At 41.9% G+C, this 56219-nt stretch carries 67 protein-coding genes, 2 pseudogenes and 1 other annotated feature; of the genes and pseudogenes, 5 read left to right on the forward strand and 64 right to left on the reverse strand.

All coding sequences use genetic code 11. From position 1 onward, the window contains the following. Positions 1-445, reverse strand: a pseudogene (locus RUMTOR_RS09390) (SPFH domain-containing protein); the annotation flags it as partial. A 177-nt stretch (positions 446-622) separates the two neighbouring features. On the opposite strand from RUMTOR_RS09390, the gene RUMTOR_RS09395 reads away from it, so the two are divergent. Both RUMTOR_RS09395 and RUMTOR_RS09400 read left to right on the forward strand, forming a co-directional pair. Next, the gene (locus tag RUMTOR_RS09395; protein WP_004847460.1) at positions 623-1006 is read left to right on the forward strand and encodes a GntR family transcriptional regulator; all 384 of its coding nucleotides are present in this window, start codon (positions 623-625) and stop codon (positions 1004-1006) included. Further along, a complete protein-coding gene (locus tag RUMTOR_RS09400; protein ID WP_004847461.1) occupies positions 987-1607 on the forward strand; it encodes an ATP-binding cassette domain-containing protein in 621 nt (206 codons plus the stop codon). Before RUMTOR_RS09395 ends, RUMTOR_RS09400 begins: the two co-directional genes overlap by 20 nt. Here the strand turns inward: RUMTOR_RS09400 and RUMTOR_RS09405 are convergent. The 4 genes from RUMTOR_RS09405 to RUMTOR_RS09420 form a co-directional block, all read right to left on the reverse strand. After that, positions 1595-1894 (reverse strand): hypothetical protein, encoded by a 300-nt coding sequence (locus tag RUMTOR_RS09405; RefSeq protein ID WP_004846165.1) that lies wholly within the window; start codon positions 1892-1894, stop codon positions 1595-1597. The genes RUMTOR_RS09400 and RUMTOR_RS09405 overlap by 13 nt on opposite strands. A 15-nt stretch (positions 1895-1909) precedes the next feature. Further along, positions 1910-2290: a hypothetical protein gene (locus RUMTOR_RS09410; RefSeq protein WP_330360029.1), complete on the reverse strand. Its 381-nt coding sequence runs from the start codon at positions 2288-2290 to the stop codon at positions 1910-1912. Continuing rightward, on the reverse strand, positions 2269-2520 hold the full coding sequence (locus RUMTOR_RS09415; RefSeq protein ID WP_004845176.1) for a hypothetical protein: 252 nt from the start codon (positions 2518-2520) through the stop codon (positions 2269-2271). Before RUMTOR_RS09415 ends, RUMTOR_RS09410 begins: the two co-directional genes overlap by 22 nt. 286 nt (positions 2521-2806) lie before the next feature. Continuing rightward, positions 2807-3124: a DUF6431 domain-containing protein gene (locus tag RUMTOR_RS09420; protein WP_004846167.1), complete on the reverse strand. Its 318-nt coding sequence runs from the start codon at positions 3122-3124 to the stop codon at positions 2807-2809. 129 nt (positions 3125-3253) lie between these two features. On the opposite strand from RUMTOR_RS09420, the gene RUMTOR_RS09425 reads away from it, so the two are divergent. Next, positions 3254-4504, forward strand: a complete 1251-nt coding sequence (locus tag RUMTOR_RS09425; RefSeq protein ID WP_004847465.1) for a tyrosine-type recombinase/integrase — start codon at positions 3254-3256, stop codon at positions 4502-4504. A 155-nt stretch (positions 4505-4659) separates the two neighbouring features. Next, positions 4660-5373, forward strand: coding sequence for a hypothetical protein (locus RUMTOR_RS09430; RefSeq protein ID WP_004847466.1), 714 nt, complete (start codon positions 4660-4662; stop codon positions 5371-5373). Positions 5374-5614: 241 nt separating this feature from the next. Here RUMTOR_RS09430 and RUMTOR_RS09435 read toward each other — a convergent pair whose 3' ends face one another. From RUMTOR_RS09435 to RUMTOR_RS09460, 7 genes are read right to left on the reverse strand one after another with little or no spacing between them, the layout of a single operon-like run. Beyond that, positions 5615-6574, reverse strand: a complete 960-nt coding sequence (locus RUMTOR_RS09435; protein WP_155236775.1) for an N-acetylglucosamine kinase — start codon at positions 6572-6574, stop codon at positions 5615-5617. Further along, positions 6571-7884 carry an alpha-glucosidase/alpha-galactosidase gene (locus RUMTOR_RS09440; RefSeq protein WP_004847470.1) on the reverse strand — a complete coding sequence of 438 codons (1314 nt, stop codon included), beginning with the start codon at positions 7882-7884 and terminating at the stop codon, positions 6571-6573. The genes RUMTOR_RS09435 and RUMTOR_RS09440 overlap by 4 nt, the downstream gene beginning before the upstream one ends. A gap of 17 nt (positions 7885-7901) precedes the next feature. Beyond that, positions 7902-8717, reverse strand: a complete 816-nt coding sequence (locus tag RUMTOR_RS09445) for a carbohydrate ABC transporter permease (protein ID WP_009243072.1) — start codon at positions 8715-8717, stop codon at positions 7902-7904. 12 nt (positions 8718-8729) lie between these two features. After that, positions 8730-9287: a carbohydrate ABC transporter permease gene (locus RUMTOR_RS13520; protein ID WP_004847475.1), complete on the reverse strand. Its 558-nt coding sequence runs from the start codon at positions 9285-9287 to the stop codon at positions 8730-8732. Continuing rightward, the gene (locus RUMTOR_RS13525) at positions 9269-9625 is read right to left on the reverse strand and encodes a carbohydrate ABC transporter permease (RefSeq protein ID WP_242647704.1); all 357 of its coding nucleotides are present in this window, start codon (positions 9623-9625) and stop codon (positions 9269-9271) included. The genes RUMTOR_RS13520 and RUMTOR_RS13525 overlap by 19 nt, the downstream gene beginning before the upstream one ends. Before the next feature lie 51 nt (positions 9626-9676). Continuing rightward, the gene (locus tag RUMTOR_RS09455; protein WP_004847478.1) at positions 9677-10993 is read right to left on the reverse strand and encodes an ABC transporter substrate-binding protein; all 1317 of its coding nucleotides are present in this window, start codon (positions 10991-10993) and stop codon (positions 9677-9679) included. An 18-nt stretch (positions 10994-11011) separates the two neighbouring features. Then, positions 11012-12745 carry a glycoside hydrolase family 2 protein gene (locus RUMTOR_RS09460; protein ID WP_044998197.1) on the reverse strand — a complete coding sequence of 578 codons (1734 nt, stop codon included), beginning with the start codon at positions 12743-12745 and terminating at the stop codon, positions 11012-11014. A gap of 307 nt (positions 12746-13052) precedes the next feature. On the opposite strand from RUMTOR_RS09460, the gene RUMTOR_RS09465 reads away from it, so the two are divergent. Then, positions 13053-13778 carry a GntR family transcriptional regulator gene (locus tag RUMTOR_RS09465; protein WP_004847482.1) on the forward strand — a complete coding sequence of 242 codons (726 nt, stop codon included), beginning with the start codon at positions 13053-13055 and terminating at the stop codon, positions 13776-13778. A 164-nt stretch (positions 13779-13942) separates the two neighbouring features. On the opposite strand, the gene RUMTOR_RS09470 is transcribed toward RUMTOR_RS09465, so the two are convergent. From RUMTOR_RS09470 to rpsG, 52 genes and pseudogenes are all read right to left on the reverse strand, one after another. After that, positions 13943-14518, reverse strand: a complete 576-nt coding sequence (locus RUMTOR_RS09470) for a TetR/AcrR family transcriptional regulator (protein WP_004847485.1) — start codon at positions 14516-14518, stop codon at positions 13943-13945. A gap of 60 nt (positions 14519-14578) precedes the next feature. After that, positions 14579-15334: an aminoglycoside phosphotransferase family protein gene (locus RUMTOR_RS09475; RefSeq protein WP_009243077.1), complete on the reverse strand. Its 756-nt coding sequence runs from the start codon at positions 15332-15334 to the stop codon at positions 14579-14581. A 268-nt stretch (positions 15335-15602) separates the two neighbouring features. Beyond that, positions 15603-18221, reverse strand: a complete 2619-nt coding sequence (adhE, locus tag RUMTOR_RS09480; protein ID WP_004847487.1) for a bifunctional acetaldehyde-CoA/alcohol dehydrogenase — start codon at positions 18219-18221, stop codon at positions 15603-15605. A 279-nt stretch (positions 18222-18500) separates the two neighbouring features. Beyond that, positions 18501-19019 (reverse strand): bL17 family ribosomal protein, encoded by a 519-nt coding sequence (locus RUMTOR_RS09485; protein ID WP_009243079.1) that lies wholly within the window; start codon positions 19017-19019, stop codon positions 18501-18503. A 261-nt stretch (positions 19020-19280) separates the two neighbouring features. Continuing rightward, positions 19281-20243, reverse strand: a complete 963-nt coding sequence (locus RUMTOR_RS09490) for a DNA-directed RNA polymerase subunit alpha (protein WP_009243080.1) — start codon at positions 20241-20243, stop codon at positions 19281-19283. A 59-nt stretch (positions 20244-20302) separates the two neighbouring features. Next, a complete protein-coding gene (gene rpsD / locus RUMTOR_RS09495) occupies positions 20303-20896 on the reverse strand; it encodes a 30S ribosomal protein S4 (protein WP_009243081.1) in 594 nt (197 codons plus the stop codon). An 85-nt stretch (positions 20897-20981) separates the two neighbouring features. After that, a pseudogene (gene rpsK, locus RUMTOR_RS09500) lies at positions 20982-21379 on the reverse strand (30S ribosomal protein S11). Between the two features lie 151 nt (positions 21380-21530). Further along, positions 21531-21899, reverse strand: coding sequence for a 30S ribosomal protein S13 (rpsM, locus tag RUMTOR_RS09505; RefSeq protein ID WP_009243082.1), 369 nt, complete (start codon positions 21897-21899; stop codon positions 21531-21533). A gap of 391 nt (positions 21900-22290) precedes the next feature. Further along, on the reverse strand, positions 22291-22404 hold the full coding sequence (gene rpmJ, locus RUMTOR_RS09510; protein WP_003497809.1) for a 50S ribosomal protein L36: 114 nt from the start codon (positions 22402-22404) through the stop codon (positions 22291-22293). Positions 22405-22690: 286 nt separating this feature from the next. Continuing rightward, the gene (gene infA, locus RUMTOR_RS09515; protein WP_004847497.1) at positions 22691-22909 is read right to left on the reverse strand and encodes a translation initiation factor IF-1; all 219 of its coding nucleotides are present in this window, start codon (positions 22907-22909) and stop codon (positions 22691-22693) included. A gap of 47 nt (positions 22910-22956) precedes the next feature. Beyond that, complete coding sequence (locus RUMTOR_RS09520; RefSeq protein ID WP_044929484.1) at positions 22957-23601, reverse strand: adenylate kinase; 645 nt, start codon at positions 23599-23601, stop codon at positions 22957-22959. Positions 23602-23757: 156 nt separating this feature from the next. After that, positions 23758-25110 carry a preprotein translocase subunit SecY gene (gene secY, locus RUMTOR_RS09525; RefSeq protein ID WP_004847499.1) on the reverse strand — a complete coding sequence of 451 codons (1353 nt, stop codon included), beginning with the start codon at positions 25108-25110 and terminating at the stop codon, positions 23758-23760. Beyond that, positions 25110-25550, reverse strand: a complete 441-nt coding sequence (rplO, locus tag RUMTOR_RS09530) for a 50S ribosomal protein L15 (RefSeq protein ID WP_004847500.1) — start codon at positions 25548-25550, stop codon at positions 25110-25112. The genes secY and rplO overlap by 1 nt, the downstream gene beginning before the upstream one ends. Before the next feature lie 20 nt (positions 25551-25570). Beyond that, complete coding sequence (gene rpmD / locus RUMTOR_RS09535) at positions 25571-25753, reverse strand: 50S ribosomal protein L30 (RefSeq protein ID WP_004847501.1); 183 nt, start codon at positions 25751-25753, stop codon at positions 25571-25573. A 59-nt stretch (positions 25754-25812) separates the two neighbouring features. Next, a complete protein-coding gene (gene rpsE, locus RUMTOR_RS09540) occupies positions 25813-26322 on the reverse strand; it encodes a 30S ribosomal protein S5 (protein ID WP_004847502.1) in 510 nt (169 codons plus the stop codon). A gap of 15 nt (positions 26323-26337) precedes the next feature. After that, a complete protein-coding gene (gene rplR / locus RUMTOR_RS09545) occupies positions 26338-26706 on the reverse strand; it encodes a 50S ribosomal protein L18 (protein WP_004847503.1) in 369 nt (122 codons plus the stop codon). Positions 26707-26723: 17 nt separating this feature from the next. Continuing rightward, on the reverse strand, positions 26724-27266 hold the full coding sequence (gene rplF / locus RUMTOR_RS09550) for a 50S ribosomal protein L6 (RefSeq protein WP_004847504.1): 543 nt from the start codon (positions 27264-27266) through the stop codon (positions 26724-26726). A gap of 179 nt (positions 27267-27445) precedes the next feature. Continuing rightward, positions 27446-27847 (reverse strand): 30S ribosomal protein S8, encoded by a 402-nt coding sequence (gene rpsH, locus RUMTOR_RS09555; protein ID WP_004847505.1) that lies wholly within the window; start codon positions 27845-27847, stop codon positions 27446-27448. An 88-nt stretch (positions 27848-27935) separates the two neighbouring features. Next, positions 27936-28121, reverse strand: coding sequence for a type Z 30S ribosomal protein S14 (locus RUMTOR_RS09560; protein ID WP_004847508.1), 186 nt, complete (start codon positions 28119-28121; stop codon positions 27936-27938). A 12-nt stretch (positions 28122-28133) separates the two neighbouring features. After that, complete coding sequence (rplE, locus tag RUMTOR_RS09565; protein ID WP_009243084.1) at positions 28134-28673, reverse strand: 50S ribosomal protein L5; 540 nt, start codon at positions 28671-28673, stop codon at positions 28134-28136. A 23-nt stretch (positions 28674-28696) separates the two neighbouring features. Beyond that, positions 28697-29008 (reverse strand): 50S ribosomal protein L24, encoded by a 312-nt coding sequence (gene rplX / locus RUMTOR_RS09570; RefSeq protein ID WP_009243085.1) that lies wholly within the window; start codon positions 29006-29008, stop codon positions 28697-28699. A gap of 14 nt (positions 29009-29022) precedes the next feature. Then, on the reverse strand, positions 29023-29391 hold the full coding sequence (rplN, locus tag RUMTOR_RS09575) for a 50S ribosomal protein L14 (protein ID WP_004847511.1): 369 nt from the start codon (positions 29389-29391) through the stop codon (positions 29023-29025). A gap of 22 nt (positions 29392-29413) precedes the next feature. Then, entirely contained in the window at positions 29414-29692 is a 279-nt protein-coding gene (rpsQ, locus tag RUMTOR_RS09580; protein WP_004847512.1) for a 30S ribosomal protein S17, read from the reverse strand. Positions 29693-29716: 24 nt separating this feature from the next. Then, positions 29717-29917 carry a 50S ribosomal protein L29 gene (gene rpmC / locus RUMTOR_RS09585; RefSeq protein WP_009243087.1) on the reverse strand — a complete coding sequence of 67 codons (201 nt, stop codon included), beginning with the start codon at positions 29915-29917 and terminating at the stop codon, positions 29717-29719. Continuing rightward, positions 29907-30344, reverse strand: a complete 438-nt coding sequence (gene rplP, locus RUMTOR_RS09590) for a 50S ribosomal protein L16 (protein WP_004847514.1) — start codon at positions 30342-30344, stop codon at positions 29907-29909. Before rplP ends, rpmC begins: the two co-directional genes overlap by 11 nt. Continuing rightward, positions 30344-31000 carry a 30S ribosomal protein S3 gene (rpsC, locus tag RUMTOR_RS09595; protein WP_004847515.1) on the reverse strand — a complete coding sequence of 219 codons (657 nt, stop codon included), beginning with the start codon at positions 30998-31000 and terminating at the stop codon, positions 30344-30346. The genes rplP and rpsC overlap by 1 nt, the downstream gene beginning before the upstream one ends. Before the next feature lie 9 nt (positions 31001-31009). Continuing rightward, positions 31010-31396 carry a 50S ribosomal protein L22 gene (gene rplV / locus RUMTOR_RS09600; RefSeq protein ID WP_004847516.1) on the reverse strand — a complete coding sequence of 129 codons (387 nt, stop codon included), beginning with the start codon at positions 31394-31396 and terminating at the stop codon, positions 31010-31012. A 31-nt stretch (positions 31397-31427) separates the two neighbouring features. Next, the gene (gene rpsS, locus RUMTOR_RS09605; RefSeq protein WP_004847517.1) at positions 31428-31709 is read right to left on the reverse strand and encodes a 30S ribosomal protein S19; all 282 of its coding nucleotides are present in this window, start codon (positions 31707-31709) and stop codon (positions 31428-31430) included. 26 nt (positions 31710-31735) lie between these two features. After that, positions 31736-32578 carry a 50S ribosomal protein L2 gene (rplB, locus tag RUMTOR_RS09610; protein WP_009243089.1) on the reverse strand — a complete coding sequence of 281 codons (843 nt, stop codon included), beginning with the start codon at positions 32576-32578 and terminating at the stop codon, positions 31736-31738. A gap of 68 nt (positions 32579-32646) precedes the next feature. Continuing rightward, positions 32647-32946, reverse strand: a complete 300-nt coding sequence (rplW, locus tag RUMTOR_RS09615) for a 50S ribosomal protein L23 (protein ID WP_004847519.1) — start codon at positions 32944-32946, stop codon at positions 32647-32649. Continuing rightward, positions 32946-33566, reverse strand: a complete 621-nt coding sequence (gene rplD, locus RUMTOR_RS09620) for a 50S ribosomal protein L4 (protein ID WP_004847520.1) — start codon at positions 33564-33566, stop codon at positions 32946-32948. Before rplD ends, rplW begins: the two co-directional genes overlap by 1 nt. 29 nt (positions 33567-33595) lie before the next feature. Then, positions 33596-34279: a 50S ribosomal protein L3 gene (rplC, locus tag RUMTOR_RS09625; protein WP_009243092.1), complete on the reverse strand. Its 684-nt coding sequence runs from the start codon at positions 34277-34279 to the stop codon at positions 33596-33598. 96 nt (positions 34280-34375) lie between these two features. Beyond that, entirely contained in the window at positions 34376-34693 is a 318-nt protein-coding gene (gene rpsJ / locus RUMTOR_RS09630) for a 30S ribosomal protein S10 (protein WP_004847522.1), read from the reverse strand. Positions 34694-35104: 411 nt separating this feature from the next. After that, positions 35105-36505, reverse strand: a complete 1401-nt coding sequence (locus RUMTOR_RS09635; protein WP_044998211.1) for a glycoside hydrolase family 1 protein — start codon at positions 36503-36505, stop codon at positions 35105-35107. 25 nt (positions 36506-36530) lie between these two features. Further along, on the reverse strand, positions 36531-38486 hold the full coding sequence (locus RUMTOR_RS09640; RefSeq protein WP_004847525.1) for an oxidoreductase: 1956 nt from the start codon (positions 38484-38486) through the stop codon (positions 36531-36533). Between the two features lie 2 nt (positions 38487-38488). After that, on the reverse strand, positions 38489-39847 hold the full coding sequence (locus tag RUMTOR_RS09645; protein WP_004847526.1) for a PTS transporter subunit EIIC: 1359 nt from the start codon (positions 39845-39847) through the stop codon (positions 38489-38491). 141 nt (positions 39848-39988) lie between these two features. Then, the gene (locus tag RUMTOR_RS09650; protein ID WP_207634938.1) at positions 39989-40678 is read right to left on the reverse strand and encodes a PRD domain-containing protein; all 690 of its coding nucleotides are present in this window, start codon (positions 40676-40678) and stop codon (positions 39989-39991) included. Then, positions 40639-40818 carry a CAT RNA binding domain-containing protein gene (locus tag RUMTOR_RS13320; protein ID WP_004847528.1) on the reverse strand — a complete coding sequence of 60 codons (180 nt, stop codon included), beginning with the start codon at positions 40816-40818 and terminating at the stop codon, positions 40639-40641. Before RUMTOR_RS13320 ends, RUMTOR_RS09650 begins: the two co-directional genes overlap by 40 nt. Before the next feature lies 1 nt (position 40819). Continuing rightward, positions 40820-41323 (reverse strand): PTS sugar transporter subunit IIA, encoded by a 504-nt coding sequence (locus tag RUMTOR_RS09655; protein WP_004847529.1) that lies wholly within the window; start codon positions 41321-41323, stop codon positions 40820-40822. A gap of 212 nt (positions 41324-41535) precedes the next feature. Continuing rightward, complete coding sequence (hydF, locus tag RUMTOR_RS09660) at positions 41536-42762, reverse strand: [FeFe] hydrogenase H-cluster maturation GTPase HydF (protein WP_004847530.1); 1227 nt, start codon at positions 42760-42762, stop codon at positions 41536-41538. 52 nt (positions 42763-42814) lie between these two features. Continuing rightward, positions 42815-44038, reverse strand: a complete 1224-nt coding sequence (gene tyrS, locus RUMTOR_RS09665) for a tyrosine--tRNA ligase (protein WP_004847531.1) — start codon at positions 44036-44038, stop codon at positions 42815-42817. A gap of 157 nt (positions 44039-44195) precedes the next feature. Beyond that, positions 44196-44479 (reverse strand) — a binding site (T-box leader). Between the two features lie 74 nt (positions 44480-44553). After that, positions 44554-45348: a copper homeostasis protein CutC gene (locus RUMTOR_RS09670; RefSeq protein ID WP_004847532.1), complete on the reverse strand. Its 795-nt coding sequence runs from the start codon at positions 45346-45348 to the stop codon at positions 44554-44556. Between the two features lie 12 nt (positions 45349-45360). Beyond that, the gene (nagB, locus tag RUMTOR_RS09675) at positions 45361-46092 is read right to left on the reverse strand and encodes a glucosamine-6-phosphate deaminase (protein ID WP_004847533.1); all 732 of its coding nucleotides are present in this window, start codon (positions 46090-46092) and stop codon (positions 45361-45363) included. A 105-nt stretch (positions 46093-46197) separates the two neighbouring features. Continuing rightward, entirely contained in the window at positions 46198-47013 is an 816-nt protein-coding gene (gene truA / locus RUMTOR_RS09680; protein ID WP_004847534.1) for a tRNA pseudouridine(38-40) synthase TruA, read from the reverse strand. Positions 47014-47233: 220 nt separating this feature from the next. Continuing rightward, the gene (locus RUMTOR_RS09685; protein WP_004847536.1) at positions 47234-48058 is read right to left on the reverse strand and encodes an energy-coupling factor transporter transmembrane component T family protein; all 825 of its coding nucleotides are present in this window, start codon (positions 48056-48058) and stop codon (positions 47234-47236) included. Then, positions 48055-48900, reverse strand: coding sequence for an energy-coupling factor transporter ATPase (locus RUMTOR_RS09690; RefSeq protein ID WP_004847537.1), 846 nt, complete (start codon positions 48898-48900; stop codon positions 48055-48057). Before RUMTOR_RS09690 ends, RUMTOR_RS09685 begins: the two co-directional genes overlap by 4 nt. Then, entirely contained in the window at positions 48885-49736 is an 852-nt protein-coding gene (locus tag RUMTOR_RS09695; protein ID WP_004847538.1) for an energy-coupling factor transporter ATPase, read from the reverse strand. Before RUMTOR_RS09695 ends, RUMTOR_RS09690 begins: the two co-directional genes overlap by 16 nt. A gap of 166 nt (positions 49737-49902) precedes the next feature. Further along, the gene (locus RUMTOR_RS09700; RefSeq protein WP_004847540.1) at positions 49903-50784 is read right to left on the reverse strand and encodes a YitT family protein; all 882 of its coding nucleotides are present in this window, start codon (positions 50782-50784) and stop codon (positions 49903-49905) included. A gap of 77 nt (positions 50785-50861) precedes the next feature. Next, a complete protein-coding gene (locus RUMTOR_RS09705) occupies positions 50862-51899 on the reverse strand; it encodes a DnaJ C-terminal domain-containing protein (RefSeq protein ID WP_004847541.1) in 1038 nt (345 codons plus the stop codon). A 272-nt stretch (positions 51900-52171) separates the two neighbouring features. Then, positions 52172-53365, reverse strand: a complete 1194-nt coding sequence (gene tuf / locus RUMTOR_RS09710) for an elongation factor Tu (protein WP_004847542.1) — start codon at positions 53363-53365, stop codon at positions 52172-52174. 118 nt (positions 53366-53483) lie between these two features. Next, positions 53484-55601: an elongation factor G gene (gene fusA, locus RUMTOR_RS09715; RefSeq protein ID WP_082241035.1), complete on the reverse strand. Its 2118-nt coding sequence runs from the start codon at positions 55599-55601 to the stop codon at positions 53484-53486. Between the two features lie 95 nt (positions 55602-55696). Beyond that, a complete protein-coding gene (rpsG, locus tag RUMTOR_RS09720) occupies positions 55697-56167 on the reverse strand; it encodes a 30S ribosomal protein S7 (RefSeq protein ID WP_009243127.1) in 471 nt (156 codons plus the stop codon). Between the last annotated feature and the right edge of the window lie 52 nt (positions 56168-56219).

A 56219-nucleotide genomic window follows, 5' to 3' on the forward strand; every position in this document is an offset into this window, starting at 1 on the left:
GGCTGTTGTTCAAAGTCATAATCTTTAAAGAAATCTTCTTTCCTGCCGATTCCAAACCGGATTTTTCCGAAGTGCCTGCCAATAATCCTGAAAGTGAAGATTTTCTTGTACTGTTGTCAACATCACCACTTTGATTTAGATGTGTATCCGCCGCCGGATTTACACTTGTACAAAACGGATTTACCGCATAAAATCCTTCTCCTTTCAATGTGCCTGTATATTTTCCGAACAATGTCAACACAAGCGCTTCTTGAGGTTTCAGCACACGCAGTCCACAATACGGAAACCAGCCTACACACATCCAAAAAATACTGATCCCGAGCAGCAACGGATTTCCGATCATAGCTCCCACAACGCAGACTGCGATTGACAATAGATACAACAATGTTGTTAGAATCAAGACAAGCATTCCGTTTTTCTTATTATTCAGTACTTTTTCTTTCATCATTATCCCTCCTGTTCTTGTTTGATATCATTATGATATCATTTTGTTTGTATTTTGTAAATAGTAATTCAAATATTTTATTTTTTGAGTATTGACAAAACATTCTTCCGTACATATACTATACTCAAAGCTAGTTAGTTACTCAACTAACAAACTAATGCACAAGGTGGTGATACGATGCATATCAATCCTAATATAGAAAAACCTATTTTTATTCAAATAGCTGAGCAGCTTGAAGACTCCATTTTTACAAAAGTGTTTCCTGAAGAAACAAAAATCCCTTCGACAAATGAACTCTCCTCTTTATTGAATATTAATCCTCATACTGTCTTAAAAGGAATGAATCTTTTAGTAGACGAGGAAATCATATACAAGAAAAGAGGGTTGGGCATGTTTGTAAAAAAGGGAGCAGTCAATAAAATCCTATTAAAACGGCAAAGTCAGTTTTACGAACAATACGTTGCTGCATTGATTCAAGAGGCATCCAAACTGCATATGAAAAAAGAAGAAATTATTTCATTAATAGAAAGGGGTTTTGAACATGAACAAAATTCAGATTAAAAATATCACAAAAAAATATAATAATTTAACAGCCCTTGACGATGTTTCATTTTCCTTTGAGTTCGGAAAAATTTACGGCCTTTTGGGGCGAAACGGAGCGGGCAAATCTACACTTATCAATATAATCGCAAATCGTATTTTTGCCGACGAAGGAATGATTCTTGTAGATGACATTCCGGCAAAAGAAAATATGCAGGTACACGAAAAAGTGTTTTGTATGAGCGAAGCTGATTTATATGATAAAGATTTAAAAATAAAAGAACACTTCAGGTGGATCAATCGGTTTTATGATTGTTTTGATTTAAATAAGGCCTTGACTATTGCCAAAATGTTTGACCTTGACATCAACAAAAAATTCAGATCGTTATCTAAAGGTTACCAATCCATTTTTAAATTAACAGCGGCATTGTCATTAAATATTCCTTATGTAATCTTTGACGAACCAGTCTTAGGATTAGATGCAAATCATAGAGAACTGTTTTATGAACTGCTTTTACAAGATTTTGAAAATAATGAACGAACAATCATTATCGCTACACACTTGATTGAAGAAGTAACAAATATTATTGAAGAAGTTGTTTTGATCGATCACGGAAGCTGAGCATTCAGTTCCTTTAATTTAGCTGAGATCTGCTCTCGGGTCACCTTGGCTTTTGCTCTCAGCTCAGCAATTTTTTGTTTCCGTTTTTCCTGTTCTTCTTTTACCTTTTCCTTCTTCTTACCAGAAATCTCATTTTTTGTATAAGCCCAGACTTTCTTTCCCTCATCATTAAGCTTTGTTGTGGAACGTCGCCCTTTGAGTTCTCTGGTTCTCATATAATATTCATGAGCTTTCACTGGGTCGTAATAAGGAGACGCATAGTGTTGAAGAGGTTCGTTAATATCCATTAGGGCTCCTCCTCATCATCCGAAACATAGCTTCCTAGCTTTCAAGATGTCATAAGACCATCCTTCGGTTACTCCTTTTAGAATATAGCTGGATAACTCCGCATCCGTTGCAATCGCTACCTGCTCAACAGTCTTCATACGCTCAATATAATAGGATCGAGCTTCTACACACCGAACAGTTGGATCGCTAATCTCTCCCTTTTTCGAAAAGACTTCTAAATCGGAAGGTCGACGGCTAAGCCCATCCAAGGCTGCATATGCTTTTTTCCAGATTGGATATTGAAGACAAAAATGCTTCAGCTCATAATAACGATGACGTTCAATCCAATATGGATTTTTCTCCGATAATTCCGGACGAATTGTTGTGCCCATTTTTAATTTTTCTCTCCTTTCCACAAATATCCCGTTTCCTCCCAAAGCCGTTTCGGAGAGATGTAAAAATTGATGCGTCCGTATCTTGAATTCATCTCCTCAATGTTGGTTATCAATTTACCATTTCTAGTAGCTTTTCCAATTGGTAGCCACCCGGATATAATACCGGCACGAACCCAAGAAGCATCTTTTCCATACACTCTGGCTACCACTACCACTGGAACAGACCCCGGTGTAAATGTAATTTCTTCCATTGGCTGTTACCTCCTTTCAACGGCTATTCTAGGATAAGACTTGCGATTTGTTAAAACAACCTCAGTGGCAAAACGATACACACAAAAAAGAAAGAGCCCTTGTTAGGACTCCATTCTCTTGAAGTATAATTTTTGCAATTTTGCTCTCATCCTTGTCAATTCCATTTGGATGTTGTCTACTTGACTTGGATTCTTTGTTCTTAAAAGTATGTCCTCAAACATTCGAATCTTAGTCTGTAAGTGCCGTTCCTCTTTTGACATGATTTTTCTCCTTTCGTTTTATTCTTCACAAAAGGAGTTGTAATTCCTGCGAATTCCTCCATCGAATCATGGTCATTTCACATGGATAATCTTCATATCCATAAGTTTCACAAGTAATAAAACCTTCCAACACACCACGAATCACCTCTGCTTCGTATTGCTTATACGGAAAAATATAATCTGGTAACTCTCTATGTATTTGACCGCAAACGGGACATCGAAAACGTTCAATCTCTATCCACGAAGTTTTTCCGCCTTTCGTCCGTACTATTCTTGAAACCTTATCATACCGTTTTAATTTAGACCCACAATTCTGACAAATTGATTTATCATTACTAACCATATATTAAAACCCTTTAAAATATTGAGTGTAGGAGTTGACAATTCCTACACTAGCATATATGATTACTCATGATAAATCAACATTGCCACACACAAAACTCATTTTAATATCGTGAAGGAGGTATGAAATATGCTGCTAAAATGTCCCGAATGCGAATTACAGATAAGCGATAAAGCTACTTTCTGCCCACATTGTGGATATCCGATACAGCCAGACATCAAACCAAGAAAGCCCCGCAATAAAAATAATAAAAGAAAACGACTTCCTAACGGCTTTGGACAGATAAGTCAAATCAAAAATCGAAACCTTAGAAACCCATATCGGGCAATGGTTACTGTTGGAAAAACATCTACTGGTCGTCCTATATGTAAGCCACTAAAACCGGAATCCTATTTTCCAACTTATAACGACGCCTATGCCGCATTAGTAGAATATAATAAAAATCCATATGACTTAAAGCCGGACATTACAGTGAAAGAGCTTTACGAAAAATGGACTGCTGAGTATTTTAAAAATGCCACAGACAACTATATTAGGACTGTAAACTCGGCATGGGCTTATTGTTCTTCTATATATGATATGCGTGCGAAAGACATCAGATCTCGACATATTAAAGGGTGTATGGAGGAAGGTTTTCGAATTGAAACTCGCGGAAAAAAGAAAGGGGAAAAAGTTTATGCAACTCCAGGAACTAAATCGAGAATAAAATCACTATTCAATAACATGCTAGACTATGCTTTAGAATACGAAATTGTACCAATGAATTATGCAAGAACATTTGAGCTCTCTGGAGATGTTATCGTTGAAATAGAAAAAAACAAGAAAAAGCATTTTCCCTTTGATAATAAAGAAATGGATCTTTTATGGAAAAATGTTGATGATGTTAAATTTACAGACTGGATTATCATACAATGCTATATGGGATGGCGACCTCAAGAACTTGCTACTTTACGCTTAGATGAAGTAAATTTGGAGAAATGGTATATGCAAGCAGGAATGAAAACGGAAGCCGGAAAGCAACGGATTGTTCCTATTCATTCCAAAATCAAAGAACTTGTGAAACGCAATTATGATTTCGCCCTTTCTATAAACAGCGATTATCTTTTCAATGATAAAGGACAAACTCACTCTGGTTCCTGGTCTGTAACATACGACAAATATGCAAGTCGTTTTGAAAAGGTTGTTAAACAATTAAACTTGAATCCCGAACACAGACCTCATGATCCTCGAACAACATTTGTTACGATGGGTAAAAAAGCCGGAATGGATGAATACGCCCTCAAAGAAATGGTCGGTCATTCAATTCAAGATATAACTGAATCCACTTACACCGTACGTGATTTAGAATGGTTGCGAGAGGATATAGAAAAAATAAAATAATATGTTTTTTCAGTGTAGGAATAGGTGTGTAGAAGTAGTGTAGGAATAATGTATGAATAACATACATTTTCCTACTTTTTTCTACTTCTTACAACTTCTTAAACCCTTGATTTTACTGGATTTCTTAGAACTTGCCTTCCTTAGCTGCCTCCTCGATGAAATCTGCGAACGAAACAACAGATACAGCAAATAAAGACACCGCATCGGACGAAGCATCAGATGTACAAGATGGCGATACGCCTCTGATCGGATCATGGATCGATCTTAGTTACGGTATACAAGTGAAAATTGAAAAAGACGGAACTTTTGTCGTTTGGAATGATGAACAAACAGCCAAAGGAACGTACACATACGAAAACAACTATTTAGTAATGACATCAAAAGACGTCCAAAACGAAGAAAAAGGATATGTGAAACTTTCAGATGATCATTTTGCGTTATTTACTTCTGACTCTATGATCCTAGATTACACTACTGATTGTTTTGTACGCAGCAGCGCCGCTGACAAATATGATCCTGCAAAAGATTTTAGCAGATATAACCAGGCATGGACTATAGCATCCGGTCCTGACCAATTTGTAATCAACAATGAAACATACGACGCCAACGAACTGTATATTATTTTAACAGAAGGAAACCGATTGAGAATAGGAAAACCTGAAAAAATCGGCGATTCTAACTACGAAGTACTGACAGAAGGTCTGATTGAGTTTTCAGATAACTATAATAAGCTGGAATTTATTTTCAGCGATCCTTTTACAGGACAAGACGGAACTGACTACAGATCCGAATTAAAAGACGGTCAGTGGATCATTTCCCCTGAAGGAGAGATTGCCGACAATCCTCAGCTTGTTTTATCACCTTTGTAAAAATGCTCTAAGGTGATCATTGCAATCATCAGAAGCGCCAAAAGTACGTTCCAAGATTGACAGACGCTCACCACGTAAAAAGGAGCTGTCAGTAAATACTGTTTTTTAGCTGCTAAATCTTAAAATAAGAGAATCTCCTACAGAAATCAACATTTTTGATACTTGATCTTCCATGGGAGATTCTTATTTTTTTGTATATGTTTTCGAGCGCCCCTTCAAGATGATAATTGAACGTTCCTCTCTACTTTATGTCAAATCCTCTTCTAATCGCCTCTATGTATTGTTTTTCACCATCGAACATCTCCGCCGCTAACAAAGAGGCGCCTTCTACCGGCGTATATTTAGGCGCGCATAACCGGACGCCTTCTGTTTTCAACTGTTCTCGTAACGGGCCTAATATAAACTCTCCTGCATGAAACAAACCTCCTGAATAAGATACAAGTGTTCCTTCGCCGAATTTCAACTTCCGGTATACGGAACCAACGATCATTGCCAACTCATCCGCCGCAATCTCATACATTTTCACAGCTTCCAAATCTCCTTTTTGGGCAGCTTCTAACAAATATTTTTGAAGGCCTGCTATTTTCGTTCGATCATTTCGGTACCGCCGATTAAAAATATCAATAATATCAAAATCACATTTTAACTCAAATCTATTCCGAAAAATCTCCAAAAGAGCGCCTTTTTCCGCCCTTCCATCGCTTTCTTTTGAAAAAAGTTCTAAAGATTTCATACCAAGCCAGTAACATGATCCTTCATCCGAAAATCTTTCATCCCATCCGCCGGCACGAGCTTCCTCACCCGCGTCATTTCTTCCATATGCAATCGATCCGGTGCCGGCAACGAGATTAATCCCGGAAGATAATCCGAGGGATCCCGCCCACCCCACCACACTATCGTTCACAATTTTCACAGGGAGTTCTGTTATTTCTTTAATACGGGACAAAAATTCACCATCACCGTCTTTCGACTCTCCCCAGTTAGGAAGAGCGAGACAAATGTACGCTTCCCGGTCATTCAAAATTTCGTGAACCGTTTCTTTTAAAAGCGCAATCGAATTGTCCATTCCTACATGTTTGTAAGATACTGTAGCAATCGTCTTTGCTTCAATAATATCTCCATTTTCATTTATAAGCAAAAAGGCCGTTTTCGTTCCACCGCCATCTATCCCTAAAAAGAACACCCCGTTTCCTCCATTCAACAATGTTTTTCCCAAGCTTCCGGAAGCAAATCAAGATTTGCACGGATAAGATCTTTTAACAATAATTCCGGATATTTGCAATTAGATACAAGCGGATCCAAAAACATCGCCTGCCGTGCAAGCTCATAATTACATGTTGCCGCCGCTTCTACCATTAACAGATATTCTCTCCCAAGGCGATCGCACTGTGCTGCAATCGCATCCGGAAGTTTTCCGATTTTCTGCGGATGAAGCCCAAACTCATCAATATAAGTAGGTAATTCTACAATGATACCCGAAGAGACATTATCGATATAACCATTGTTGATCACATTGACCATTTCATCAGAAATATCTCCTGTTGCAAGCGAACGAATAAAATAAGTCGCTGTTTCTCCTGAGCCTTTCAGGAATTCTTCATATCCCTCTTTTTTTGTCCTTACTTCATCAAACAGAACTCTTGCCTCTTCTCTCCAACCGTCAACAACTTTAAAATCATTGTTTTTCCACTCATAATCCTGTTCCATAAGAACTTCTTCTTTCATGTAATACGGAAAAAACTCTCCCACATGACGATCACCGGGCGCCGGATATAAACCATATATGTCATATAACTGCTTTGAAATAGGTTCTTTTTTATCAAATCCGCTCTCTTTTAATTTGTCATGTAACTTAGGATAAACGTCTTTGCCATCAATCTTCATATCCGTAAACCACGTTAAATGATTAATTCCTGCGGCACGATATGTAAATCTTTCTATCGGAACTTTAAAAACTTCTTCTGCAAGTTGTTTTGCCATATCCGGCGTTCCATGACATAAACCGAAATTCTTAATTTTTGTATATTTCTGAAGCGCAAGGCAGATTGCCCCCTCGGGATTGGCATAATTAATTATCCATGCATCCGGGCAGATCTCTTCCATTGTTTTAGCAACATCAAGGATGACCGGTATCGTTCTTAATGCTCGAATAATCCCGCCCGGACCTATTGTATCTCCAACCGACTGAAGTACTCCGTGTTTTGTCGACACCTCTATGTCACTCTTCCAACGCTCGTACCCTCCTGTTGCAATCGTATTAAACAAATAATCCGTTCCCGGCAGCGCCTCTTTATAGTCAATATGCGCTGTAACTTCAAATTCCTGACCCGAAAATGCAACAAGCTCTTTCACAGCTTCTTCCGTCTCTCTAAGCAGCTTTTCATCCAAATCCACAAGTGCGATATGCCCCTTTTTTATAGTATCTTCTTTCAGAATATCTCCCACAAGTCTCATTGTAAAAACAGAGCTTCCCGCACCCAAAAAAACAAATTTAAAAAACTCTTTTTTCATTCTCTCCAGTCCCCTTTCTATTTAATTCCAGTCATTGTAATTCCTTCTATAAACTGCTTTTGGAAAATAAAATATATAATAATAATCGGTATCATAACCAAAACACCCGCACTCATCGAAGTACAGTAATCCGTTAACAAGCTGGAATTAAAGAAATTCAACGCCAGCGGCAACGTCATTTTATCTTCATCTACAATCGCTATTAACGGCCACAAATAATCATTCCATCTTCCCATAAATATAAAAATGCACAGTGCCGCGATTGCAGGTTTGATCGTATGAATTACAATGCCAAAAAAGATTCTCCATTCCCCTGCCCCATCGATCCTAGCCGCCTCTAATATATCATTCGGAATGCTTTCCGCAAATTGACGACACAAAAATATTCCAAATCCCGATACCATGAAAGGTATAATCAGCGCTGACATAGAATTTAAAATATTCAACTTGCTGCAAATGATATATGTGGGAATCATCGTTACCTGAAAAGGAACCATCATCGTAATCAACACACAAACAAACAGAAAATTTTTCCCCTTAAAATTAAATTTACCAAAAATATATCCCCCAAGACAACTCGTAAATACTACGATAGCTGTTGATACGACAGATGAAAACAAACTGTTCCACAGCCAGGTCATAAATGGGGCTTCAGTCAATACTTTCTTATATCCGGATACGATCCATTCTGATGGGAAAAATGTTGTCGGTATACTCATAATTTCCGCATTGCTTTTGAAAGACAGCATCAAACACCAAAAAAACGGAAATGCAACAACTATAAAGGCAACTGCTAAAATAATAATTTTCCCTATTCGCACAAGCTTTTTCACCTTCGACACCTCCTAGTATTCCCAGTCTTGCTTTCCGACTTTTAACTGAACTAATGATACTATTAATATAATACCAAGCAACACAACTGCCATCGCCGATGCATATCCCATCTGCGAATATCTGAACGCATAATTATAGATATTTAATCCTATGACATTCGTATGGTTTTCCGGTCCTCCCTGCGTCATAATCTGCACCTGAGCAAAAACCTGAAAATACGAAATGCATGTCATAATGACAACAAAAAGCATATTCCTCGACATCAAAGGCAATGTAATTTTAAAAAATTTCTGTATACTGTTTGCCCCGTCAATTTCAGCCGCTTCTAAAAACATATTCGGTATATTATCTAACCCTGACATCAATATGACCAAATTGTATCCCAAATCGCACCAAAGCGTAACCAGTACAATACTAAACAAAGCCGTTCTCGGATCATTTAACCAGTTAATCGGATGATCCATTCCAAGTGCCATCAGTGCCTGATTTAAAACTCCATTCGCAGGATCGAACATAATCAACCAAACATAACACACTGCAACAATCGGCACTACTGCCGGCAAAAACATCCAGCCACGAAAAAAGCTTCTTGCCCTTTTTTTCGAAGTGATTTAATCAATACCGCTAAAAATGTGGAAATACAAATATTTAAAACTACTGCGACTAAAACAAATACTACTGTATTTTTAAGCGCTCCTAAAAACTCCGGATCTTGAAATAACATCTTATAATTCGCCAGTCCCACAAAGGGAGCTCCCGGAAATCCATTATAATTATAAAATGACATTACAATGCTGAATATGATAGGAACTACAGAAAATATAAAAAACAGCAGCATTATCGGAGTAAGTCCACATACAATAAATCGTCTTTGAAGACGTTTTAATCTGCTTGTCTTTTTTTCCACCGCCACTCCTCCAATCAGTTTGAGAGGAGACAAACGTCTCCTCTTAAATACTTATTTTGCCTGTTTCAATAATTCCTGAATATGGTTATTGATACTTGTCTCCATTTCCTCCAACGCTTCATCTGTACCAATACTTCCAGATGCCGCTTTTGTAAATGTATCTAATAAAGTTTTCTTAACAAAGTCCATATCCTGAACAGGTCCTACGCTTCTTGCATACTGTAAATACTGATACTGATCGCTCACTCTTACATTTCTTTCATCCGACTGATAACCCTCATCATCAATAATCGCTTTTAAGGACGCAACTGTTCCTGTTCCCAAATTAAACTCTTTTGCATTTTCAGGTTCCATACAATATTTTACGAAATCCCACGCGGTATCTTTATTTTTACTGTTTTCAGAAACAACATATCCCCAGCCTGATTCAACTGTAAAATATGGAATATCGCCTTTTACAGGAGGCATAAATACATATTTCCAATTTTCATTTTCCAAATCATCTCCAACTGCAGATGCCCAGGAACCTTTTACTAATTGAGCCGCTTTGTTTGCAAAGAAATACTGCTCTGTCGGCATTTTTGCAGTAATGTGTTTCGTATCTGTTACTTTTTCCACCGTAACGAGATCTACTAATTTTTGCCACGCTTCTTTCGCTTCCGGAGAAGTCAGAACAAACTTTGTCTGATCCTCATTCCAAAAATCTCCACCATTTTGCATAATCCATGACAAGAATAATGCCGCAAAGTTATCTCCGTTATAAAACTCAAGTCCGCCATACTCCTGAACATCCCCATTGAATTTTGCGCTATTTTTCGCAATCTTCATCACATCGTCGAATGTTTTCGGTCCGTCAGGAACGCCTGCCGCCGCCGCATCTTCCCGATTATAGAATAGTCCATACTCAACATTCATCTCAATCGGAACTCCATAGTAAGTTCCGTCCTTTGCATATCCATCTACAGCGCCCTGTAAATAATCTGTCTCAAAGTTTGCAGATAATTCTTCCGGAACTTCCGCCAGCAGTTTCTGATTCATGTAAGTCGGAATCCACGCTCCAAACACTTGCATAATATCCGGTTCATTTCCGGCAGTAAAAGCTGCTTTCATTTTCTGACTCATGGCATCATAAGGAAATGTCTGAATATTAATCTTTACTCCCGTTTCCTTTTCATAATTCTCCGCAAGTTTCTTTGTCTCGTCAACAAATGCCTGTCCATTATGCATCCACAAATTCAATTCCTTAGACGCCTCTTTGTTTCCGCCGTTTTCCTTGTCTCCGCCTGCAGAACATCCGCCTAAAATCATTCCCGTAGTCATAACTCCCGCCAATACTACTGACATAATCTTTAACGATCTCTTTTTCATTTTCTTACTTCCTCCTTTTTAATGTCCTTTTTTGTTCCAAAATACACCTTCAGGCAAATCATTAATTGCTCTTATTTTTTCCGGATTTACCTTAAACCTCCTTTCTTCCGTCAGAAAACCGTTTTTCTCTTGCTGTACGTCGGATAATTGCGTATAACAGTATCCGCAAACATATGGCAGAGATTTGATTCCTACCGTAAGAGCTTTATATCTTTCCAGAAAATCTTCCTCTGTTTTTACTTTTTCACCGTATCCCCATGACTCTTTATCATTATCCTCAAAGGCAATGCCTCCGTACTCACTAATCAGAACAGGTTCTCCTTTATAACCAAACCCTTGCGCATAAGCTGCCCTGAAATTATTATGATAAATCTCGCAGCTTAACACTTCTTCTTTTTTAGTTAAGTATTTACGCCGCATTATTTCTCCGTCTTCTTCATAATCATGAAGTGTTAAAATATCCGACGTAGTGTGTTCCCAGCCATCATTAGAAATAACAGGTCTTGTGCTGTCCAACGATTTTGTCAAATGATAAACCGCCTGCGAATAGTTTTGCTGGCAAACATCTCTTTCAATCGCGGGCACTCCCCATGATTCATTTAGCGGAGTCCATATGATAATGCAGGGGTGATTATAATTTTGCTCAACAATCTCAGTCCACTCTCTCACAAAATTTTTCGCAGCTTTATCAGAATATTTATAGAAAGATGGACCTTCTCCCCAAACAAGAAGTCCGTGCACATCACACCAGTACAAAAAACGATCGCTTTCTGTTTTCTGATGTTTTCTCACGCCATTAAATCCCATCCGTTTTACATATTCTATATCCTTTAGCAGCACGTCATCGTTTTCCGGCGTTAATCCGGTATCTTTCCAATACCCTTGATCAAGAACCAATCTCTGATACAAAGGCTGCCCATTCAATAGGACAAGACCGTTTCTGATTCGGATATCTCTCATACCAAAATAAGATTCCACTTCATCTTTACAGTTATCATCCTCATCTAAAATCGAGATTTTTAATGTATACAAGTTCGGAGCGTCAGGACTCCACAGTTCGATCCCCCACTCCCCAACGTACTTGTTATATACGTCTATATCCATCTGACAGACACCTGCTTCTAATTTTCCGGAAACACTATTAATAAATTTCCCTTCAAAATAAACGTCCGATTTCATTATTAAATTCTCTTTATTTGAATGACACATTGTATGAATGGTAACTGTCTTTTTATAAATATCGGGCGTAATCTTTATTTTTTCCACATAATCATCAGAAACCTGTTCAAGCCATACGTCTTTCCATATACCAGTCGTCTGAACGTACCAGCATCCATAATTATCAGATAACCAACGTTGTTTTCCCCGAACCTGCTCTTCACTATGCGGATCTTCAACTCTTATGCTAAGAAGCACTTCTTCGCCTTCTGCAAATTTTCCAAGTTCAAACGCAAATCTTGTATATGCTCCGTCATGTGATCCTTTATAAACTCCATTCACCCAAAGATCTAAATGATAATCGCACCCCTCAAAATTAATTTGAATACTTTGATCTTTTTTAAACTCATTTGTTATGATTATGTTTTTCCAATACCATATAACTCCATGCGGTCTTTCATCTCCGATCCCACTTTTACCCGTTTCATATGTGAAGGGAACATTGATTTTACGATCCCCTCTGACGGTATGACTCCATCCCTCTAAAACCCCTATATTCTCATCATCAAACGCAAAATCCCACTGTCCGTTCAATAAGAAAAAAGACTCTCTTTTTAATTGTGGCCTTGGATACAAATCTTTCGTTCTTATTTTGGATCACCTCCTCTAATTGGTATTATAATAGTATTACATTTATTCAATATTTGCAACAATTAGATATTAACCTTAGTATTTTTATGCGAATTGCATATATTCTTCCACTACTCATTGTGTATTTCGATAATTTTTATTCTATTTCATTGATTTTTTTGTGCGTTTATTATATTATTTTATTATCAGTATAATTAGCACTCACCCATGAAATGATATTGTTTCAATTATTTACTATTACGAGGGGCTTATGAAAGAAAATAACAACAATACAATTTACAAGTATTCTCAGCTATATGACATTTTGCTTGAGAAAATACTCGCAAACGAATGGAAGGCTAATGATAAAATGCCTACTGAGCGAGAATTGAGCATTAGATACAACGTAAGCCGAGTCACAGTCCGAGACACACTAAACCGGCTGGCTCAAGCCGGATACATTTATCGGATTCAAGGAAAAGGAACTTTTGTATCTGTTCGAAAAATAGAAAAAAAATTAACAAAACTGTATACTCTCAGGAAACGTTTTGAAGAAAAAGGCGTTGTGCATGAAGTTAAGACACTTCAATTTGAAGTAATCTCTCCCTCTGACGATATCCGAGAAAAATTAGAAATAATAGAAAACGAAGATGTGTATAAACTTATACGCTGCTTTTATGCAGATCATATTCCATATGCTATTGAGATTTCATTCGTACCAACAGGCCCTTATCCTGATTTGAGCGCAAATGATATAGAAAAGCAGGGATTGTATAAAAGCATGCAAATGTATAACATTATTCCGGAACATGCAAGCGAAAATATTTTCGCTGTAAAATTAACAAATGAAGATGCCCTAATATTAGGTCTGAAACCACAGGACATAGCAATACAAATTGAGAGAACAACCCATTCAAACAATCGTATCATTGAATTTACAACATCACTAATAAAAACAGAATACTTTTATTACACATCGGAACTTAGTTCTACATAAATACCCGGCAGTTCCTTCGGGTGTCCCTGTGCATAGAAAGACTCTTCGACTGTAATACAACAAAACTGCCGCTTTAACGATTCATGAAATCGTAAAGCGGCAGTTCCATATTCTCATTCCGATGTATTCCTACAATTTCGCATTTTAACAAAACCGTATTTAATCTATTCTGTCAAAATCCCTGATCTTAGCACCTCTTCCAACAGACACTGCGTTTCTTTTTTCGTCTGCTCAAGAGAATTTCCTTCCCTCCGGCATTCATTCACAAATCCTAACATTCCGAAACAGACAAAACCTGCTATCTTTTTTGCGGAATATTTCAATTTACTCCGCACATGAGCTGTATGCATCTCAACCGTCTCTAAAATAATACTGTAAAGGCGAGATGCCAGATACGGATTCACCTCCGGATTCGTATACTGAAAGAAATCAAACCGGGCATAATAAAGATCCAAAATCGCATTCAGCATATTTACATACCCGAGTACAAGTTCCCCCTCCGGATTATTCTCCTTCTGCCGTCTGTAATAATCTTCTCTGCCTATACTACGCATATCGTTAAAGATATCGTCCAAAAGAGATTGCTTGTCACTGTAATGCGAGCAAAACGTAATTCTGCTGACCTTTGCCTCTTTACAGAGTTCCGTAACAGAAATGTGTTCAAAATCTTCGATCGAAAGCATTCTGATCATCGCATCCTTAAGATTATGCTTTGTTCTTATGATCCGCTTATCTTCCATATCCGGTAAAATTCCTTCCTCTATCCACTCCTTTTACTATTGATAATAATATCGAAACTTCTATTGATAGTCAATAACATCGATCCATTTCATCAGGAAGTCTTTCTCCAGTTCATTGTCTTTTGTAAGCTGCGCTGCCGCCACGATCGGAAGCCACTGCTGTACATACTGTCTTGCCGTATCGCTCTTTTTGCAGAACAATTTCAAATACAGATCTGCTGTTTCCTGATCTTTCAATGCAAAGAGAAGATATGTCATAGCCGCGTCCGCACTTGCATTTCCCTGTGTTGCATGCGCCCAGTCCACAACCGTCATCTTGCCGTTTTTACCTACGATCACATTACTCGGATTGAAATCGCCGTGGCATACTTTATTATGTTTCGGCATACTTTCAAGTCTTGTAAGAAGCTCGTATCTTGTTGTTGCATCCAAATCTTTCAGGCTGTTGATCTGGCGGGCAAGCTTATCTTTCATTCCTTTCAGAAGAGGAGATGTTTTGCCGTGAATCTGAAGCTGAAGGTCTACAAAATCTTCCATATACTTCTCAATATTCTTTTTGTCGGAATTCATCATATCTTCCATTGTCTTTCCGTCTTTATACTCGATCTCGAGCGCCCACTTGCCTTCAACCAGGGAAACTCCTTTCACCTTAGGAATATCCAGTCCTGTTTCTTCGATCCGCGCCGTGATCAAAGCTTCGTTAAATACATCTGACTTCGGATGCTCTTCGTTAAATACTTTCACAATACTGTCGTCACATTTATAGACGGTTTTATACGAACGTTTTACGATAATGTTGTTTTCTTCAAGTTTCATGGTAGGTTCCTCCTTAAATGGGTTTTTGTTTTTCGTTTTTGATGAGCTCATTATACACCGTAATTTTCAGGAAAGAAACCCCTTAAAGCAAACTTTGTGCAATTTTTAACTATTTTTTTATTATTGATCTAATTGTTAATTTTTTATCATTCCTTCTGTTTTGTTTTTATTTTGTACATAGATTTATATGTTTGAACCGAAATAATTTGAAAAAAGCAAACAGAGCGCTGTGAAAGCAGCGCTCTGTTATTATTCGCAGTTACGGTTCTTATTTACCGTAGTAGCATTTCAGGTAGATTTCTTTGATCTCCTTCATAAGCGGATATCTCGGGTTTGCTCCTGTACACTGGTCGTTAAATGCCTGTTCGCACATATCATCCAAAGTATCAAGGAAGTATTTCTCGTCAATACCGTAATCTTTAATTGTTTTCTTAATACCGATCTTTTCTTTCAGATCTTCAAGTTTTGCGATGAAGTTCTCAAATACTTCTTCGTCTGTGTTTCCTGTGCATCCTGCAAAACGTCCAAGCTCTGCATATCTTGCAAGTGCATGCGGATACTGATACTGTGAGAATGTTCCCATCTTTGTCGGAACTTCTGCCGCATTATATCTCATAACTTCCGTAAGGATTACAGCGTTTGCAACACCGTGCGGTAAGTGATGGAATGCACCAAGTTTATGAGCCATAGAGTGGTTCACACCAAGGAACGCATTTGCAAATGCCATACCTGCCATACAGGAAGCGTTTGCCATCTCTTCACGAGCTTTCGGATCGTTTGCTCCGTTCTCGTATGCTGACGGAAGGTTTTCAAATACCATTTTAACAGCTTTCATTGCAAGACCGTCTGTATAGTCTGTTGCCATGATAGATACATATGCTTCGATCGCATGTGTCATAACGTCGATACCTGATGCGCTTGTCAGTCCCTTCGGAGCTGTCATTGCATTGTCAACGTCAACGATTGCCATGTTCGGAAGAAGTTCGTAGTCAGCGATCGGCCATTTAACGCCTGTTTCAGCATCTGTAATGATCGCGAACGGTGTAACCTCAGAACCTGTTCCTGAAGATGTCGGAATAGCTACGAAGTATGCTTTCTCTCCCATTTTCGGGAATGTAAATACTCTCTTACGAATATCCATGAAGTCCATAGCCATGTCTTCAAAGTTTGCTTCCGGATGCTCATACATAAGCCACATGATCTTAGCAGCATCCATTGCAGATCCACCGCCGAGTGCGATAATTGTATCCGGCTCGAATGCTCTCATCTGAGCAACACCTTCCTGAGCACACTGCAGAGTCGGGTCCGGAGCTACGTTATAGAAGCATGTATGCTGAATTCCCATCTCATCCAGTTTCTTCTCGATCGGATCTACATATCCGTTTTTGTAAAGGAATGTATCTGTAACGATGAATGCTTTCTTTTTGTGCATTACTGTTCCCAGCTCGTCAAGCGCTACCGGCATACATCCTTTCTTAAAGTAAACTTTCTCAGGTGTTCTAAACCACAGCATATTCTCTCTCCTCTCGGCAACTGTTTTCACGTTCAGAAGATGTTTTACACCAACGTTTTCTGATACGGAGTTTCCACCCCATGATCCACATCCAAGTGTAAGTGACGGAGCAAGTTTAAAGTTGTAAAGATCTCCGATACCACCCTGTGAAGCCGGTGTATTGATCAGAACACGGCAAGTTTTCATTGCTTCGTAATGTTTCTGGATCTTCTCTTTCTCTGCCGGATGTACATACAGAGAAGATGTATGTCCGTATCCGCCGTCAGCTACAAGCTGTGCAGCTTTATCAAGAGCTTCGTCAAATGTTTTTGCTTTATACATTGCAAGTACCGGTGACAGTTTCTCGTGAGCAAATTCTTCTGCGATATCTACAGACTCAACTTCACCGATAAGGATTTTTGTATCTTCCGGAACATTTACACCTGCAAGTTTTGCGATTTCATATGCAGATTTTCCCGGAATTTTGCTGTTAAGAGCTCCGTTAATGATGATTGTTTTACGAACCGCATCAAGCTCTTTTCCAGGTTTCAGGAAGTAGCAGCCTCTGTAAGCGAACTCTTTTTTCGCCTGCTCGTATACGCTCTCCAGAACAGTTACAGACTGCTCGGAAGCACAGATCATACCATTATCAAATGTTTTAGAATGGATAATAGAGTTTACAGCCATTCTTACATCTGCTGTGTCATCAATGATAACCGGTGTATTTCCGGCGCCAACGCCAAGAGCCGGTTTTCCTGAAGAGTAAGCAGCTTTTACCATTCCCGGGCCACCTGTTGCCAGAATGATGTCTGCGTCTCTCATAACTGTGTTTGTGAGCTCCAGTGACGGTGCATCGATCCATCCGATGATTCCTTCCGGCGCTCCTGCTTTTACAGCAGCTTCAAGTACAACTTTTGCAGCTGCGATCGTACATTCTTTTGCAGCCGGGTGTGGGCTGATGATGATCGCATTTCTTGTCTTCAAACAGATCAATGTTTTGAAGATTGCCGTAGAAGTCGGGTTTGTTGTCGGGATAACCGCAGCAACAAGACCGATCGGCTCTGCTACTTTTTTGATTCCGTAAGCTGTATCTTCTTCGATCACGCCACAAGTTTTTGTGTTCTTGTATGCGTTATATATATACTCTGCAGCATAGTGGTTTTTGATAACTTTATCTTCAACAATACCTCTCTGCGTCTCTTCTACTGCCATCTTTGCAAGCGGGATACGCTGTTTGTTGGCTGCCATAGCTGCTTCATAGAAAATCTTGTCAACCTGCTTCTGAGTAAATGTCGCGAAAACTTTCTGTGCTTCGCGCATTGCTTTCATTTTTGCTTCAAGCGCTTCTACACTGTCAACAATCTCAGGTACGACTGTTTTTTCTTTCTTTGCCATTTGATAATTCCTCCTGTAATTGAGTTCCGGTTTATCTTTTCAACCGTTATCTATCTTGTTTCTCACAAGTTCAAGTATATCTGTTTGTTAAATAATTGTCAACAACATATTTGTTAATATTTTAACGGTATTTTTTTTGTATTATTTGTGCATTTTCTACAAAACAGTAAAAATCCTATGAAAATTATCATTGTAAAAAAACTCCTCCTATGAATTTCATAGAAAGAGTTTCTCATTGATTCAATATTAATCTGCCGAAAATATTCGGGAACTCAGCTATTATACAAGCTCAAGAAGAACTTCCATCGCCGCGTCACCTTTACGCTGACCGATCTTCACGATTCTTGTGTAACCACCGTTACGATCTGCATATTTCGGAGCGATCTCATCAAATAATTTTGCAACCATATCGACTTCTTTTGCCTTTTTGTTCTCGCCCTCTTTAACCGGGTAAAGAACTTTCAGCATCTCACGTCTTGCGTGAAGTCTGCTCGGCTGATCTTTTTTGATCTTTTTCTCTACTTCATCGTAAACAGTAACTTTCTTTCCGTCTACAACTTCTTTTACTCTCTTGCCGTCTTTATCTTTGCGGGCAACTTTTGCCATTACTGTTACTTCATCGAAATTATCTTTCTCTTTCACAGCCAACGCGATAAGACCTTCTGCTGTTTTACGGATTTCTTTTGCTTTCGCCTCAGTTGTAACGATCTTTCCGTTGTTAAGCAGAGCTGTTACCTGATTTCTGATCAATGCTTTTCTCTGGCTGGATGTTCTGCCGAGTTTTCTATATTTTGCCATTCTTATATTTCCTCCTAATCTTTCCGTCATAATTCGGATGCGCCGTCTGCAGAACCGCGCTTCGCACGTCTGCCGCTATTGTTTATAAACAAAACCTTAACGCATACTCGTTCTTTTTGAAAAACACGCCGGCACGCATTTTCCCTCCCGGTATATGTCTGAACTATGACTACACATTCAATTATGCATCTTCGGGCTTATTAATCAAATGCTCGCGGATCGTCCTGTATTCCGAACAATCCACGATTTTCTATAAAGCGATTATTCCTCGCCCTGATTCAACTCAAGATTGAGTTCTTTTAACTTAGCAAGCACTTCCTCAAGTGATTTACGTCCGAGGTTACGAACTTTCATCATATCTTCAGGAGTCTTATTAGTAAGTTCTTCTACCGTATTGATTCCGGCTCTCTTCAGACAATTATAGGAACGAACGGAAAGTTCAAGTTCATCAATGCTCATCTCAAGAACTTTCTCTTTCTCATCGTCTTCTTTCTCGATCATTACTTCCGCAACCTGAGCAACTTCCGAAAGATCAACGAAAAGTTTCAAATGTTCGCTCAGCACTTTTGCCGCAAGGCTTACCGCCTCATCAGGAAGCATTGTTCCTTTTGTCCAAACATCAAGTGTTAATTTATCATAATCCGTAATCTGTCCGACACGAGTATTCTCAACAGTCAGATTCACACGTTCAACCGGTGTATAGATCGAGTCAATCGCAATCACTCCGATCGGCATATCTTCTGTTTTGTTCTTATCAGAACTTACATATCCTCTGCCCTTTGTGATCGTCAATTCCATATTCAGCCTGCAGTCTTTGCCGCCGCTCAATGTAGCGATCACCTGATCCGGATTTACGATCTCAATATCAGGGTCATTAATATTGATGTCTGCTCCTGTCACAACACCTTCGCCTTCAAACTCAATATATACTGTTTTCGGCTCGTCTGACTCAGACATATTTCTTATCGCGAGAGATTTCAAATTCATGATAATCTCCGTAACGTCTTCTTTTACGCCCGGTATCGAACTGAATTCATGAAGAACTCCGTCGATCTTAACGGAACTGATCGCAGAACCCGGAAGAGATGAGAGCATGATTCTTCTTAGAGAATTTCCGAGTGTTGTACCATATCCTCTTTCAAGCGGTTCTACAACAAATCTTCCATATTTTTTATCTTCCGAAACATCCGTAATCTCAATATTAGGTTTATTAAAATCAAACACTACACAGACCCTCCTTTTGGGTTTTAAAATGTTGAAGGGATACGCTGTTGCAGCCGATATTATTTAGAATATAACTCGACAATCAACATCTCATCTACCGGAACATCGATCGCTTCTCTTGCCGGAAGTTCTTTTACAGATCCTTTCAGGTTCTCTGCATCAACATCGAGCCATTCCGGAACCATGTTGCTGCCAGTCGCTTCAAGAATGTCTTTATATCTCTGTGAGCCTTTTTTGTTTTCTTTGATCTCAATCGTATCTCCTGCTTTTACAAGGTAAGACGGAATGTTTACCTGTTTTCCGTTTACGAGAACGTGTTTGTGATCAACGATCTGTCTTGCTTCTTTTCTTGTTCTTGCAAGTCCCATGCGGAAGATTACGTTGTCCAGTCTGGACTCAAGAATTCTCATCAGGTTTTCACCTGTCATTCCTTCCATCTGTTTTGCTTTCGCATAGTAGTTTCTAAACGGTTTTTCAAGTACGCCGTAGATGAATTTCGCTTTCTGTTTCTCGCGAAGCTGCAGACCGTACTCGCTCATTTTTCTGTTTGCTCTTTTTAACTGTCTGTTAGATTTTTTATTAATTCCGAGGTAAATCGGATCCATGCCTAAAGAACGGCATCTTTTAAGAACAGGAACTCTGTTTACTGCCATGTCTATCCTCCTAATTTATACATACGAGCGGTTTCATACCGCTTTCCAAGTTACTTTCCGGTGTATGATAATGTTCAGCCGTCGATTACACTCTTCTGCGTTTCGGCGGGCGGCATCCGTTATGCGGAACCGGTGTTACGTCTTTGATACTTACTACGTCAATACCGCATGCCTGAAGAGCACGGATTGCCGCTTCACGTCCTGATCCCGGTCCTTTTACGAATACATCTACAGACTTAAGTCCGTGTACCAATGCCGCTTTAGCTGCTGTCTCAGCTGCCATCTGCGCTGCATATGGAGTAGATTTTCTTGAACCTCTAAATCCCAGACCGCCTGCACTTGCCCATGAAAGAGCATTTCCCTGTGTATCTGTTAATGTAACGATTGTATTATTAAAAGATGACTGGATATGTGCCTGTCCTCGTTCAACGTTTTTCTTGACACGTTTTTTTTGTTTACTTTTTTTGCAACTTTCTTTGCCATTTAAACTAACCTACTTTCTTCTTTCTCTTTGATTTAATTCCTTGTTATAACAAGTTTGTTCGCTCAGCTAAGCTCATGCTTCGCATTTGCTAAGATTTGCGAACGGCTTCGCACTAAATTCAAACTTCGTTTTCATTAAGTTGCTTTCAGCTTATTTTTTCTTGTTTGCTACTGTTCTCTTCGGACCTTTACATGTTCTTGCGTTTGTCTTTGTCTTCTGACCACGCACCGGAAGTCCTTTTCTATGACGGATTCCACGGTAGCATCCGATTTCTTTCAGTCTCTTGATGTTAAGCTGGATCTCTCTTCTAAGATCACCTTCTACAACCTGAGTTTCATCGATCACTGCGCTGATCTTTTTTACTTCTTCACTTGTAAGATCTCTTACACGAGTATTCGGATCTACTCCTGCATCTGCCAAAATACGGCTTGCGCTTGTTCTTCCGATTCCATAAATATAAGTCAAGCCGATCTCTACACGTTTGTCTCTTGGTAAGTCTACACCTGCAATACGAGCCATGTGTCTTTCCTCCATTTTCTTTGTTTATACTGTCTTTAATTGAGGCTGCGGACGCTCTGCTTATTATAATGCCGCATCCTACCGGCCTTTTGCCGATATCCCAGCCCAGACGCGTTCTCCTCGCGCCCTTTCCCGGCACGGATCTTATCCGTCAATGCAAACGCCGGGTATTAGAAGCAATATACAATCGCATCCGTTCAAGCCATATGCCGGCTCTGCCTATGATCGTCACAAATGGACGAAACGGGCAAACTACGGAAGCGGGACACACGCACTGCCGGTACCTGATGGGCAGATACGGTGTAACCTTACTGTATATTAAACAGCTCTACACACATCCTCGTGTGTCATGCTGTCAGCCGCCTAAATCACTTCACAAACTTCCTGTCAATTAACCCTGACGCTGTTTGTGTTTCGGATTTTCACAGATTACTCTGATGCTTCCTTTTCTTTTAATAATCTTGCATTTTTCACAAATTGGTTTTACTGATGATCTAACCTTCATGTCAAATCCTCCTTCCCTTCTTTGCTTACCTACAATTTCCGGTCATTTGGGCACACCTCACCAGAAATGACCATTTCATAGTATATCACCAACCCCGCATTTAAGTCAACCCTCTATTTCTTATACTTTCCTATTTCTTTTTCGCTCCGCTTTTTAATCGCAAATATTACGCAAAAAAGTTGTTCTGTACATAAGCCCTGACTCTTCGTCACTGCAGTCTCACAGAACAACTTCCCGTAAATACTCAAATTCCGCCCGGCTTTATTGCACCGGCTTCCTTTATGCTTTATTTATCTCTCCAGATAATTCTCCCCTTGCTAAGATCATATGGCGACATCTCGAGCGTCACTTTATCTCCCGGAAGAATTTTAATAAAGTTCATTCTTAATTTTCCGCTGATATGTGCAAGAACGATATGTCCGTTCTCGAGTTCCACTTTAAACATTGCATTCGGGAGCTTCTCTACTACTACTCCCTCGATTTCTATTACGTCAGCTTTTGACATATTATTTAATCCTCCTGAATTTCGGCATCACATGCCGTTTCACATTTTTACTCTCCCAGAATCCTTACAATTTCCGCAAATACATCATCAATATCGATCGTTCCGTCTACTTCCTTTAAAATACCGGACTGTGTATAATAATCGATCAAAGGCTGCGTCTGGTCATGATAGACGCCAAGTCTTTTCAGAACTGTTTCCGGCTTGTCATCGTCGCGAAGAATCAAACCGCCTCCGCATTTATCGCAAATTCCTTCTTCTTTCGTAGGGGCATATACGAGATGATATGTTGCCCCGCAGTCTACGCAGGCTCTTCTTCCCGACATTCTGTTTACGATATTTTCATCCGGAACTTCTACGTCGATAGCATAATCTATCTTCTGTCCCATGTCGGCAAGAGCTTTGTCTAATGCTTCTGCCTGCGGAATCGTACGCGGAAAACCGTCAAGCACATATCCGTTCGCACAATCATCCTGATTCACTCTATCTACAACAAGATCGACTACTAATTCATCCGGCACAAGAAGACCCTGATCCATATATGTCTTCGCCTTTTTCCCAAGCTCCGTTCCGTTTTTGATATTGGCACGGAAAATATCTCCCGTGGAAATATGTGGAATCGAATATTTTTCTGCAATCTTTTTAGCCTGTGTTCCTTTTCCGGCTCCCGGCGCTCCCAGCATGATAATCTTCATAACTTCTACCTCCGATCGATATGCAAACAGTTCTTTTGCCCCGAAATATTTTCCTGCATACAGAACTGTTTTTTGTTTTATCTTAAAATACACCTTGAGCCCGCTGCGTTTTGCCTTTTTCAAGGCAAAACAGGGCGAGCTGTTAAACATTGTTATTTAATATCCAAGAAAGCTGTTTGACGCGTTGCTTCCTTTATTATTTAAGAATCCTGTGTAATTTCTCACAAGCATCTGCGACTCAATCTTCTTGATCGTTTCAAGCACAACACCTACGATAATGATAAGCGATGTTCCTCCGAAAGAAACGTTTGCGCCGAACATACCATTGAAGAAGAATGGGATTACCTGAACGATAATCAGTCCGCATGCGCCTATGAAAATAATGTAATTCAAAATTTTCTGCAAATATTCAACTGTCGGTTTTCCCGGACGAATACCCGGAACAAATCCGCCGCTCTTCTTCATATTATTTGCAATCTCCAAAGGATTAAATGTAATCGATGTATAGAAATATGCAAAGAAGATTGTGAGCAGAATATATACAAGCAGTCCAACCGTATAAACCGGTTTTGCCGGATTACACCAGTTGTTTGAATTCATTGCAGCAAGGATCTGGCTTCCGATGCCTGTTCCGTTTCCTTTTCCGAGGAACTGGGCAATGACGATCGGAGTCTGCATCAAAGATGATGCAAAGATAACCGGGATTACTCCGGCAGTGTTTACACGAAGCGGAATATGTGTAGACTGTCCGCCGTATGTTTTTCTTCCCTGTACTTTTTTAGAATACTGTACCGCAATTCGTCTTTCTCCGCTCTGAAGAAGAACAACAAAGACTACTACTGCAAGAATTACCGCTAAAATAATCAATCCCGCAAGACCTGCCTGAGCAAGTTTCTTTCCACTCATGAATTTCTCGTAAAGTGTGTATAAATCACTCGGAACACGAGAAATAATATTGATCAGAAGAACGATAGAAATACCGTTTCCGACACCGTTTTCAGTGATGCGCTCACCGATCCACATCATAAAGGCACTTCCCGCCGTCAGTGTACATACGACAACTGCACAGCTTACGAAATTGTATTCTTCGAGAAGACCCTGTCGACCGAATCCAACTGCCATTGCAGTAGACTCAATAAGCGCCAGCGCAACTGTCACATAACGTGTAATTGCGGCAATCTTCTTTCTTCCTTCTTCTCCTTCTTTTTGCATCTCCTCTAATTTCGGAATTGCGATTGTGAGAAGCTGCATAATAATGGATGAAGTGATGTACGGTGTGATGCTCAATGCAAAAATGGAAAAGTTTGTAAACGAGCCTCCGGTGAACGCTTCAAAAAAGTTGAAAGCGTCCCCCGTCTGCTGTGCAAAAAATTCCTTGATAAATGTCGGATCTACCCCCGGAGTCGGAAGCTGTGATCCAAGTCTTACGATGACAAGCATTACGAACGTATAAAAAATTCGTTTTCTGATATCCTCAATCTGAAATGCTTTACGCACTGTCTTCAGCATTAGATCACCTCTGCTTTTCCACCAAGCGCTTCAATTTTCTCAGCAGCTTTTGCACTAAATGCATTTGCCTGAACTGTAAGCTTCTTAGTTAACTCTCCATTTCCAAGAATTTTAACTCCGTCTCTCGGGTTTTTCACGATACCGCTCTCGATCAGTGTTTCAACAGATACTGTAGCTCCGTCCTCGAATCTTTCGAGTTCGCTGATGTTGATACCTACGATCGTCTTAGAGTTTCTGCAAGTGAATCCTCTCTTCGGTATTCTTCTGTACAAAGGCATCTGACCGCCTTCGAATCCGGGTCTTGTAGCGCCGGAACGTGCTTTCTGTCCCTTATGGCCTTTACCGGCTGTCTTACCGTTTCCTGAACCATGTCCACGGCCTCTTCTGAAATTATCACTCTGTTTTGAACCGTCTGCCGGTCTTAAGTTTGATAAGTCCATGACGTTACCTCCTTATCTTTTTATGCCTCTTCTTCAACCTTAACTAAATGTCTAACCTGCTGTACCATACCTCTGGTAGCTGCATTGTCCGGCAGTACGACTGTCTTGCCGGTCTTCTTGAGACCAAGAGCCTCAACTGTTCTTTTATGCTTTGGTATGGCTCCGATTGTAGACTTTACTAACGTAACTTTTAAGTTTGCCATTTCAATCTTACCTCCTTATGCGATAGGATAGAATCTGTTATTCAACATTTTCTATCGTCTTAGCCCATGATCTCCTCGATCGATTTGCCGCGAAGTCTTGCAACATCTTCCGGAGACTTAACGTCTTTGAGTCCTTCGATCGTAGCAAGTACGACATTCTGTTTATTGTTTGATCCGAGAGATTTTGTACGAATATTTTTGATTCCCGCCATCTCGATCACGGCACGAGCCGGACCTCCGGCGATTACTCCTGTACCATCCGGAGCTTTTTTCAGAAGTACGGATGCACTTCCGAATTTTCCGAGTACATCGTGTGTGATACTTCCGTTCTCATCGAATGTGATCTCGATCATTTTCTTCATAGCGTCTTCTTTCCCTTTGCGGATCGCTTCCGGGATTTCAGTAGCTTTTCCCAAACCTGCACCAACATGACCATTGCCGTCTCCGACAACAACTAAAGCTGTAAATCTGAAGTTACGACCACCTTTAACAACTTTGGTAACACGTTTGATTGATACCACTTTTTCTAATAATTCCATCTGACTAGCATCAATGCGTTCCTGTCTCATCTGTGTTCTCCCTTCCTAGAAATTCAGCCCGGCTTCTCTTGCTGCGTCTGCCAGTGCTTTGATCTTACCCTGATAAATGAAGCCGCCTCTGTCGAATACAACTTCTGTAATACCTTTTTCTTTTGCTTTCTCGGCAATTACTTTTCCGAGGCATGCTGCTGCTTCAACGTTGTTTGTTTTCTCAAGTTCTGCTTTCACATCTTTCTGAAGAGTGGAAGCCGCAACCAGAGTATTTCCAACAGTGTCGTCGATGATCTGAGCATACATATGATTATTACTTCTAAAAACAGCTAAACGCGGTCTTTCAGCAGTGCCGCTGAAACGGTTGCGTAATTTCATGTGTTTTTTTCTACGAATTTCGCTTCTTGATTTCTTACTAACCATTTTCACACTCTCCTTATTTATTTCTTACCGGTCTTACCTACTTTACGTCTGATTACTTCGTCAGCATATTTAATACCTTTGCCCTTATATGGCTCCGGTCTTCTCTTATCTCTGATCTCAGCCGCATACTGTCCAACTTTTTCTTTGTCGATTCCTTTTACAGTGATCTTGTTCTGACCTTCCAGAACTGTCTCAACGCCTTCCGGATCGATCATCTCAACCGGATGAGAATATCCAAGGTTCAGTGTCAGTTTATTTCCTGATTTTGATGCTCTGTAACCTACACCGTTTACTTCAAGGACTTTCTGATATCCTTCTGTAACTCCGACAACCATGTTGTTGATCAGTGTTCTTGTCAAACCGTGAAGAGATTTCATTTTCTTGAGATCGTTCGGTCTTGTTACAGTTACTTCTTCGCCTTCAACCTTAATTTCCATTTCTGTCGGAAGCTCTCTTGTAAGAGTTCCTTTCGGACCTTTCACAGTCACTACATTGTTCTCTGCAACTTCTACAGTTACTCCTGCAGGAATTGCAACCGGCAGTCTTCCTATACGTGACATACCCTATTCCTCCTTAACTTAGATTTTCGGAGGAGCTGCTTTGGCTCCTCTGTTTTCAGTTGCATTGAGCACTTAGCGAGGTACTTTCGAGCTTAGTGCGAAAGTACACCTCGACGCTTAACGAGGTCTCCCACGAGTTTAGCGGCGATGGTGTTTCCTCTGTACTCAACGGATTTAAATTACCAAACGAAGCAAAGTACCTCTCCGCCTACGCCGAGTTTTCTTGCTTCTTTATCTGTTACAACGCCTTTGTTTGTAGAAATGATCGCTGTTCCAAGTCCGCCGAGTACTCTCGGGATATCTTCTGTGTTTGCATAAACACGAAGTCCCGGTTTTGAGATTCTCTTAAGTCCTGTGATAACTTTCTCGTTCTTATCAGCACCGTATTTCAGTGTGATATGAATTGTCTGAAAGTGTCCGTCTTCTACAAGATCATATTTTGCGATATATCCCTCATCAAGAAGAATATTTGCGATAGCAAGTTTCATCTTGGATGCCGGTACATCAACTGTATCATGTTTTGCAGTGTTCGCATTACGGATTCTTGTAAGCATATCTGCAATAGGATCGCTCATAGTCATGTGGATGTATCCTCCTTTTATATTCTATCTGTTCTACATTTTCTGCCCCGCGGAAAATTTCTTTGCGATGCGCCAAACTGCTTTCGGCTTACCAGCTGGCTTTCTTAACTCCCGGGATCTGTCCTTTGTATGCCAGTTCACGGAAGCAGATACGGCAGATTCCATATTTTCTCAAATACGCATGCGGACGTCCGCAGATTCTGCAGCGGCTATATTCTCTTGTGGAGAATTTAGGCTTGCGCTGCTGTTTGATTTTCATAGATGTCTTTGCCATGATTTTCCTCCTTTATTTTGCAAACGGCATATTGAACTGTTTCAATAATTCACGTGCTTCCTCGTCAGTTTTGGCTGTTGTAACAAAGATTACGTCCATACCTCTGACTTTGTCGATCTTATCATATTCGATCTCCGGGAAAATCAACTGCTCCTTGATTCCAAGTGCATAGTTTCCTCTTCCGTCAAATGCGTTCGGGTTTACACCTCTGAAGTCACGCACACGCGGAAGCGCAAGGTTAATCAGACGATCAACGAACTCATACATTTTCTCGCCTCTAAGCGTAACCTTACATCCGATCGGCATACCCTCTCTGATTTTGAAGTTAGCCACGGAGTTCTTTGCTCTTGTAACAACGGCTTTCTGACCTGCGATCTTTTCCATATCGGCGATTGCAGACTCTAAAACCTTTGCATTTTCTTTTGCTTCGCCAACGCCCATGTTGATAACAACTTTGTCGAGCTTCGGCACTTCCATAATATTTTTATATCCGAATTTTTTGATCATTGCGTCAACGATCTCATTCTGGTACTGTTCTTTCAGTCTACTCAAAGTCCTTGGTCCTCCTTCCCGAATTAATCAATAACTTCGCCAGTCTTCTTTGCGAAACGAACTTTTTTGTCTCCATCCATTTTGAAGCCTACTCGTGTTGCCTGACCTTTGTGCATAAGCATTACGTTAGATGCATCGATATAACCTTCCTGATGTACGATGCCACCGTTCTGGTTTGCTGCGCTCGGCTTTGTGTGCTTTGTCAGCATATTGACGCCTTCAACGAGGACTCTTCCGTCTTTTTTATTTACGGCGATAACTTTGCCCTCTTTGTCTTTATCTTTTCCGGCGATAACCTTTACAGTGTCGCCTGTTTTAATTTTCATAGTTGACATTCTTAGGCACCTCCCTACAGTACTTCCGGAGCAAGAGAAACAATTTTCATAAAGTGCTTCTCTCTAAGCTCACGGGCTACTGGTCCAAAAATACGTGTTCCACGCGGATTCAAATCGTCTTTTATAATAACAGCAGCATTTTCATCGAATCTGATATAGGAACCGTCTTTACGACGAGCGCCTTTTACAGAACGAACAACAACAGCTTTTACGACATCGCCTTTTTTAACAACGCCGCCTGGTGTTGCATCTTTTACAGTTGCAACGATCACATCACCGATGCTCGCATATCTTCTTGTAGAACCGCCAAGCACACGGATGCACAGTAATTCTTTAGCGCCTGTGTTGTCTGCTACTTTCAGTCTGCTTTCTTGCTGTATCATGCAGGTAAACCTCCTTCAAAAATTATTTTGCTTTCTCCATGATCTCCACAAGTCTCCATCTTTTGTCTTTTGACAGAGGTCTTGTTTCCATAACTTTTACTGTATCACCGATCTTACACTCGTTATTCTCATCATGAGCTTTCAGCTTGTAAGTTCTTTTTACGATCTTCTTATAAAGCGGGTGTTTTACATGGTCTTCCACGGCAACAACGATTGTTTTGTCCATCTTGTCGCTTACGACCTTACCCGTACGGGTTTTTCTCAGATTTCTCTCTTCCACTTCTATTCTCCTTTCAATCATTCTGGCAAAGAAGCTGATATCCGCTTATCGTCCAGCCTCTGTGATCATCGTCTGGATACGTGCGATATTTTTTCTTACTTCTTTGATTCTGCTTGTATTGTCCAACTGGTTTGTGGCATTCTGGAATCTCAAGTTGAAGAGTTCCTTCTTAGCAGCTACTAATTCCTGATTTAATTCCTCTACGGATTTTCCTCTTAATTCTTTTACAAATGTATTAGTTTTCACTGTTATCACCGCCTTCTAAGTCTGCGCGAGAAACGATTTTGCATTTGCAAGGTAATTTATGCATTGCAAGTCGAAGTGCCTCTCTAGCTGTTTCCTCTGGTACTCCTGCAATTTCAAACATCACGCGGCCCGGTTTTACTACAGCTGCCCAATACTCAACTGTACCTTTACCGCTACCCATACGAGTCTCAGCCGGTTTTGCCGTGATCGGCTTATCCGGGAAAATTTTGATCCAAACTTTACCGCCACGTTTGATGTAACGTGTCATGGCAACACGGGCTGCCTCGATCTGATTGGAACGAATCCAGCACGGCTCTGCCGCTACGATACCGTACTCACCATATGCGATCGTGTTACCTCTGAGAGCTTTTCCTTTCATGGTACCACGGAACTGTTTACGACGTTTTACTCTTTTTGGCATTAACATTATTTATCTCTCCCTTCCTTATCTGCTTTAGTCGGAAGAACTTCGCCTTTGTAAATCCAAACCTTTACACCGACTTTTCCGTAAGTTGTGTCAGCTTCTGCGAATCCATAGTCAATGTCTGCTCTAAGTGTCTGAAGCGGAATTGTTCCCTCGCTGTAGAACTCTGTACGAGCCATATCAGCTCCGCCGAGACGTCCGGATACAGAAGTTTTAACTCCAAGAGCTCCTGCTTTCATTGTTCTGGACATGCAGGATTTCATAGCACGTCTGAATGAAATACGGTTCTCAAGCTGCTGGGCAATGTTCTCAGCTACAAGCTGTGCGTCTTTGTCCGGTCTTTTGATCTCTTTGATATCAACGATAAGTTTCTTATCTGTGAACTGAGCAAGCTCTGCTTTTACTTTTTCGATCTCGGAACCGCCCTTACCGATAACAACGCCCGGTTTAGCTGTATAAACAATGATCTTCACGCGATCGGAAGCTCTCTCGATCTCGATTTTGGAGATTCCGGCGCTGTATAATCTTTTCTTTAAAAATGTTCTGATCTCGTGGTCTTCAACCAAGTTGTCAGCGAAATCTTTCTCTGCGTACCATTTGGAATCCCATTCTTTGATAACGCCGACTCTCAAGCCATGAGGATTTACTTTCTGTCCCATATTGTCCTCCTATCTTTCATTCAGCACGATTGTGATGTGGCTCATTCTCTTCTCGATTCTATAAGCTCTACCCTGTGCTCTCGGTCTGATTCTCTTCATTGTCGGTCCTTTGTTTGCGTAGCACTCCTCAATGTAAAGGTTGTCAACGCTCATACCGTTGTTGTTCTCAGCGTTAGCAATCGCTGATTTCAGTAATTTCTCTATAACTGCTGAAGCATATCTCGGATTGTAAGCTAAAATACCGAGTGCTGTCTGTACATCCTTACCTCTGATGGCATCAAGAACGTAGCATGCCTTCTGAACAGATATTCTTGCGTAAGAAATCTTAGCTGAAGGTCTTGTATCTCTCTGCTCGTTTCTTTCTCTCTTGATTTGGGATCTGTGTCCTTTTGCCATGGATGAACCCTCCTTTCAAAATATATGAATCTTATCTGACTTTCGACTTCTTCTCGTCTTTGCCGTGTCCTCTGTAAGTTCTTGTCGCAACGAACTCACCGAGTTTGTGTCCTACCATATCTTCTGTAACATATACCGGTACATGTCTTCTTCCGTCATGTACGGCAAATGTGTGGCCTACAAATGACGGGAAGATTGTAGAACGGCGTGACCATGTCTTAATAACTGATTTATCACCTGCAGCGTTCATAGCGTCTACTTTTTTCAGTAAGCTTTCGTCTGCAAATGGTCCTTTTTTAAGTGAGCGAGCCATAGGTTCTAACCTCCTTGTGAATCTAATTATTTAATCGCTTTACCGTCTCTTCTTCTTACAATCAGCTTGTTAGAAGCTTTGTTTTTCTTGCGGGTCTTAAGACCAAGTGCCGGTTTACCCCACGGTGTACACGGACCCGGGCGGCCGATACCTGTCTTACCTTCACCACCACCATGCGGATGGTCGTTCGGGTTCATAACAGAACCACGTACTGTCGGGCGGATGCCCATGTGACGCTTACGTCCTGCTTTACCTACATTGATCAGGTTGTGCTCTCCGTTTCCTACCACACCGATAGATGCGCGGCAGATGATCGGAACCATTCTCATCTCACCTGACGGAAGTCTGAGTGTTGCATATTTTCCTTCTTTAGCCATAAGCTGCGCGCTGTTTCCTGCTGAACGAACAAGCTGTCCGCCTTTTCCCGGATAAAGCTCGATGTTATGGATCTGAGTACCTACCGGAATCTCAGAAAGCGGGAGGCAGTTTCCTACTCTTACTTCGGCATCTGCACCGTTCATAACTGTCATTCCGTCTTTCAGTCCTTCAGGAGCAAGGATATATGCTTTTTCTCCGTCTGCGTAGCAGATCAGCGCAATGTTTGCAGATCTGTTCGGATCGTATTCGATACCTACTACTGTTGCCGGGATTCCGTCTTTCTTTCTCTTGAAGTCTACGATTCTATATTTTTTCTTAGCGCCGCCGCCGCGATGTCTTACAGTAATCTTACCCTGTGCGTTACGACCTGCTTTTCTTTTTTTGGAATCAAGAAGTGATTTTTCCGGAGTTGTCTTTGTGATCTCGGAGAAATCAGATCCTGTCATCTGTCTTCTGGAAGGTGTATATGGGTTATATGTTCTGATTCCCATTACTTTCTCTCCTTTCATTTCGTCTAATTATTTGTTTCACGGATTTGCACCGTATATAGTTTCTGATCTTACAGTCCTTCAAAGATTTCGATTTCTTTACTGTCTTCTGTAAGCTGTACGATCGCTTTCTTTGTCTTAGCTGTTTTTCCGACTACCATTCCGCGTCTTCTGTTTTTTCCTTCAAGGTTCATTGTGTTGACACGAGCAACCTTTGTTCCTTCAAACATTTTTTCAACAGCTTCTTTGATCTGAGCTTTTGTAGCCTCTGTGTGTACAAGGAATGTATATTTCTTGTCAGCCATCAGATCCATGCTTTTCTCTGTGATAACCGGTTTAAGGATTACATCATAATACTGAATGTTTGCCATTATGCGTACACCTCCTCGATTGTTGCAACAGCAGCTTTCGTTGCGATCACTGTGTTGTATTTCAGGATGTCATATACGTTGATCGTATTTGTGCGTGCTGTCTTAACGCCAGCAATGTTTCTAGCAGAAATCTCTGCGTTTGTATTTCCGTCTTCCAAAACAACAAGCGCTTTGTTTACGTTCAGGTTGTTCAGGACATTCTGGAATTTCTTTGTTTTGATCTCATCGAAGTTCATCTCGTCAACTACGATGAATTTGTTCTCTTCTACTCTGGAAGAAAGTGCGGATTTAAGAGCAGCTCTCTTCTCTTTTTTATTCATCTTGAATGAGTAATCTCTCGGAACCGGAGCGAATACAACACCGCCGCCTGTCCACTGCGGAGCTCTTGTTGAACCCTGTCTTGCGTGTCCTGTTCCTTTCTGTCTCCACGGTTTTCTTCCGCCGCCTGAAACCTCAGAACGTGTTTTGGCTTTCTGTGTTCCCTGACGATTGTTTGCAAGCTGATTTACAACTGCCATGTGTACGAGGTGCTCATTTACTTCAACACCGAATACAGCATCGTTTAATTCGATTGTATCAACTTCTTTACCTTCGATATTGTAAACAGATACTTTTGCCATCTGTGTGTTCCTCCTTTCTTATTGTCAGCTTAGTTTCCTTTTACTGTTTCTTTGATCGTTACAAGACATTTCTTCGGTCCCGGAACTGAACCTTTTACGAGAAGCAGGTTGTTCTCTGCATCAACTCTCACGATTTCAAGGTTCTGAACAGTAATCTTCTTGTTACCCATCTGTCCAGGCATTTTTTTGCCTTTGAATACTTTACTCGGATCAGATGCCGCACCATTGGAACCAGCGTGACGATGGAACTTGGAACCATGTGTCATAGGTCCTCTGCTCTGTCCGTGACGTTTGATCGCGCCCTGGAAACCTTTACCTTTGGAGATTGCTGTCGCATCGATGTGATCTCCCTCTGCGAAGATATCAGCTTTGATCTCCTGAGCAAGAGCATATTCCTCTGCATTGTCAAATCTAAATTCTTTTACATATCTTTTTCCGGATACGCCTGCTTTGTCAAAGTGGCCTTTTTCAGCTTTTGTCACACCGTTTCTGTGTGCGATCGCTTTTCTTCCGCTTCCGTCTTTTGTGACAATCTTATCTTTCTTGTCAACATATCCAACCTGCACGGCGCTGTAGCCATCGTTCTCAACTGTTTTAACCTGTGTAACCACACACGGTCCAGCCTGCAGAACTGTTACCGGAATCAGAACTCCGTCTTCGTGATTGAAGATCTGAGTCATTCCAACTTTTGTAGCCAAAATAGCTTTCTTCATTATAAATACCTCCTGTGATTTACAGCGGAACGCTTTCGCGCTCATCCTAAATGTTAGGATTGTTACTGTTAATTTGAATGTTCAGCGGTTTTTCGCTTACTTATTTTTCATTTTGATATCGATGTAAACACCTGCCGGCATTTCCAGTCTGGAAAGAGCATCCACAGTTTTCTGTGTCGGTGTAACGATATCGATGAGTCTCTTATGAGTTCTCTGCTCGAACTGCTCTCTTGAGTCTTTGTACTTGTGTACCGCTCTAAGAATTGTCACTACCTCTTTCTTTGTCGGCAGCGGCACCGGTCCGCTCACCTGTGACCCATTCTTTTTTACAGTTTCGATGATTTTCTTTGCGGATGCATCAACGAGCTGATGATCATACGCTTTCAATGTGATTCTCATTACTTGACTTGCCATAAAAAAAGTCGCCTCCTTTTCGTACTTTTGACTTCAGTACGACAAGCGGTGACTGTACACTCTCCCGTGTGTGTCGTGAGAAACTCACACGTTGTTTCATACTTTTCCCTTGTGGTAATCAGTAATCAGTTGTGATTCGTACAGTGACTTGTCGCCAGTTTCCTAACTTGACATTCGCTCCACGGAAAACCTGCCTCAGCTTATCTTTTTGCCGGGCAGCAACCTCACGCTTCACAGCTATCATGTCACAGCTTTTTTAGTATATAGGAAATAACATTGTATTTCAAGCTATTTTTATGAAAAATTGTATTTTTTTCAATACAATATCATTTTTCTCTTTTTCCCTATTATATATGGAAACAACAGATGTCATACAGTTCGGACATCTGTTGTTTTTCTCAATTTTGACTTTTATAATTCCCTTCCATTTTTAGCTATTACATTTTGATACCAGCCAAAACTTTTTTTCTTCCAACGCTTTAACGTTCCGCTTCCGTCATCATTTCTATCTACATAAATCATCCCATACCGTTTACTCATTTGGGCCGTAGACGCGCTCACAAGATCAATACATCCCCAAACCGTATATCCCATAACATCGACGCCGTTTTCAATCGCCTTTTCCATTTCCGCAATATGTTTTCGTAAATACTCTATCCGGTAATCGTCGGCAATTTCCACGCTTCCGTCCTCTTTATGAATCGGATAATCTTTCGCTCCAAGTCCGTTTTCGACAACAAACAACGGTTTTTGATATCTTTCCCAGTATATTTCCAATACATATCTCAATCCTTTCGGATCTATCTGCCATCCCCATTCGCTCGATTTCAACATCGGATTAGGAACGCCTCCCAATATATTTCCTTCACCTCTTCGCATCTTTTCCGAATGTGCAGTCGCGCACGCGCTCATATAATAACTCAATGAAATAAAATCTACCGTCTCTTTCAAAACTTCCCGATCCGCTTCTTCTATCTCTAAAGAAATTCCATGTTCTCTAAAATATCTCAGCGCATATCCCGGATATTTTCCCCGAACATGAACGTCTGCAAACATTAAGCTTTTATGCTCCTGTTCTTTTGCCGCCAGGACATCATCCGGTTCCGGAGTCAGCGGATATACAGGCACGCTTAAAATCATACACCCGATTTTAAAATCCGGATTAATTTTATGACCGATCTTCACTGCCCATGCGCTTGCAGTCAGTTCATGATGCGCCGCCTGATAAAGCTGCTCTTCCGTCAGTTCATCTTTCGGAGTCATGATCGCTCCACTCATAAAAGGAGACTCCAGTATTGAGTTGATTTCATTAAATGTAAGCCAGTATTTCACTTCATCTTTATATTCTTCAAATACTGCCTTTACATATGTTTTATAAAAATCAATCATCTTTCTGCTGCGCCATCCATCGTATTTTTCCGCTAAATACAACGGAGTTTCGTAATGCGACAATGTCACAAGCGGTTCGATTCCGTATTTTCTGCATTCTGCAAACAAGTTGTGATAAAATTCTATTCCCTTCTGATTCGGTTTTTCTTCATCTCCACGCGGAAAAATCCGACTCCATGCAATCGATGTCCGAAAAACTTTAAATCCCATCTCAGCCATCATTTTTAAATCTTCTTTATACCGATGATAAAAATCAATTCCTTTTAACTTTAAATTCTCTTTCACCGGCTCTTCTGTCATTCCACCTTTCAACCCTTTCGGAAGTACATCTTGTATGGAGATTCCTTTTCCCTCTTCATCAAACGCACCTTCGCATTGATTTGCGGAAACCGCTCCGCCCCAAAGAAAATGTTCAGGAAACATATCCACATCGCCCCTTTCGCCAAAGTCATAATCCCGCGCTAATATAATATCCGTCCTCCATCGCATTCCATACCGTTCCTACCCGATTTGCATCGCCGATTATATTCGTGTCCTGCGCGATTCCGAAAAATGTATTCGCCTCATCGGTTCTAGCCTTCATCCCTGCCGCAAAAATAATTGTATCTGCTTTTATTTCAAATTCTTCCCCATCCTTAGATGCCGCAGTTACGAATCCCTCCTCTATCGAAACACATCGAGTCTCTGTCAGCACGGTTAATGTTCTGCATTTTTCCATTTCTGTTTTTAAAGCAGTTTTCATAATATCATTCAAAGTTCGGTTCAACACTTTTTCAATTTCAAGAATCGTCACCTGTTTTCCTTTTCTGCTCAATTCAACCCCCAACTCACATCCGATAGATCCGCCGCCTATAACGACCACATTTTCACCAATCTTTTCCTGATATTTATAAGCTTCTATGCATGTAAAAACATGATCATTCTTTTCTGTGCCCGGAAGATTTAACTGTATCGGATAAGCTCCAAGTGCAAGGATCAGACTGTCAGGACTCAATTCCTTAACCATTTCCGGTGTAGCGGTTACATTTAATCTTACTTCTACTTCCGCCTTTTGAACTTGAAGGATCAAATAATCTTTCAATCTCTTTAAATCCTGCTTTACCTCATCATACTCTGAGCAGATCAACTGTCCGCCCAATTCCCCTTCTCGTTCTAAAAGAATCACCTGATGTCCTCTTCGTGCCGCCGTCAACGCAGCCTGCATTCCGGCAGGACCTCCGCCGACTACTACTGTCTTTTTCTTTACAGACGCTTCCGGCAGTTCATTCGGGACGCGATCTTCATGCAAATATCTCGGATTCACCGAGCAGCACGGAACTGTATTGAGCCCGACATGCTTTCTTCGTTCTTCCTCTGTTTTATATTGATATGGATTATAACAGTTCATGCATCTGATACACGGAACAATATCTTCCGATCGGCCTTCCCATGCTTTTTTCACCCACCATGGATCGGCGATCAACTGACGTCCTATGACAACAGCATCGGCACATCCGTCCTCAAGTATTTCTTCCGCCTCTTCCGGAGTCATAATCCCTCCCACTACCGCTACAGGTATCTTCACTTTTTCTTTCACAAGTTTTGCCATTTTCGCATTGATTTTATGCGGTGCATATGCCGTAGGCGACATGTAGATTTTTGTACGATTATCTATTTCCACTCCGCAGGAAATATGAACCATATCTATCTTATCTTCAATCCTTTTTATAAATTCCGCAACTTCATCAATCTCCATGCCGCCTTCTATATGCTCTTCTCCACTTATCCGCATATCCAACATATAATCTCGTCCAACCGCCTGCCGCACCCTGTCTACGATCATCATCGGGAATTTTATTCTATTTTCAAAGCTCCCCCCATACTCATCTTTTCTTTTATTAAAATACGGAGAAAGAAATTGTGCCGGAAGCCATCCGTGTCCGAAATGAAGCAATACCCCATCAAACCCATACTCTTTTGCGTCACATGCCGACTTTGCAAATTTATCTGCGATTTCATCCATCATTTTTTCATCCATAGCCCGCACCTCTGTTCCATCGTTTCTTACGAAGGATACCGGCCCTATGGCATAATCACCTTCTTCCACAACCGCAAACTGACCGCAGTGACACAATTCAAACTCCGCTTTCGCACCGCGCTGTCTGATCAATGAAACTTCTTCTCTGACTTTAGCCGCCTGGAATAAATCTGCAAAACAATACGTTCCCGGAGTTAAACGCATACGCGTATCATCCACCGATCCGCTCGTTCCTCTGATAATCATCCCTATCCCACTTAATGATTTATCTGTATTACTTCCCAATGGAGCCGAAATAATCCTGTTTTTCAAAACAATTTTGTTCACTTTCAACGGTTGAAACAAAAGTGGATATTTACATTTTCCCCTTTCCCTTTCAATATTCATTTTTACGCCTCCTCTTCCGGTATATCTTTAAACCCGATCAATATCGTAATCAAAAATGCTCCGACAAAAGAAACCGCCATCAAAATACACCAAATAACAAATGTATCTCCGAAGAATGCCGGCAGGCCGCCAAGTCCACACATACTTAGTGCCGTACATTTTACTCCGAACATCAAAGAAACCGCCGAGCAGACCGCTCCCATAACTCCTAATGCGATGAGTGGTTTTTTCGCAGGGAGCAACACCCCAAACAATGCCGGTTCTGTAATCCCCACTACAGCCATTAAGCAAGACGACATTGCTGTCGTTTTCAAACGATTATTTTTCGTCTTAAACCAAACGCCAAGAGCAGCTCCTCCGACCGCTATGTTGCCATATGCCAACAATGGAAAAAAATAGGAAAAACCCTGACTCGCAAGTTCCGACAAAGTTATCGGCAAAGCAATTCCATTATGAACGCCGGTCAAAACAAGATACGGCGCAGCCCCTCCGATAAGCAGCCCTCCTACAACCGACATCTTTGTAAATATAAACGAAACAACTCCGCATAATCCGTTTCCAATCCACGTTGCCACAGGACCTGTTACAATCAAAACAACCGGTATTGATAAAATCATTGTAATAATCGGAATCAAAAGACTTGACAATACTTTGGGACTAATTTTTTTTGCTAGTTTGTTGATCCACATGACAACCGGCATAGAAATCAAAATAGGAGTAATTGATGACGCATAAGATACAAGCGTAACCGGCACTCCCAAAAATGATGCCGTACCCCCTGCGCTTCCTGCTTCGATTATCGCAGGATAAACCATTACCGCTCCTACCAATGCCCCAAGATAAGGATTGATCCTTAATTTTTTGGCAGCTGCAAACGCAAGGAATATCGGGAGGAAATAGTATCCCGCCTGTCCTATAGAATTCAATACCTGATATGTATATGTCGTCGTGTCAATATCAAGGTAATTCAGCATCGCCAACACACTCTGTAAAAATCCAGACGCTATCAAGATCGGAACAACAGGCTGTATCGAGTTTGCTATATAGTCAATCACTACCGCCCATACAGACTGCTTCTTAACAATACTCTTTTCACCGTTCGCTTCCGTCTCCGTAATATGAACAATTTTCTCTAATTCATCATAGACATCATTACATCGTCCGCCGAAAATAATCTGCACTGTATTTCCGACCCAATTCACGCCCTGACATCCATCCGCTTCTTTTAGCTTTTTCTCATCAACCTTTGTTTTATCTTTTAGTTCCACACGAACACGAGTAAAACAACTCATAATACTGATGATGTTCTCCTCTCCTCCCACATTTTCCAAAACTTCTCTTGCCGTTCTTTTCAGATCCATATGCCTTCTCCTTTCTTTTAACTTTTTATTTTTATATAAGCAAACAGACCCAAAGGCAGAGGCATATTCCACCTTTGAGTCTGGCCTAATCTAATAGTGACCACCTCATCACTCCATGTTTTATTATTTATTACATTTCCATTATTCTTTATTGGCAACACAGTTTCTCAAATGCAATACAAGATAATTTTCTTCTGACACAGTAACCGGTCTTCCATACTTCCTATATAACATTTCCGATAAGCCTTCAATGCAGCAAACTTCTCTTTGAAACCGTTCTTTTATCGTCTGATCCAAAAGTTCGTCTTCATCCATACTTTCTTTGTTATCTACATACCGTTGCGCAAAATATTTTACATGAGTAACCAATCTTGTATAAGCCAATGAATCTTCTTTTACATCTGTCAAATAATTGTCCCGTATATATTTCAGCGCCAAATCGATCACTTCAAATGTTTTGCTTACAGTACGTCTGCTTTTTTGAAATTCCGAAGCAATTATATGCATTGCTATATATCCGACTTCTGCATCCGGTATCTCTATCCCAAATCTTCTTTTTATACATTTCTTCGCATATAATCCAATTTCCCACTCTTTCGGATAAAACTGCCTGATTTCCGTTTCAAACGGATTATCAAGCACCAGATTTTCCTTCATTCGCTTTATCGCAAAATGTATATGATCCAGCAATGCAAGAGTTTCCTTTTCTTTCGGCAAAAATCCATACTCCTCTTTCGCCTTCTCAAAAATCTCTTCTACAAGCTCAAAGTATTCCGGCGGTATCGCCCCTATCATTTCCAGTAATTGTTTATTTTCTCCTGTAATAAACATTTTTTGAATTTTACTTTCATCAACCTGATCACCTTTTTTGCCCGAAACCCAATGCCTGTTCCGATAATAATAACTTCGCCTTTTTTTCTGTCATATCCCATGACAACATTATTATTCAATGGCTGTACTATTTTAATCATTTCATATGATCCTTTCCAACGTCAATAATCGCCCGCCTGCCCGAATTTGTTTATCCCTTGTACATGCAACTTTAAACTCGTCTGTTTTTTCTAAGATCACCATAACTGTCGCAGGATGGTGCTTTCTGATAAACGGGAGATTTATTTTCATCAACAACTGCCCCGCCTCTACTTTATCTCCCTGTTCCACTTTCACATCGAAGCCTTTTCCCTTAAGTTCTACCGTATCGATCCCGATATGAAGAATGATATTAGCCCCTTCTTCTGTCGTAATTCCCACTACATGCTTTGTCGGAAACACAACCGAAACAGTACCTTTCACCGGAGAATAGATTTCTCCCTTATCCGGTTCCACAGCCACTCCGTCTCCAAGTATTTTTTCAGAAAACACAGCATCATCCACTTCGTCTAACGGAATTACTTCTCCTTCGACAGGCGCATACACTTCGTTCGATTTTATATTTTCTATCTTTACTTTTTCTACATGATTCTTCAAAAAAAACATTTTTATTCCTCCAAAAGCAAAACGTTTATTACCATTTGGCTGGTTCTTTTACCGCTAATATTAACTCTTAATATCAAAAAAACCAAAATCAGCTCTGCTGATTTTGGTTTAGCCTGCATTACCAGTGACATTCCCAATGTCCCTCTTTAATTAAATTCATTATAACAACAACATATAATATTGTCAACCAAAACAATTCCTGTTTTACAGTTTTACAGTATTTCATAAAGCTCGGGAAACAATTCTACGCTTCGCTTTAAAATACCGTTCACATAGGCGATCATAATTCCGTAATTCGTTATCGGAATCCCCTGATCCGCCGCGCAGCTATAACGGTACTTCATCTCCCGCTCATTCAGCATACAGCCGCCGCAGTGAATGATCAACTTATATTTACTTAAGTCATCCGGAAATTCCGTTCCCGATGTTGTCTCTATCTGAATCTCTTTGCCTGTATATTCCCTGATCCAGCGGGGAATCTTCACCGTTCCGATATCCTCGCACTGTCGGTGGTGCGTACATCCTTCGCTGATCAGCACGACATCTCCGTCTTTTAATCGATCCAGTTCTGTCACACCCCTAACTGCCTGTTCCAGATTGCCTTTATACCGCGCCATCAATATCGAAAAAGAAGTAAGCGGCACATCGGCAGGAGTATCCTTTGACACCTTTTTAAAGACCTGACTGTCCGTAATCACCATTCTCGGATTTTCTTTTAACTGATCAAGAATATTTTTCAGTCCGTTTTCTTTTACAACTACCGATACCGCCTCTGCTTCAAGAATATCACGGATCACCTGCTGCTGAGGAAGGATCAGTCTGCCTTTCGGAGCTGCCGAATCGACAGGCACTACAAGAACGACGATATCAGAAGGATGAAGCAGATCTCGAACAAGAACATTCTCCGTCTCCTCCTGATGCACTGCTGCCGCAATCTTCTCTTTCAGCTCACAAATACCGTCGCCTGCCGCCGCGCTCACTTCGATGATCCAGCCACCATCCGAATCAAGTTCTTTCTTGATCCGTTCCATATCCTCTTCTTCTGCAAGTTCTTTTTTATTCAGCGCGACAACATAAGGAATTTTCTTTGCCTTGATCTTTTCAAGGAGCTTTTTGTCTTCCCCGGAAACTCCCGCTGCCGCATCGATAACAAGTACAGCCGCGTCTGTCTTATTAAGCGTCTGGTAACTTTTTTTCACCCGCAGTTTCCCAAGTTCTCCTTCATCGTCTATTCCCGGTGTATCTATCATCACAACCGGACCGATCGGAAGCAGCTCCATTGACTTATATACCGGATCCGTCGTCGTACCTTTCACATCTGATACAACTGCCAGATCCTGCCCTGTAACGGCATTCATAACACTCGACTTTCCGGCATTCCTCCTTCCGAAAAATCCAATATGAACCCGTTCAGACATCGGTGTGTTATTCAATCCCATACCGCCACTTCCTTTCCTTCTTTGATCTGATCCGTTCTTTTTTCGCCGCTTCTTACTCTGCAACAACCCGGCGGAAGTTTTTCTTTCCTTTTTTCAAAATAATTCCTTCGCCCGAGAGTTCCTCTTTTCCGAAAGATGCGGCAATATCAGAAACTTTTTCACCGTCTACGGCAACGCCTCCCTGCTGTACCGCGCGTCTTGCCTCGGATTTAGATGTAACAAGTCCGCTCTTCACAAGCATTGTAAGAATATCGATCTTTCCGTCTGTAAGATCTTCTTCTGTAAGCTGTGCAGTCGGCATCTCCGCCGCATTACCTTTACTAAACAAAGCTCTTGCGCTTTCCTGCGCTTTCTTCGCTTCCTCTTCTCCATGGACAAGTTTTGTCAGCTCATATGCCAGAATCTCTTTCGCAGTATTAAGCTGCGCTCCTTCCCACGAATCCATCTTATCTATTTCCTCAAGCGGAAGGAACGTAAGCATACGAATACATTTCAAAACGTCTGCATCCGCAACATTTCTCCAATACTGATAAAAATCAAACGGCGATGTTTTATTTGGGTCAAGCCATACAGCACCTGACTGTGTTTTTCCCATCTTCTTTCCTTCGGAATTCAAAAGCAGCGTAATAGTCATCGCGCCTGCATCTTCTCCCAATTTTCTGCGGATAAGCTCTGTTCCCGCAAGCATGTTGCTCCACTGATCGTCGCCGCCGAATTGCATATTACATCCGTATTTCTGGAACAATGCATAGAAATCATAAGCCTGCATGATCATGTAGTTAAACTCAAGGAAACTTAATCCTTTTTCCATCCTCTGCTTATAACACTCTGCCGTAAGCATACGGTTTACCGAAAAATGCGGTCCGATCTCACGAAGCACTTCTACATAATTCAGATCAAGAAGCCAGTCCGCATTATTTACCATAAGCGCTTTTCCTTCTGAGAAATCAATAAACTTGCTCATCTGCTCTTTAAAGCAATCGCAGTTATGACAGATCTGCTCCGGCGTCATCATGCTTCTCATATCTGTTCTTCCTGACGGATCTCCGATATATCCCGTTCCGCCTCCGATCAATGCGATCGGCTTATTTCCCGCTTCCTGTAAACGTTTCATAAGACACAGCGCCATAAAATGTCCTACATGAAGACTATCTGCCGTAGGATCAAACCCAATATAAAATACAGCCTTTCCACTGTTTACTAAATCGCGGATTCGTTCTTCATCCGTCACCTGCGCAATCAAACCTCTTGCCTGAAGTTCCTCGTAAATTCCCATTTTCTTTCTCCTTATTCTCTGTAAAATATCAAATGTTTCTAAATCACCGGAAGTGCCAAAAGGCACATTCCGGGATTGTAAGCAGTCGCCAAGGTCTCGGGCAAGCCCGGACTTTGGCTCGTTGCCTATACAAAAAAACCGCCCTTATCGCTCACGCAATAAGGACGGATATTTCCGTGGTACCACCTTAATTCACCGAATCGCCGAACATCGGCGCTTTCAGTCTCATTCCGGTACGATAACGTATACCACTCCGTCACAGCCTACTCATCATCTGCCATTTTACATCCGCGGTAATGGTTTCTCCTGTACCGCAGGACAGACTTCTTTTCAGTGCGAAGCTCCGGGATGTATTCACAGATTCGTCTCACGCGCCTCTCATCAACCGGCTGCTTTCTGTCATCACGTTCACCTGTTACTTCTTCCCTTCAAAGCCTATATAATATGAAGCATATCTTAGCTTACACTTCTTCTTTTGTCAAGAGCCGACTACATATTGATCAGCCACAAATTCTTCACCGGTCATTTTTTAACGACTCTTCTTGTAAATCAATCAATATCCGCTTTGCATTCCCGACCAGCCCGGCATCCGTCTGCCAAATGTCAAATTCAGGAAAACCCGGTATTCCCATCGGCACGTCTTCTCTGCGAAACTCCATCTTACTGTCAGTCACTTTTTTGCCCGACATATGAAAAGACGTCACGCCTGCATAGTCTGCCAGTTTTCCGATTACTTCAGGACTTATCCCGGCTCCTGCAAGAATCTCAATCTCCCCGGCAGCTTCCCTCACAAGTTCTTTTAAAAGTTCCCTGCCATTCCATGCGCTGTCTTTCTGCCCGCTCGTAAGAATTGTATCAATTCCCAGCTCTATACACTGCCTCAGCGCTTCATACGGACTCCGGCACACATCAAAAGCTCTGTGAAAAGTGACCGCACATGGGCGTTTCCCACTTTTACTTTCGGACTTTGCACATTCGACAAGTTCCTTCATCCTATCTGTATCAAGCCTTCCGTCCGGTTTTAAAATACCGATAACAACACCGTCGGCTCCCGCCTCTCTAAACAGACAGACTTCTTCCTTCAGCGTCTCGAATTCATATCCGTCATAACAGAAATCTCCGAATCTCGGACGAAGCAGCACTCTTACAGGAATATCGACATTTTTCTTTACCTGTTCAAACATCGCGACCGACGGAGACAGACCTCCGATCACAAGACCCGAACACAATTCTATGCGATCCGCTCCGCCCGCCTGCGCCTCAACCGCAGATCTTACACTGTCGGCACATACTTCAAGTAAATACGACATCGCCGCGCAGCCTTATCTCGGAATCTTCGACAGAGCCGCTTTGTCTCCGACGATCACAACATCGTTATGAAGCTGAAGAATCGATGCCGGAACTTCCGGAGTTACCGGTCCGAAAAATGCCTTTGCAACGATGTCGGCTTTTGCCTCTCCGTTTACAATAAGCAAGATTTTCTTCGCACGCATGATCGTTCCGATACCCATCGTATACGCCTGACGCGGCACGTCATCGGCAGATGCGAAAAATCTCTTATTCGCTTCAATCGTACTCTCCGTCAGATCAACACAGTGTGTTGTCTGTGCAAAAGCGCTGTCCGGCTCGTTAAATCCGATATGTCCGTTGTGTCCCAGACCGAGAAGCTGAATATCAACGCCTCCCATTGATTCGATCAGTTTTTCGTATCTTTCACATTCTTTGTCGGCATCCGGCTCTGTACCGTTCGGAACATTTGTATTCTCAGGATCGATATTCACACGGTCAAACAAATGCTCATGCATAAAATAGTAGTAGCTCTGATCGTTATCACGAGTCAGACCTCTGTATTCATCCAGATTCACTGTCTTTACTTCCGAGAAATCAAGATCACCTTTTTCATACCACTCTACAAGTTTATCGTATGTTCCGATCGGTGTAGATCCCGTTGCAAGACCGAGTACACAATCCGGTTTCAAAATTACCTGTGCGGAAAGAATATTTGCCGCTTTTCTACTCATTTCTTCATAATTCTCTGTTTCATAAATTTTCATATCTTTCGCCCTCCTATCGCTACATTTAAGTCTAACAATCTGCCTTATAAAAGTCAAGCAGAAAGAACGCTCTTCCTACCTGTCTATGCCTGTATCTTTCTGTATCTATCTGCCATCCGCATCTTCCCGCATCCGGCTGCTGTCTGTATCTTTCTGTATCTGTCCTCTTTCTGTATCAGCCTGCCCGTCATACACGATTCCTAAAAGGACAAGACCTTGCGGCGGCGCAGTAGCTCCCGCTCTGCCTCTTTCTTTTTGCTCAAGCATCTCTTTTACTTCTGAAGGAGCAAATGCACCCCGTCCGACTTCTACAAGCGTTCCCGCAATGATCCGAACCATATTATACAAAAACCCGTTTCCGCTGATGCGTATTTTTATTCGTTCTCCCTTTTTTTCAACATCCAGACTGTCGATCCTGCGCACCGTTGTTTTTACACCGGTATGAACGCTGCAAAATGTTTTGAAATCATGTTCGCCGATAAAATACCTCGCCGCCTTTTTCATATCATCAATATCCAGCGGAAAAGAAACGAACCACGAGTCTCTTCTTCTGAGCGGATCCGGCATTTCACGGTTTACTATTGTATATTCATACGTTTTTATCGAGTTTTGATATCTGGGGTGCCAGTCACATCCGACTTCTTCCGACCGCACAACTACGATATCATCGGGAAGAAGCGCGTTGACTGCATACGCAATCCTCTCCGGCGGAATCGGCGACTTTGTATCAAAGACAGCCACATTCCCCCGCGCATGAACGCCTGCGTCCGTTCGGCTTGCACCGATCACCTTCACAGTTTCTTTTGTCAGATCGGACAGCGCTTTATTTAAAACTTCCTCTACCGTAATCCCGTTTGGCTGTATCTGCCACCCGCAATAATCTGTTCCGTCGTAGGCGACAGTTAATTTAATCCGTCTCATATTTTTATTCGTTCCCCTTTATTCTGTCAGATCATATGCGTTTTCAACTTTCCACCGTGTCTTTTCCTTCTTCGCCGTCTATCCCCGGAAAAGCAGACCTGCACAGACCTGTCATGCCAAATACTTTTTCAGCCTCCGCATCGGGCTGCCTTTGGAGAATCCACAACTGAAACCGAAGTCCGCCAGATACTCTGTATTCTCCTCCGTCACCAGGCTGCTTTTAGAAAATCCACAACTGAAACGGCACGAATTTTCCGACCGCAAACACTCCCGCTGCATAGAGAATCGTAATCAGATACGCCGCTTTGTCTCTTCCGTTATATTTCAGCGGCTTCATCCTCGTCCTTCCCTCTCCTCCGTGATAGCAGCGCGCTTCCATCGCCATTGCAAGATCGTTTGCCCGGCGGAAAGCAGAAACAAACAACGGTACAAGAATCGGGATCATCGCCTTTGCCCTCTGAATAATATTCCCGCTCTCAAAATCTGCTCCTCTGGCGATCTGCGCTTTCATGATCTTATCCGTCTCCTCCAAAAGAATCGGAATAAAGCGAAGCGCGATCGACATGATCATCGCAACCTCATGAACCGGAAGATGAAGCTTGTTCAAAGGATTCAGCAGTTTTTCCATTCCGTCCATCAATCCGTTGGGAGATGTCGTAAACGTCATAAGAGACGATCCCGCCACAAGATACATTAAGCGAAGTGCCATAAACACCGAAGTACGAACGCCTTCTTCCGTAATCGTAAAAATCCAAAAATGCAGCAGCGTTTCGCCGCCTCTTGTCAAAAACAGATTCATAACGACCGTAAACATCAGAAGGATCACGATCGGTTTTAACCCTTTTACAATATATTTCAGAGGGACTTTCGACATATAGATTACCATTCCGAGAAACAATGTCGCAATTACATACCCAAGGAAAGAACTCTGAACAAACAAAGAGACAAGAAATAAAAGAGTGCAGATAATCTTCACCCGTGGGTCTAAACTATGTATCCGGCTTTTTACCGGGTAATACTGCCCGATCGTAATATCTCTGATCATATAAAACTCCTCATTATCTCATCCGCAGCTTCTTCAATCGTTGTCGCATCAGGCGACACATCAAATCCGCGGTCTTTCAAGTCATGCATCACATAAGTAACCTGAGGTGCCGCAAGTCCGACCTCCTCCAACTCTTTATAATGCCGGAACACTTCTTTCGGAGTACTATCCAGCATCTTTTCCCCCTTATTCATCACAATGATACGGTCTACATACCGCGCCACATCTTCCATACTGTGCGACACAAGAACGACCGTCATCCCTGTCTCTTTATGCAGTTTTGCAATCTGGTCAAGAATCTCGTCTCTCCCTTTCGGATCAAGTCCCGCCGTCGGCTCATCCAAAATAAGCACTTTCGGCTTCATAGCCAACACTCCCGCAATCGCCACACGCCTCTTCTGTCCTCCCGAAAGCTCAAACGGAGACTGCTTATAATACTTTTCGGGAAATCCGACTAATTCCAGAGCTTCCCTCGCATTTTTCTCACTCTCTTCCTCCGACAATCCCTGATTCTTCGGGCCGAAACAAACATCACTTATCACATCGACTTCAAACAACTGATGCTCAGGATACTGAAACACAAGACCTACCTGACTGCGCAGTTTTCTCATGTCATACCCTTCCGCATAAATGCTTTGTCCGTCGTACAGAATATCCCCGGAAGTCGCCTTCATAAGTCCGTTTAAATGCTGAATCAGCGTAGATTTTCCTGATCCGGTATGACCGATGATCCCGACAAACTGCCCCTGCCCGATCTCCAAACTAATGTCATTGAGCGCACGTTTCTCATAAGCCGTGCCGGGACTGTATATATAATTTACATGCTCTAACGCAATCGACATAACGCTTCCACCAACTCTTCCCTTCTTAGAATTCCTTTCGGAATATCAAGACCACGTTTTCTAAGTTCCTCCGCAAGCATCGTAACTTGCGGAACATCCATCCTGTATGATTTCAGCTCATCTGCACGGCCGAAAATTTCTCTCGGCGTCCCGTGCATTACAATATGACCGCTGTCCATAACAAACACCTGATCCGCATCGATCACTTCTTCCATATAATGAGTGATAAGAATGACCGTTACGTTCTTCTCTTTTCTCAAACGCGCAACCGCCTGAAGCACCTCCTTGCGCCCGTTCGGATCAAGCATGGCAGTCGGTTCATCCAAAACAATACACTTCGGCTCCATCGCGATCACTCCTGCGATCGCCACACGCTGCTTCTGACCGCCGGAAAGTTTATTCGGAGAGGACGCCCGATATTCCGTCATCCCGACAAGACGCAGACTTTCCCCTACTCTTTCCCATATCTCATCTGTCGGTATCCCTATATTTTCAGGTCCGAAACCAACATCTTCTTCTACGACAGTTCCGATGATCTGGTTGTCAGGATTTTGAAATACCATTCCCGCGCTCTTTCGCACGTCCCACAGATTCTCCGGATCTTTCGTATCCTGTCCGTCCACCCATACAGTACCGCCTGTCGGGATCAATATTGCATTCATATGCTTTGCAAGAGTAGACTTTCCCGAACCGTTATGACCGAGAACCGCCACAAAAGAACCTTGCGGCACATCAATATCAACCCCGTCAATGGCGCGGTTTGTTCCGATCACATTTCCTTCTTCATCACGTTTATCATATTCATATACAAGCTTTTCCGCATGTATCATATTCATAGGCAGACCGCCTTTCCCGGTTTTATTTCACCTTAATTCTTCTCAATCTCTCCGCACTTACAAAAACTGCGTTTTCAGACAGATTATGGATTCCATTTTACTGCATGAAAATGTTTTTTTCAACCCGCCACAAACGCATTTTTTCTCCCTGCCAGAAACAAACGCTTCAATCCGAACTGCTCCGAAACCCTTCTCCAAACACTTCACTCGTCTCCATAAACATTAAAAACATATTCTCATCCGCTTCTTCCGCCGCACATTTCACGAGAAATGCCTCAGATTTACTGCATGCACAAAGCAAGACATTCTTTTTCTTTCCCGTGTATGTTCCCGTCGCTTTGACAGACGTTACCCCTCTCTTTGTCAGCTCTGCGATCTTTGCCGCCACTTCATCTCCCTTTTCGGTTACAACAAAGGCCAGCGTTCCTGCTCCGAGTCCATACAACACTTTGTCAATCACAACAACCGATGCAAATGTAGAGACCAATCCATAAAGGGCCGCATCTACATCTCCGAATACAGGCCATCCCAGAAGAATGATCCCAAGATCAATGATCATCGTAATTTTCCCGACAGATAGATGAGGACGTTTTTTCTTGATCGGCATGATGACAAAATCAAGACCTCCCGAAGAAGAGCCCCGCATATAGAACATAACCATCCCGGCTCCCATCAGCGCTCCGGAACAAAGCGCAGCCATCATCCTCTGTCCTTCATACATCGGAAACACCGGAAAAACGACATCAAGAAAAAATGTTGTGATCACCATTGATTTCGCCGTTTTCAAAAGAAAACGTTTCCCCAGTGTACGATAACTGATCACGATAAGGGGCAGATTTATAAAAAGAGTAAGTGTTCCGACCGGAATCCCGAAAACATGATTCAGCAATAGAGATATTCCCGTAATTCCGCCGGGAGCAAAATCGGCGTTTTCCGCAAACGTATATACCCCTGCCGCAAACAATACCGCCCCCGCAATATCATAAAATAAATCGCCCCACAATAATTTTGCAGTTTTCCATTTCATTTCCTTTGTTTTTTTCCACATAAAAACCTCTGTATGCCATACTTATTCACAATGCTTAGTTACACTGTATTCAGTATATGCAAAACAGAGGTTTCTAATCATGCGCTTTTTCTGCGTTCCGAGCTTCTTCCCGCGCATACATTTTCAAATTCACGAAGCTTTTGCTCAGCTTCGGGATTCAGATATTTCGGTACTGCAATCTGGACTGTTACGTATTGATCGCCTCTCACTTCCGGATTTTTCATCGAGACGATTCCTTTTCCTTTCAGGCGGATCTTCGTCCCCGACTGCGTTCCCTTTGCGATCTTACATAAAACATCCCCGTACAGCGTCTGCACTTTCGTTTCTCCGCCAAACACTGCCGTCGTATACGGAACAAAAACTGTCGTATAAACATCGCTGCCTTTCCGTTCGTAGCCTGCTTTTACTCCCACATTTACTTTTAAAAACAGATCTCCGTTCTCTCCGCCGTTCACCCCTGGCATTCCTTTTCCGCGCAGACGGATACTCTTACCCGTATCAATCCCCGCAGGAATATGAACCTGCAAACTCTTAGAAACGCCCTGACTATTCGGATCTTTAAAGGTAAACGTTTTATCACATCCAAAGACAGCTTCCTCAAAAGTTACCGCTATCTCCGCGTGCAGGTCTTCTCCTTTTGCATCCCTCTGCCGCTCATATCCGCGAAATCCATGAAATCCGCGAAAATCCTCTTCCCCTTTGCTTCCATGCATTCCGCGGCCGAAAATATCTCCAAACATATCTCCGAACATATCATCCATATTTCCGCTTTCAAAATGGTACTCCTGATATCCGCCGTTTCCGTTCGTATAAGCTCTGTGATAAGAACCTCCCGAAAACGGATTGCCTGATGTATCTTTGCCAAACGGATCAGCCGATGCTCCCTGATCAAATGCCGCATGGCCAAACTGATCGTACATCTTTTTCTTCTCCGGGTCGCTCAGTACCGTATACGCCTCCGTCACTTCTTTAAACTTCTTCTCCGCCTGTTTATCGCCTTGATTCGTATCAGGATGATATTTCTTCGCCAGCTTTCTGTAAGCCTTTTTTATCGAGCCGGCATCTGCTCCTTTTGATAGACCGAGCACTTCATAATAATCTCTTTTTACTGACATTTTCCTTCCCTCCCACAATTACAAATTCAAGATCACTGATTTTATTCTTGTTCCATTCTACTAAAAATCATTATTTACACAAATTATCTCTTTGATATAAAACCACCCCGGAGAAATTTCCGGGGTATCTTTAGTTCTGTTCTATTTGTAATATAGCAGTTGTCTTTTTAAATGTCAATATTTTCGTAAATATTTTTCCGAAATTACAAAAACCCGCAGAGCAAACACTCTGCGGGTCATATCGCTATATCAAATCTATATTCAGATTATGATTACTCGATGATCTTAGCTACAGTACCTGATCCTACTGTACGTCCACCCTCACGGATAGCGAAACGAAGACCTTCTTCCATAGCTACCGGATGAATCAGTTCAACTGTCATCTCTACGTTATCTCCAGGCATACACATCTCGATACCAGCCGGAAGTTCGCAAACACCTGTTACGTCTGTTGTTCTGAAGTAGAACTGCGGACGGTAGTTGTTGAAGAACGGTGTATGACGTCCACCTTCGTCTTTTGTCAAAACGTAAACCTGGCATGTAAATTTCTTGTGGCATGTAACTGTACCCGGTTTGATAAGAACCTGACCTCTTTCGATCTCTGTTCTCTGAACACCACGGAGAAGAGCTCCGATGTTGTCTCCAGCCTGAGCCTCGTCAAGAAGTTTACGGAACATCTCGATACCTGTTACAACTGTTTTCTTAACATCTTCATGGATACCGATGATTTCAACTTCATCAGATACATGAAGAACACCACGCTCTACTCTACCTGTAGCAACTGTACCACGTCCTGTGATAGAGAATACGTCCTCTACCGGCATAAGGAACGGTTTGTCTGTAGCACGCTCCGGTGTCGGAATCCACTCGTCAACAGCAGCCATAAGTTCCATGATCTTATCGCCCCACTCGCTTGACGGATCCTCAAGAGCTTTCAGAGCTGATCCCTGGATGATCGGTGTGTCATCGCCCGGGAAGTCGTACTCGCTGAGTACTTCACGGATTTCCATCTCTACAAGTTCAAGAAGTTCTTCATCGTCTACCATGTCACATTTGTTCATGAATACAACGATGTACGGAACGTTAACCTGACGGGAAAGAAGGATATGCTCTTTTGTCTGAGCCATAACTCCGTCAGTTGCAGCAACAACGAGGATAGCTCCGTCCATCTGAGCTGCTCCTGTGATCATGTTCTTAACGTAGTCAGCATGTCCCGGGCAGTCAACGTGTGCGTAGTGACGGTTCTCTGTCTCGTACTCAACGTGTGCTGTAGAAATTGTGATTCCACGCTCTCTCTCTTCCGGAGCTTTATCGATGTTTTCGAAATCAACAGCTGCGTTTCCTTCTACTCTCTGTGAAAGTGTTTTTGTGATAGCAGCAGTAAGAGTTGTTTTACCGTGGTCAACGTGTCCGATTGTACCGATGTTACAATGCGGTTTGTTTCTTTCAAATTTAGCTTTTGCCATTTTGAATGTCCTCCTTAAAATAATAACCTTTTTAGGTAATCTACCTGACTTATTTTTTTATTCGGCTAAGTTTGATTATATTTCAAACCCAGCCGTTTTTCAAGTCCTTTTACGCTATTTACGCATTTTTGTTTGATAATATCTTTTCCTGAACAGATTTCGGTACCGGCTCGTATTTCTCAAAGAACATTGAGTAGTTACCGCGTCCCTGTGTTCTGGAACGAAGGTCTGTGGAATATCCGAACATCTCGGACAACGGAACGTATGCGCGAACGATCTTTCCGCCGCCTAAGTCATCCATTCCTTCGATACGTCCACGACGGGAGTTCAAGTCTCCGATGATATCTCCCATGTATTCTTCAGGCATTGTAACCTCAACCTTCATGATCGGCTCAAGAAGTACCGGAGCTCCCTGTTTCATAGCATCTTTGAATGCAAGAGATCCGGCGATATGGAATGCCATCTCTGAAGAATCGACTTCATGGTAAGATCCGTCGTATACGTTTGCGTGAACACCTACAACCGGGAATCCGCCGAGGATACCTGATTTCATAGCTTCTTCGATACCTTCGCCTACAGCCGGAATGTATTCCTTCGGAATCGCACCGCCGACTACTGTGCTCTCGAATTTGTATGTCTCCTCACCGTTGACATCCATAGGCTCGAATTTTACTTTACAGTGTCCGTACTGTCCACGACCACCGGACTGTTTTGCATACTTGCTGTCAACTTCAACCGATTTTGTAATGGACTCTTTATAAGCAACCTGAGGCGCACCTACGTTAGCCTCTACCTTAAATTCACGAAGAAGTCGGTCAACGATGATCTCCAGGTGAAGCTCACCCATTCCGGCGATGATCGTCTGTCCTGTCTCCTGATTTGTATGAGCGCGGAATGTCGGGTCTTCTTCTGCAAGTTTTGCAAGAGATTCACCGAGTTTACCCTGAGAAGCTTTTGTTTTCGGCTCGATCGCAAGCTCGATAACCGGCTCAGGGAATTCCATAGACTCAAGGATTACCGGATTCTGCTCGTCACAGATCGTATCTCCTGTTGTGGAGAACTTAAATCCGATCGCAGCAGCGATATCTCCCGAGTATACTTTATCCAGCTCTTCACGTTTGTTGGCATGCATCTGAAGGATACGTCCAACACGCTCTTTTTTACCTTTTGTAGCGTTGAGCACATAAGATCCGGAATTCACTGTTCCCGAGTAAACTCTGAAGTAAGCAAGTTTACCTACAAACGGGTCAGACATGATCTTGAATACAAGCGCTGAGAACGGCTCTTCATCAGAAGAATGTCTCACTGTATCATTTCCGTCCATATCTACACCCTGAATAGCCGGAACGTCAAGCGGTGACGGCATGAATTCGATTACTGCGTCAAGAAGCTTCTGAACACCTTTGTTCTTGTAAGCTGTACCGCAGCATACCGGAACAGCAGTACATTCGCATGTCGCTTTTCTCAGCACTTTCTTCAGCTCGTCTATCGACGGCTCTTCACCTTCAAGGTACATCATCATAAGCTCGTCATCCAGCTCGCAGATCTTCTCTACGAGTTCTGTATGATACAGCTCTGCGTCATCTTTCATTGCTTCCGGAATCTCTTCGATGGAGATGTCATCTCCCTTGTCATCGTTGTAGATGTAAGCTTTCATTTCAAAAAGATCGATGATTCCTTTGAACTCGTCTTCTTTTCCGATCGGAAGCTGAAGACAAATTGCGTTTTTACCTAATCTTGTTTTAATCTGCTCTACTGCGTTGTAGAAATCAGCGCCCATGATGTCCATCTTGTTAATGAACGCCATTCTCGGTACGTTGTATGTGTCAGCCTGACGCCATACGTTTTCTGACTGAGGCTCAACACCGCCCTTGGCACAAAATACACCTACCGCACCATCAAGCACACGCAGGGAACGCTCTACTTCTACTGTAAAGTCAACGTGTCCCGGTGTATCGATGATGTTGATACGATGCTCTAACGCGCCTGCTTTCGGCTTGCAGTTTTCCTGCAGCGTCCAGTGACATGTTGTCGCAGCAGATGTGATCGTGATACCTCTTTCCTGCTCCTGGGCCATCCAGTCCATAGTTGCAGTTCCTTCGTGAGTATCACCGATCTTATGGTTAACACCTGTATAATAAAGAATACGCTCTGTTGTCGTAGTCTTTCCGGCATCAATATGCGCCATAATACCGATGTTTCTGGTTCTGTCTAATGGATATTCTCTACCAGCCAAGATCTTTTCCTCCTCTATTTGGTCATTCTTCGGGATAATTTCCGAAGAATATGCCTCGCACCTGCCTCGCTAAGAGGCGCAGCAGTGTCCGGCTCTTAGAAACGATAGTGTGCAAACGCTTTGTTTGCCTCTGCCATCTTGTGCATATCTTCTTTTCTCTTCACAGCTCCGCCTGTGTTGTTCGCTGCGTCAAGAATTTCGTTTGCCAGTCTCTCTTCCATTGTCTTCTCGCCTCTCTGACGGGAATACATAGTCAACCAGCGAAGAGCAAGCGCCTGTCTTCTGTCAGCTCTAACCTCGATCGGTACCTGATATGTTGCTCCACCGATACGTCTTGCTTTTACTTCCAGAACCGGCATCATGTTGTTCATAGCTTCCTCGAACACTTCGATCGCCGGTTTCTCAGCCTTTGCCTCTACTCTTTCAAATGCTCCGTATACAATTTTCTGTGCTACACCTTTCTTACCGTCAAGCATGATGTTGTTGATAAGTTTGGTAACAACTTTATTGTTGTATATCGGATCCGCTAATACATCTCTTTTCTGAGTATGTCCTTTACGTGGCACGGTCCTTCCCTCCTTAATCATTTTTTCCGGTTATACCGGGATTAATTCATCG

Origin of the sequence: [Ruminococcus] torques ATCC 27756, assembly GCF_000153925.1 — a bacterium.
Lineage (GTDB): Bacteria > Bacillota > Clostridia > Lachnospirales > Lachnospiraceae > Mediterraneibacter > Mediterraneibacter torques.

What these genes read in the sequence shown, in the direction of transcription:
- RUMTOR_RS09395 (WP_004847460.1), top strand. Translation starts at nt 623, where the DNA reads ATGCATATCAATCCTAATATAGAAAAACCTATTTTTATTCAAATAGCT.
- RUMTOR_RS09400 (WP_004847461.1), top strand. Translation starts at nt 987, where the DNA reads ATGAACAAAATTCAGATTAAAAATATCACAAAAAAATATAATAATTTA.
- RUMTOR_RS09405 (WP_004846165.1), bottom strand. Translation starts at nt 1,894, where the DNA reads ATGGATATTAACGAACCTCTTCAACACTATGCGTCTCCTTATTACGAC.
- RUMTOR_RS09415 (WP_004845176.1), bottom strand. Translation starts at nt 2,520, where the DNA reads ATGGAAGAAATTACATTTACACCGGGGTCTGTTCCAGTGGTAGTGGTA.
- RUMTOR_RS09420 (WP_004846167.1), bottom strand. Translation starts at nt 3,124, where the DNA reads ATGGTTAGTAATGATAAATCAATTTGTCAGAATTGTGGGTCTAAATTA.
- RUMTOR_RS09425 (WP_004847465.1), top strand. Translation starts at nt 3,254, where the DNA reads ATGCTGCTAAAATGTCCCGAATGCGAATTACAGATAAGCGATAAAGCT.
- RUMTOR_RS09430 (WP_004847466.1), top strand. Translation starts at nt 4,660, where the DNA reads ATGAAATCTGCGAACGAAACAACAGATACAGCAAATAAAGACACCGCA.
- RUMTOR_RS09440 (WP_004847470.1), bottom strand. Translation starts at nt 7,884, where the DNA reads ATGAAAAAAGAGTTTTTTAAATTTGTTTTTTTGGGTGCGGGAAGCTCT.
- RUMTOR_RS13520 (WP_004847475.1), bottom strand. Translation starts at nt 9,287, where the DNA reads ATGTTTTTGCCGGCAGTAGTGCCGATTGTTGCAGTGTGTTATGTTTGG.
- RUMTOR_RS09455 (WP_004847478.1), bottom strand. Translation starts at nt 10,993, where the DNA reads ATGAAAAAGAGATCGTTAAAGATTATGTCAGTAGTATTGGCGGGAGTT.
- RUMTOR_RS09465 (WP_004847482.1), top strand. Translation starts at nt 13,053, where the DNA reads ATGAAAGAAAATAACAACAATACAATTTACAAGTATTCTCAGCTATAT.
- RUMTOR_RS09470 (WP_004847485.1), bottom strand. Translation starts at nt 14,518, where the DNA reads ATGGAAGATAAGCGGATCATAAGAACAAAGCATAATCTTAAGGATGCG.
- RUMTOR_RS09475 (WP_009243077.1), bottom strand. Translation starts at nt 15,334, where the DNA reads ATGAAACTTGAAGAAAACAACATTATCGTAAAACGTTCGTATAAAACC.
- adhE (WP_004847487.1), bottom strand. Translation starts at nt 18,221, where the DNA reads ATGGCAAAGAAAGAAAAAACAGTCGTACCTGAGATTGTTGACAGTGTA.
- RUMTOR_RS09485 (WP_009243079.1), bottom strand. Translation starts at nt 19,019, where the DNA reads ATGGCAAAATATAGAAAACTCGGCAGAACATCCAGCCAGAGAAAAGCA.
- rpsD (WP_009243081.1), bottom strand. Translation starts at nt 20,896, where the DNA reads ATGGCAGTAAACAGAGTTCCTGTTCTTAAAAGATGCCGTTCTTTAGGC.
- rpsM (WP_009243082.1), bottom strand. Translation starts at nt 21,899, where the DNA reads ATGGCTCGTATTGCAGGTGTAGACTTACCAAGAGACAAACGTGTAGAG.
- rpmJ (WP_003497809.1), bottom strand. Translation starts at nt 22,404, where the DNA reads ATGAAGGTTAGATCATCAGTAAAACCAATTTGTGAAAAATGCAAGATT.
- infA (WP_004847497.1), bottom strand. Translation starts at nt 22,909, where the DNA reads ATGTCAAAAGCTGACGTAATAGAAATCGAGGGAGTAGTAGTAGAGAAG.
- RUMTOR_RS09520 (WP_044929484.1), bottom strand. Translation starts at nt 23,601, where the DNA reads ATGAAGATTATCATGCTGGGAGCGCCGGGAGCCGGAAAAGGAACACAG.
- secY (WP_004847499.1), bottom strand. Translation starts at nt 25,110, where the DNA reads ATGCTGAAGACAGTGCGTAAAGCATTTCAGATTGAGGATATCAGAAAA.
- rplO (WP_004847500.1), bottom strand. Translation starts at nt 25,550, where the DNA reads ATGGACTTATCAAACTTAAGACCGGCAGACGGTTCAAAACAGAGTGAT.
- rpmD (WP_004847501.1), bottom strand. Translation starts at nt 25,753, where the DNA reads ATGGCAAACTTAAAAGTTACGTTAGTAAAGTCTACAATCGGAGCCATA.
- rpsE (WP_004847502.1), bottom strand. Translation starts at nt 26,322, where the DNA reads ATGAGACAGGAACGCATTGATGCTAGTCAGATGGAATTATTAGAAAAA.
- rplR (WP_004847503.1), bottom strand. Translation starts at nt 26,706, where the DNA reads ATGGTTAGTAAGAAATCAAGAAGCGAAATTCGTAGAAAAAAACACATG.
- rplF (WP_004847504.1), bottom strand. Translation starts at nt 27,266, where the DNA reads ATGTCACGTATAGGAAGACTGCCGGTTGCAATTCCTGCAGGAGTAACT.
- rpsH (WP_004847505.1), bottom strand. Translation starts at nt 27,847, where the DNA reads ATGACTATGAGCGATCCTATTGCAGATATGCTTACAAGAATCCGTAAT.
- RUMTOR_RS09560 (WP_004847508.1), bottom strand. Translation starts at nt 28,121, where the DNA reads ATGGCAAAGACATCTATGAAAATCAAACAGCAGCGCAAGCCTAAATTC.
- rplX (WP_009243085.1), bottom strand. Translation starts at nt 29,008, where the DNA reads ATGTCAACTATGAAAATTAAAACAGGCGACACTGTAAAGGTTATCGCC.
- rplN (WP_004847511.1), bottom strand. Translation starts at nt 29,391, where the DNA reads ATGATACAGCAAGAAAGCAGACTGAAAGTAGCAGACAACACAGGCGCT.
- rpsQ (WP_004847512.1), bottom strand. Translation starts at nt 29,692, where the DNA reads ATGATTGAAAGGAGAATAGAAGTGGAAGAGAGAAATCTGAGAAAAACC.
- rplP (WP_004847514.1), bottom strand. Translation starts at nt 30,344, where the DNA reads ATGTTAATGCCAAAAAGAGTAAAACGTCGTAAACAGTTCCGTGGTACC.
- rpsC (WP_004847515.1), bottom strand. Translation starts at nt 31,000, where the DNA reads ATGGGACAGAAAGTAAATCCTCATGGCTTGAGAGTCGGCGTTATCAAA.
- rplV (WP_004847516.1), bottom strand. Translation starts at nt 31,396, where the DNA reads ATGGCAAAAGGACACAGATCCCAAATCAAGAGAGAAAGAAACGAGCAG.
- rpsS (WP_004847517.1), bottom strand. Translation starts at nt 31,709, where the DNA reads ATGGCTCGCTCACTTAAAAAAGGACCATTTGCAGACGAAAGCTTACTG.
- rplB (WP_009243089.1), bottom strand. Translation starts at nt 32,578, where the DNA reads ATGGGAATCAGAACATATAACCCATATACACCTTCCAGAAGACAGATG.
- rplW (WP_004847519.1), bottom strand. Translation starts at nt 32,946, where the DNA reads ATGGCAAACATTCAGTATTATGATGTAATCCTTAAACCGGTTATCACA.
- rplD (WP_004847520.1), bottom strand. Translation starts at nt 33,566, where the DNA reads ATGGCAAAAGTATCTGTTTACAATATCGAAGGTAAAGAAGTTGATACA.
- rplC (WP_009243092.1), bottom strand. Translation starts at nt 34,279, where the DNA reads ATGAAGAAAGCTATTTTGGCTACAAAAGTTGGAATGACTCAGATCTTC.
- rpsJ (WP_004847522.1), bottom strand. Translation starts at nt 34,693, where the DNA reads ATGGCAAGTCAAGTAATGAGAATCACATTGAAAGCGTATGATCATCAG.
- RUMTOR_RS09635 (WP_044998211.1), bottom strand. Translation starts at nt 36,505, where the DNA reads ATGTTTCCTGAACATTTTCTTTGGGGCGGAGCGGTTTCCGCAAATCAA.
- RUMTOR_RS09640 (WP_004847525.1), bottom strand. Translation starts at nt 38,486, where the DNA reads ATGAATATTGAAAGGGAAAGGGGAAAATGTAAATATCCACTTTTGTTT.
- RUMTOR_RS09645 (WP_004847526.1), bottom strand. Translation starts at nt 39,847, where the DNA reads ATGGATCTGAAAAGAACGGCAAGAGAAGTTTTGGAAAATGTGGGAGGA.
- RUMTOR_RS09650 (WP_207634938.1), bottom strand. Translation starts at nt 40,678, where the DNA reads ATGTTTATTACAGGAGAAAATAAACAATTACTGGAAATGATAGGGGCG.
- RUMTOR_RS13320 (WP_004847528.1), bottom strand. Translation starts at nt 40,818, where the DNA reads ATGATTAAAATAGTACAGCCATTGAATAATAATGTTGTCATGGGATAT.
- RUMTOR_RS09655 (WP_004847529.1), bottom strand. Translation starts at nt 41,323, where the DNA reads ATGTTTTTTTTGAAGAATCATGTAGAAAAAGTAAAGATAGAAAATATA.
- hydF (WP_004847530.1), bottom strand. Translation starts at nt 42,762, where the DNA reads ATGGGATTGAATAACACACCGATGTCTGAACGGGTTCATATTGGATTT.
- tyrS (WP_004847531.1), bottom strand. Translation starts at nt 44,038, where the DNA reads ATGGGAATTTACGAGGAACTTCAGGCAAGAGGTTTGATTGCGCAGGTG.
- RUMTOR_RS09670 (WP_004847532.1), bottom strand. Translation starts at nt 45,348, where the DNA reads ATGTCGTATTTACTTGAAGTATGTGCCGACAGTGTAAGATCTGCGGTT.
- nagB (WP_004847533.1), bottom strand. Translation starts at nt 46,092, where the DNA reads ATGAAAATTTATGAAACAGAGAATTATGAAGAAATGAGTAGAAAAGCG.
- truA (WP_004847534.1), bottom strand. Translation starts at nt 47,013, where the DNA reads ATGAGACGGATTAAATTAACTGTCGCCTACGACGGAACAGATTATTGC.
- RUMTOR_RS09685 (WP_004847536.1), bottom strand. Translation starts at nt 48,058, where the DNA reads ATGATCAGAGATATTACGATCGGGCAGTATTACCCGGTAAAAAGCCGG.
- RUMTOR_RS09690 (WP_004847537.1), bottom strand. Translation starts at nt 48,900, where the DNA reads ATGTCGATTGCGTTAGAGCATGTAAATTATATATACAGTCCCGGCACG.
- RUMTOR_RS09695 (WP_004847538.1), bottom strand. Translation starts at nt 49,736, where the DNA reads ATGAATATGATACATGCGGAAAAGCTTGTATATGAATATGATAAACGT.
- RUMTOR_RS09700 (WP_004847540.1), bottom strand. Translation starts at nt 50,784, where the DNA reads ATGTGGAAAAAAACAAAGGAAATGAAATGGAAAACTGCAAAATTATTG.
- RUMTOR_RS09705 (WP_004847541.1), bottom strand. Translation starts at nt 51,899, where the DNA reads ATGTCAGTAAAAAGAGATTATTATGAAGTGCTCGGTCTATCAAAAGGA.
- tuf (WP_004847542.1), bottom strand. Translation starts at nt 53,365, where the DNA reads ATGGCAAAAGCTAAATTTGAAAGAAACAAACCGCATTGTAACATCGGT.